At 37.9% G+C, this 57,671-nt stretch carries 56 protein-coding genes and 1 riboswitch (1 of these 57 only partly in view); of the genes, 22 read left to right on the top strand and 34 right to left on the bottom strand.

The window, feature by feature from the left end; all coding sequences use genetic code 11:
• The first annotated feature begins 19 nt into the window (after window positions 1–19).
• Together ASG38_RS14640 and ASG38_RS14645 are read left to right on the top strand one after the other, a co-directional pair.
• Window positions 20–751 (top strand): response regulator transcription factor, encoded by a 732-nt coding sequence (locus ASG38_RS14640; protein ID WP_056072672.1) that lies wholly within the window; start codon window positions 20–22, stop codon window positions 749–751.
• A gap of 228 nt (window positions 752–979) precedes the next feature.
• Window positions 980–1,726: a hypothetical protein gene (locus ASG38_RS14645; protein ID WP_056072675.1), complete on the top strand. Its 747-nt coding sequence runs from the start codon at window positions 980–982 to the stop codon at window positions 1,724–1,726.
• Between the two features lie 17 nt (window positions 1,727–1,743).
• Here ASG38_RS14645 and ASG38_RS14650 read toward each other — a convergent pair whose 3' ends face one another.
• The 7 genes from ASG38_RS14650 to ASG38_RS14680 all read right to left on the bottom strand — a co-directional run bounded on the left by ASG38_RS14650 (window position 1,744) and on the right by ASG38_RS14680 (window position 7,785).
• Window positions 1,744–2,136 carry a VOC family protein gene (locus tag ASG38_RS14650; RefSeq protein ID WP_056072678.1) on the bottom strand — a complete coding sequence of 131 codons (393 nt, stop codon included), beginning with the start codon at window positions 2,134–2,136 and terminating at the stop codon, window positions 1,744–1,746.
• Between the two features lie 178 nt (window positions 2,137–2,314).
• Window positions 2,315–2,827, bottom strand: coding sequence for a hypothetical protein (locus ASG38_RS14655; protein WP_056072682.1), 513 nt, complete (start codon window positions 2,825–2,827; stop codon window positions 2,315–2,317).
• Between the two features lie 4 nt (window positions 2,828–2,831).
• Window positions 2,832–4,241: a S41 family peptidase gene (locus ASG38_RS14660; protein ID WP_056072684.1), complete on the bottom strand. Its 1,410-nt coding sequence runs from the start codon at window positions 4,239–4,241 to the stop codon at window positions 2,832–2,834.
• Window positions 4,242–4,327: 86 nt separating this feature from the next.
• Entirely contained in the window at window positions 4,328–4,522 is a 195-nt protein-coding gene (locus ASG38_RS14665; RefSeq protein WP_056072688.1) for a hypothetical protein, read from the bottom strand.
• A 427-nt stretch (window positions 4,523–4,949) separates the two neighbouring features.
• Window positions 4,950–5,246, bottom strand: coding sequence for a Bor family protein (locus tag ASG38_RS14670; RefSeq protein ID WP_056072690.1), 297 nt, complete (start codon window positions 5,244–5,246; stop codon window positions 4,950–4,952).
• Window positions 5,247–5,444: 198 nt separating this feature from the next.
• Window positions 5,445–6,971: a phosphoethanolamine--lipid A transferase EptA gene (gene eptA, locus ASG38_RS14675; protein ID WP_056072693.1), complete on the bottom strand. Its 1,527-nt coding sequence runs from the start codon at window positions 6,969–6,971 to the stop codon at window positions 5,445–5,447.
• The gene (locus ASG38_RS14680) at window positions 6,952–7,785 is read right to left on the bottom strand and encodes a phosphatase PAP2 family protein (protein ID WP_056072696.1); all 834 of its coding nucleotides are present in this window, start codon (window positions 7,783–7,785) and stop codon (window positions 6,952–6,954) included. The genes eptA and ASG38_RS14680 overlap by 20 nt, the downstream gene beginning before the upstream one ends.
• Before the next feature lie 527 nt (window positions 7,786–8,312).
• Here ASG38_RS14680 and ASG38_RS14685 point away from each other — a divergent pair.
• Window positions 8,313–8,948: a hypothetical protein gene (locus ASG38_RS14685; protein WP_056072698.1), complete on the top strand. Its 636-nt coding sequence runs from the start codon at window positions 8,313–8,315 to the stop codon at window positions 8,946–8,948.
• Window positions 8,949–8,964: 16 nt separating this feature from the next.
• Here ASG38_RS14685 and ASG38_RS14690 read toward each other — a convergent pair whose 3' ends face one another.
• A complete protein-coding gene (locus tag ASG38_RS14690; RefSeq protein WP_056073027.1) occupies window positions 8,965–9,900 on the bottom strand; it encodes a hypothetical protein in 936 nt (311 codons plus the stop codon).
• Between the two features lie 262 nt (window positions 9,901–10,162).
• Between ASG38_RS14690 and ASG38_RS14695 the strand changes: the two genes are divergently transcribed.
• Window positions 10,163–11,113, top strand: a complete 951-nt coding sequence (locus tag ASG38_RS14695; protein WP_082482236.1) for a DUF4421 family protein — start codon at window positions 10,163–10,165, stop codon at window positions 11,111–11,113.
• 119 nt (window positions 11,114–11,232) lie between these two features.
• On the opposite strand, the gene ASG38_RS14700 is transcribed toward ASG38_RS14695, so the two are convergent.
• From ASG38_RS14700 to ASG38_RS14710, 3 genes are all read right to left on the bottom strand, one after another.
• The gene (locus ASG38_RS14700; protein WP_056072702.1) at window positions 11,233–12,426 is read right to left on the bottom strand and encodes an MFS transporter; all 1,194 of its coding nucleotides are present in this window, start codon (window positions 12,424–12,426) and stop codon (window positions 11,233–11,235) included.
• A gap of 64 nt (window positions 12,427–12,490) precedes the next feature.
• Window positions 12,491–12,790, bottom strand: coding sequence for a helix-turn-helix transcriptional regulator (locus ASG38_RS14705; RefSeq protein ID WP_235498602.1), 300 nt, complete (start codon window positions 12,788–12,790; stop codon window positions 12,491–12,493).
• 133 nt (window positions 12,791–12,923) lie between these two features.
• Window positions 12,924–13,388: an Lrp/AsnC family transcriptional regulator gene (locus tag ASG38_RS14710; RefSeq protein ID WP_056072705.1), complete on the bottom strand. Its 465-nt coding sequence runs from the start codon at window positions 13,386–13,388 to the stop codon at window positions 12,924–12,926.
• Window positions 13,389–13,887: 499 nt separating this feature from the next.
• Here ASG38_RS14710 and ASG38_RS14715 point away from each other — a divergent pair, with 499 nt between their 5' ends.
• The 6 genes from ASG38_RS14715 to ASG38_RS14740 all read left to right on the top strand — a co-directional run bounded on the left by ASG38_RS14715 (window position 13,888) and on the right by ASG38_RS14740 (window position 22,286).
• A complete protein-coding gene (locus tag ASG38_RS14715; protein WP_056072709.1) occupies window positions 13,888–16,986 on the top strand; it encodes a TonB-dependent receptor in 3,099 nt (1,032 codons plus the stop codon).
• An 11-nt stretch (window positions 16,987–16,997) separates the two neighbouring features.
• Entirely contained in the window at window positions 16,998–18,416 is a 1,419-nt protein-coding gene (locus ASG38_RS14720) for a RagB/SusD family nutrient uptake outer membrane protein (protein ID WP_056072714.1), read from the top strand.
• A gap of 123 nt (window positions 18,417–18,539) precedes the next feature.
• On the top strand, window positions 18,540–19,439 hold the full coding sequence (locus ASG38_RS14725; RefSeq protein ID WP_056072717.1) for a MerR family transcriptional regulator: 900 nt from the start codon (window positions 18,540–18,542) through the stop codon (window positions 19,437–19,439).
• Between the two features lie 54 nt (window positions 19,440–19,493).
• Window positions 19,494–20,957 carry an NAD(P)/FAD-dependent oxidoreductase gene (locus ASG38_RS14730; protein ID WP_056072720.1) on the top strand — a complete coding sequence of 488 codons (1,464 nt, stop codon included), beginning with the start codon at window positions 19,494–19,496 and terminating at the stop codon, window positions 20,955–20,957.
• A 22-nt stretch (window positions 20,958–20,979) separates the two neighbouring features.
• Window positions 20,980–21,819: a phytoene/squalene synthase family protein gene (locus tag ASG38_RS14735; RefSeq protein WP_056072723.1), complete on the top strand. Its 840-nt coding sequence runs from the start codon at window positions 20,980–20,982 to the stop codon at window positions 21,817–21,819.
• A gap of 8 nt (window positions 21,820–21,827) precedes the next feature.
• On the top strand, window positions 21,828–22,286 hold the full coding sequence (locus ASG38_RS14740; RefSeq protein ID WP_056072726.1) for a sterol desaturase family protein: 459 nt from the start codon (window positions 21,828–21,830) through the stop codon (window positions 22,284–22,286).
• A gap of 47 nt (window positions 22,287–22,333) precedes the next feature.
• Here the strand turns inward: ASG38_RS14740 and ASG38_RS14745 are convergent, their stop codons facing one another.
• Genes ASG38_RS14745 through ASG38_RS14765 form a run of 5 tightly spaced genes read right to left on the bottom strand, consistent with a single transcriptional unit; the run spans window position 22,334 to window position 24,876 of the window.
• Window positions 22,334–22,867 (bottom strand): DUF4252 domain-containing protein, encoded by a 534-nt coding sequence (locus tag ASG38_RS14745; RefSeq protein ID WP_101472983.1) that lies wholly within the window; start codon window positions 22,865–22,867, stop codon window positions 22,334–22,336.
• Between the two features lie 10 nt (window positions 22,868–22,877).
• Window positions 22,878–23,420, bottom strand: coding sequence for a DUF4252 domain-containing protein (locus ASG38_RS14750; protein WP_056072732.1), 543 nt, complete (start codon window positions 23,418–23,420; stop codon window positions 22,878–22,880).
• Window positions 23,421–23,454: 34 nt separating this feature from the next.
• Window positions 23,455–23,934 carry a DUF4252 domain-containing protein gene (locus ASG38_RS14755; RefSeq protein WP_056072735.1) on the bottom strand — a complete coding sequence of 160 codons (480 nt, stop codon included), beginning with the start codon at window positions 23,932–23,934 and terminating at the stop codon, window positions 23,455–23,457.
• 5 nt (window positions 23,935–23,939) lie between these two features.
• Window positions 23,940–24,380, bottom strand: coding sequence for a hypothetical protein (locus ASG38_RS14760; RefSeq protein WP_056072737.1), 441 nt, complete (start codon window positions 24,378–24,380; stop codon window positions 23,940–23,942).
• Window positions 24,367–24,876: an RNA polymerase sigma factor gene (locus tag ASG38_RS14765; protein WP_056072740.1), complete on the bottom strand. Its 510-nt coding sequence runs from the start codon at window positions 24,874–24,876 to the stop codon at window positions 24,367–24,369. The genes ASG38_RS14760 and ASG38_RS14765 overlap by 14 nt, the downstream gene beginning before the upstream one ends.
• A 135-nt stretch (window positions 24,877–25,011) precedes the next feature.
• Here ASG38_RS14765 and ASG38_RS14770 point away from each other — a divergent pair, with 135 nt between their 5' ends.
• Window positions 25,012–26,466: a S41 family peptidase gene (locus tag ASG38_RS14770; protein WP_056072743.1), complete on the top strand. Its 1,455-nt coding sequence runs from the start codon at window positions 25,012–25,014 to the stop codon at window positions 26,464–26,466.
• A gap of 58 nt (window positions 26,467–26,524) precedes the next feature.
• Here the strand turns inward: ASG38_RS14770 and ASG38_RS14775 are convergent, their stop codons facing one another.
• The 4 genes from ASG38_RS14775 to ASG38_RS14790 are packed head-to-tail and all read right to left on the bottom strand — an operon-like array spanning window position 26,525 to window position 31,714.
• A complete protein-coding gene (locus ASG38_RS14775; RefSeq protein WP_056072746.1) occupies window positions 26,525–27,499 on the bottom strand; it encodes a T9SS type A sorting domain-containing protein in 975 nt (324 codons plus the stop codon).
• A gap of 6 nt (window positions 27,500–27,505) precedes the next feature.
• Complete coding sequence (locus ASG38_RS14780; protein ID WP_056072749.1) at window positions 27,506–28,801, bottom strand: DUF5074 domain-containing protein; 1,296 nt, start codon at window positions 28,799–28,801, stop codon at window positions 27,506–27,508.
• Window positions 28,802–28,828: 27 nt separating this feature from the next.
• Window positions 28,829–29,878 carry a YncE family protein gene (locus ASG38_RS14785; protein WP_056072751.1) on the bottom strand — a complete coding sequence of 350 codons (1,050 nt, stop codon included), beginning with the start codon at window positions 29,876–29,878 and terminating at the stop codon, window positions 28,829–28,831.
• Window positions 29,879–29,881: 3 nt separating this feature from the next.
• On the bottom strand, window positions 29,882–31,714 hold the full coding sequence (locus ASG38_RS14790; protein WP_056072754.1) for a TonB-dependent siderophore receptor: 1,833 nt from the start codon (window positions 31,712–31,714) through the stop codon (window positions 29,882–29,884).
• 30 nt (window positions 31,715–31,744) lie between these two features.
• A riboswitch (cobalamin riboswitch) is annotated at window positions 31,745–31,940 on the bottom strand.
• 313 nt (window positions 31,941–32,253) lie between these two features.
• On the opposite strand from ASG38_RS14790, the gene ASG38_RS14800 reads away from it, so the two are divergent.
• From ASG38_RS14800 to ASG38_RS14815, 4 genes are read left to right on the top strand one after another with little or no spacing between them, the layout of a single operon-like run.
• Window positions 32,254–33,399, top strand: coding sequence for an ABC transporter substrate-binding protein (locus ASG38_RS14800; protein WP_056072760.1), 1,146 nt, complete (start codon window positions 32,254–32,256; stop codon window positions 33,397–33,399).
• 11 nt (window positions 33,400–33,410) lie between these two features.
• Complete coding sequence (locus tag ASG38_RS14805; protein ID WP_082482237.1) at window positions 33,411–34,442, top strand: iron ABC transporter permease; 1,032 nt, start codon at window positions 33,411–33,413, stop codon at window positions 34,440–34,442.
• Complete coding sequence (locus ASG38_RS14810) at window positions 34,442–35,233, top strand: ABC transporter ATP-binding protein (protein WP_056072764.1); 792 nt, start codon at window positions 34,442–34,444, stop codon at window positions 35,231–35,233. Before ASG38_RS14805 ends, ASG38_RS14810 begins: the two co-directional genes overlap by 1 nt.
• A 49-nt stretch (window positions 35,234–35,282) precedes the next feature.
• Window positions 35,283–35,795, top strand: coding sequence for a hypothetical protein (locus ASG38_RS14815; RefSeq protein ID WP_056072767.1), 513 nt, complete (start codon window positions 35,283–35,285; stop codon window positions 35,793–35,795).
• Here ASG38_RS14815 and ASG38_RS14820 read toward each other — a convergent pair.
• Genes ASG38_RS14820 through ASG38_RS14830 form a run of 3 tightly spaced genes read right to left on the bottom strand, consistent with a single transcriptional unit; the run spans window position 35,792 to window position 38,470 of the window.
• Window positions 35,792–37,399 carry a class I SAM-dependent methyltransferase gene (locus ASG38_RS14820; RefSeq protein WP_056072770.1) on the bottom strand — a complete coding sequence of 536 codons (1,608 nt, stop codon included), beginning with the start codon at window positions 37,397–37,399 and terminating at the stop codon, window positions 35,792–35,794. The genes ASG38_RS14815 and ASG38_RS14820 overlap by 4 nt on opposite strands.
• A 36-nt stretch (window positions 37,400–37,435) precedes the next feature.
• A complete protein-coding gene (locus tag ASG38_RS14825; RefSeq protein ID WP_056072773.1) occupies window positions 37,436–37,885 on the bottom strand; it encodes a tRNA (cytidine(34)-2'-O)-methyltransferase in 450 nt (149 codons plus the stop codon).
• 15 nt (window positions 37,886–37,900) lie between these two features.
• On the bottom strand, window positions 37,901–38,470 hold the full coding sequence (locus tag ASG38_RS14830; RefSeq protein ID WP_056072776.1) for a pseudouridine synthase: 570 nt from the start codon (window positions 38,468–38,470) through the stop codon (window positions 37,901–37,903).
• A 112-nt stretch (window positions 38,471–38,582) separates the two neighbouring features.
• Here ASG38_RS14830 and ASG38_RS14835 point away from each other — a divergent pair, with 112 nt between their 5' ends.
• Window positions 38,583–38,912, top strand: a complete 330-nt coding sequence (locus tag ASG38_RS14835; RefSeq protein ID WP_056072779.1) for a hypothetical protein — start codon at window positions 38,583–38,585, stop codon at window positions 38,910–38,912.
• Between the two features lie 8 nt (window positions 38,913–38,920).
• Here ASG38_RS14835 and ASG38_RS14840 read toward each other — a convergent pair whose 3' ends face one another.
• The 4 genes from ASG38_RS14840 to ASG38_RS14855 form a co-directional block, all read right to left on the bottom strand.
• The gene (locus ASG38_RS14840; RefSeq protein ID WP_056072783.1) at window positions 38,921–39,460 is read right to left on the bottom strand and encodes a YceI family protein; all 540 of its coding nucleotides are present in this window, start codon (window positions 39,458–39,460) and stop codon (window positions 38,921–38,923) included.
• A gap of 93 nt (window positions 39,461–39,553) precedes the next feature.
• Window positions 39,554–39,991: a DUF6526 family protein gene (locus ASG38_RS14845; RefSeq protein WP_056072785.1), complete on the bottom strand. Its 438-nt coding sequence runs from the start codon at window positions 39,989–39,991 to the stop codon at window positions 39,554–39,556.
• A gap of 63 nt (window positions 39,992–40,054) precedes the next feature.
• A complete protein-coding gene (locus tag ASG38_RS14850; RefSeq protein WP_056072788.1) occupies window positions 40,055–40,471 on the bottom strand; it encodes a hypothetical protein in 417 nt (138 codons plus the stop codon).
• A 202-nt stretch (window positions 40,472–40,673) separates the two neighbouring features.
• Entirely contained in the window at window positions 40,674–42,275 is a 1,602-nt protein-coding gene (locus ASG38_RS14855; RefSeq protein WP_056072792.1) for a GEVED domain-containing protein, read from the bottom strand.
• A 235-nt stretch (window positions 42,276–42,510) separates the two neighbouring features.
• Between ASG38_RS14855 and rmuC the strand changes: the two genes are divergently transcribed.
• From rmuC to ASG38_RS14875, 4 genes are all read left to right on the top strand, one after another.
• Entirely contained in the window at window positions 42,511–43,875 is a 1,365-nt protein-coding gene (gene rmuC, locus ASG38_RS14860) for a DNA recombination protein RmuC (protein WP_056072795.1), read from the top strand.
• 12 nt (window positions 43,876–43,887) lie between these two features.
• Window positions 43,888–44,433 (top strand): acyl-CoA thioesterase, encoded by a 546-nt coding sequence (locus tag ASG38_RS14865; RefSeq protein ID WP_056072798.1) that lies wholly within the window; start codon window positions 43,888–43,890, stop codon window positions 44,431–44,433.
• Window positions 44,434–44,547: 114 nt separating this feature from the next.
• Window positions 44,548–45,645, top strand: coding sequence for a hypothetical protein (locus ASG38_RS14870; RefSeq protein WP_056072802.1), 1,098 nt, complete (start codon window positions 44,548–44,550; stop codon window positions 45,643–45,645).
• A gap of 17 nt (window positions 45,646–45,662) precedes the next feature.
• Window positions 45,663–47,690, top strand: coding sequence for an FG-GAP-like repeat-containing protein (locus ASG38_RS14875; RefSeq protein WP_056072805.1), 2,028 nt, complete (start codon window positions 45,663–45,665; stop codon window positions 47,688–47,690).
• Window positions 47,691–47,792: 102 nt separating this feature from the next.
• Here the strand turns inward: ASG38_RS14875 and ASG38_RS14880 are convergent, their stop codons facing one another.
• The 4 genes from ASG38_RS14880 to ASG38_RS14895 all read right to left on the bottom strand — a co-directional run bounded on the left by ASG38_RS14880 (window position 47,793) and on the right by ASG38_RS14895 (window position 51,077).
• On the bottom strand, window positions 47,793–48,551 hold the full coding sequence (locus ASG38_RS14880) for a T9SS type A sorting domain-containing protein (RefSeq protein ID WP_056072808.1): 759 nt from the start codon (window positions 48,549–48,551) through the stop codon (window positions 47,793–47,795).
• Window position 48,552: 1 nt separating this feature from the next.
• A complete protein-coding gene (locus tag ASG38_RS14885) occupies window positions 48,553–49,074 on the bottom strand; it encodes an ankyrin repeat domain-containing protein (RefSeq protein ID WP_056072811.1) in 522 nt (173 codons plus the stop codon).
• A 207-nt stretch (window positions 49,075–49,281) separates the two neighbouring features.
• On the bottom strand, window positions 49,282–50,001 hold the full coding sequence (locus ASG38_RS14890) for a LytTR family DNA-binding domain-containing protein (RefSeq protein ID WP_056072814.1): 720 nt from the start codon (window positions 49,999–50,001) through the stop codon (window positions 49,282–49,284).
• Window positions 49,998–51,077 carry a sensor histidine kinase gene (locus tag ASG38_RS14895; RefSeq protein WP_235498603.1) on the bottom strand — a complete coding sequence of 360 codons (1,080 nt, stop codon included), beginning with the start codon at window positions 51,075–51,077 and terminating at the stop codon, window positions 49,998–50,000. The genes ASG38_RS14890 and ASG38_RS14895 overlap by 4 nt, the downstream gene beginning before the upstream one ends.
• A 216-nt stretch (window positions 51,078–51,293) precedes the next feature.
• Here ASG38_RS14895 and ASG38_RS14900 point away from each other — a divergent pair, with 216 nt between their 5' ends.
• The gene (locus ASG38_RS14900; RefSeq protein WP_056072817.1) at window positions 51,294–53,636 is read left to right on the top strand and encodes a TonB-dependent receptor domain-containing protein; all 2,343 of its coding nucleotides are present in this window, start codon (window positions 51,294–51,296) and stop codon (window positions 53,634–53,636) included.
• 38 nt (window positions 53,637–53,674) lie between these two features.
• Here ASG38_RS14900 and carB read toward each other — a convergent pair whose 3' ends face one another.
• Together carB and rpmH are read right to left on the bottom strand one after the other, a co-directional pair.
• Window positions 53,675–56,527 (bottom strand): carbamoyl-phosphate synthase large subunit, encoded by a 2,853-nt coding sequence (gene carB, locus ASG38_RS14905; protein ID WP_056073036.1) that lies wholly within the window; start codon window positions 56,525–56,527, stop codon window positions 53,675–53,677.
• A gap of 129 nt (window positions 56,528–56,656) precedes the next feature.
• The gene (rpmH, locus tag ASG38_RS14910) at window positions 56,657–56,818 is read right to left on the bottom strand and encodes a 50S ribosomal protein L34 (protein WP_056072822.1); all 162 of its coding nucleotides are present in this window, start codon (window positions 56,816–56,818) and stop codon (window positions 56,657–56,659) included.
• 168 nt (window positions 56,819–56,986) lie between these two features.
• Here rpmH and ASG38_RS14915 point away from each other — a divergent pair, with 168 nt between their 5' ends.
• A complete protein-coding gene (locus ASG38_RS14915; RefSeq protein ID WP_056072824.1) occupies window positions 56,987–57,502 on the top strand; it encodes a hypothetical protein in 516 nt (171 codons plus the stop codon).
• A 51-nt stretch (window positions 57,503–57,553) separates the two neighbouring features.
• Here ASG38_RS14915 and ASG38_RS14920 read toward each other — a convergent pair whose 3' ends face one another.
• On the bottom strand, window positions 57,554–57,671 hold the end of the coding sequence (locus ASG38_RS14920) for a lytic transglycosylase domain-containing protein (protein WP_056072827.1). 776 nt of this gene lie beyond the right edge of the window; the window shows 118 of its 894 coding nt (coding positions 777–894); the start codon falls outside the window, past its right edge; its stop codon occupies window positions 57,554–57,556.

Here is a 57,671-nt window from a genome sequence, read left to right on the forward strand (position 1 = left end):
TGCACTTAACTTTTGAGCCATGCAAAATACCTATACTAAACATTCAGAACAACCCTATGCGCCACATACGGCTTATCTCGAAATAGCCAAGGCTTTTGACAGACTCACTTATAAAAGCATTTATATTTTTGATTGCATTCAACGAAAAATTGAATATATATCGAATCATCGCTTTTTCTTACACAAACACACCCCGGAAGAAATTATAGAAATGGGCGAAGGTTTTTTCCACACCTTTATCAAAACGGAAGACCAACCCATCGTAAATCAGGCAAATGAAGCGGGTTTTGCTTTTTATGCTGCATTACCCGAATCAGAACGCAAAAGCTATACATTGGCATATAATTTTCATTTGGTTGATGAAAACCAAAACACCTTACTTGTTAACCACAGACTTACCCCATTATTAATAACCAACGAAGGTAAGATATGGAAAACTTTAGGTATGATTTCATTGGCCACAAATAATTCGTCAGGAAACATCACTCTTACCAAAGATGGAGACAATTCCATTCTGAAATATGATATCGAAGCAGACCAATGGATAGGCCATAGCAAAATAGCACTTTCTGAAAGAGAAATCCAGATTCTTCGCTTTTATGCCCAGGGGCTTACAATCAATGGAATTGCTTCCGTCCTAAACCTCTCTACCGATACTATCAAATTTCATCGCAGAAACCTGCTCCAAAAACTGGAAGTAAACAATATTAATAAAGCACTGGCATATGCAACAGCTTGTAAGCTTATATGAAAATTAAAGTAATTAATCCCTAATAGGGTGTCTTAATTTATGTAAAATTAATTGTTACTGTTTGGAGAATGTAGCTTTTGAGTACGTCTAAAAATTCTTTTCTTAATGAGAAGAAATTAGTAAAAAGAATTTTACGTCAATCAGTAAATATTACAAATCTAATTAGCAATAGCGTAAAGGTAAAAATTCATGATTTCGGAAATTTGACTATACAAAAAATATCAAATCATGAATACACATCAGCACGCAGTCAAACCGATAGTAAAAATTACTTCTGAGCCACAGAACGTAGCCGCTGACGAACCGGCATTCTTTGTTATTTCGGTTACCGAAAATTATAAAAATATTCCTTTGGAAGAAGTACACACCATGAAAATGCATCTCTTGCTGGTGAATGACGAATTAACATGGTTTGACCATATTCATCCGGAAGAACAGGCAGACGGTACTTATTATGTTTCTGAAACTTTTCCGTCATCCGGAAAATATCTTTTGTTTATGGATTACAAACCCATAGACCATCCGGCAGCTATTGTAAAACATACTATTGAAGTAGCTGGTAAATATCTTTACAAAAGGTCTGAATCGGATACAAAGTTGGCATCCGTTATTGATGGCTATACGGTAATCTTAGTCAATGGAAAAGACTTAAAAACAAATACCGGACAAAGTCTGCAATTTTCAATTGAAAAAGACAGTATCCTTCTTGAAGAAAAAGATATGCAACCTTATCTTGGAGCCAATGCACATATTGTAATGATAGGCAAAGCGGATAAAGATTTCCTTCACATACATCCCATGTCTGACAATCGCTTTCCAATCTATGCTGAAACCTATATTGAAAAAGCCGGTTTATACAGAATGTGGGTACAGTTTAAAATAGACGGAAAAATCCATACCACAGATTTTACAGTAGAAGTTTCAGAAAATGAGGAAATGGGAGAAAATCATAACGGTCATGGTGCTCATCATTAAGGAAAAGAAAATAAGCATCAACTCATTGGTGTACAAATTTCAATTAAAAAGCCATCAAGGTCTCTTATGTAAGCAACGACTTGTCCCCACGGTTTTGTTTTTGGATTTTCAACAACAGTGGCACCAGCATTTACAGCTTTTAAAATAGTTTCCTCTATATTTTCTGTTGTAAAACCAATTTCAATTCCAAATGGCTTTGTTGCTAAATTGCTTTCTATAAAACCATCTGTCAAATTTGATTTTGCTAATACTGTTGAAGCAAACGAAAGTGTCGTTTCTCCAACTAAAAGTTCACCATAATCGTTTTCAGGTGACACAAATTTTCTTGAAAAGCCTAATGCGTCTTCATAAAACTCAATGGCTTTTGTCACGTCCTGAACGTATAAAATGGTGTAAGCAAATTTTATCATTTGTCGTTTTTATTATTTTTATTCGTTAATGTCAAAGCTCTGTATTGGTAGTTTGGTTGGTTAAAATTGCGACTAATGGTTGTGCCTTTGATGTAATAAATTTAGTATTGATTTTGATGAAATCCTACTTTCAAATTTGTACAGATGTTTTATAGGAGCATTCCCAAAATCGTGTTTATTATTGCTTCAACTGCCCTAATTTCTTTAGTATTTCGGTTAATTCATCGGGTTTATTTGTTCCTATGAGCAATTTCTTATTATCTGTAAATTCAAGTTGCAGGCCTTTGTTACCAGAAACATTAAGTGCCTTTCCTTTTCCCATAAAACCGTAACGCAAACCCCATCCCCCATACTCAGCAATGGGAGCATATTGTCTGACATAAGATTTTGTCAATGTCTCCCAAGCATAATGCCGAAACTTTAAATGAAAAGGAAAAAAACGGACATAAATCCCGTCTTTCCTTATTATGGTCTCAAGCCGGAAGCTAACAAACAGAAAGGTAAGGAATACCGTTAGTGCCGTTGTTAGTATAAGCCCCGTGTTACTCATCGGTTTGTCTCCATAGGGTTCTCCGCCAACAACCTGCTTAATTACACCAAACAAAAAAAGTCCGTTAATGCCTAACAGGATGAACCAAAGCCACCATTGCTTGAACCTTTGTCTTTCTGTAAATAGGATTTCGTTATCCATTTTTTTATTTGCTGTTTAATGTCTCATCCACAAATTTTATCCAATTGTATTCTGATACTGAACCGTCAATAAAATAATCCGGTTGTAAACCGATATCGTCTATGGCAAAATCCGGAATTCTGTAACTTCTTGACAAACCATAGTAAAGTTCAAAATCTTTACAAGGCGATTCAATAATGTTGACATTAGAAATATCCAGCATTCCGCGGGTAGTCTTTCCGTATAGCTTGACCTTCTTGCTTTGTTTTGCGGTCAATAAAAACTGTTCGGTTGTACTTCCGTTTTTTTCATTAATTACAATACCAATGTTTTCCGGGTATCTTGTTATTTCTTTACGGGTCTGTATAAAAACGTCTTTATTAAAAATATCTACAAATTTTCCAAGTGATGCGTTTAAAGTCTCATAATATTTTTTGAAGCCTTCCTGTGATTCTTTGTCAAAGTCAGGATTTTGGGAAAGCTCCAGCATTCTCTGGTTATTAAGAGGCGTAGAATAAAACAGGGTACCCACTGTTCTTATTGGGTTGGTGTATAAAAATGGGATTAATGAACTGTAACTTGCATCGCTACCTCCCGGATTATTACGGACATCAATAATCAGGTTTTTTGTTGCCAAAATTATATCCTTGTTTTTCTCAATAATGCTGTCGATGTGCTTCTTTTCTGAAATTTCAAAATCAGGAATCCTCAAATAAGCAGTATTCTCATTTAATTTTTCAAACAGCGGCTTGGCAGTATCCAACCATTGAATTTCTTTTGAAATAGTAGCATCCTCCTTAATTTCAGGATACTTTTTCTGTAAAATCGTGGTATTAAGTTTTAGATAAGTATTTCCTATGGTTGTAATTTTACTAATCTTTTGGGGAGACTTGTTTCCTAAATAAAGAGTTCCGTCATTTTCAGTAAAAACAGTTTTTACATCACCAACTTTCCAGTTTTTATTGGTGGAATAAAGGATTGTGCCTACATATTCGTTGTTTCTGCGTTTTATTGCGATAACATAACTGCCAAAACTCCAAATCCCTTCATACTTATCCTGTGTCTTCTTTTTACTCAAATATTTTTTAAAATCTTTTTCATTAACCGGAATGTTCTCAACCGTGAAATTGGTTTCCTGAACAGGCTCTTTTAAATATTTAATCCCAATATGTCCGTCACGAAAAAACCGAACCCATTTATCTATTACTATGGCACATTCTTTATCATTAGGAAGCTGTTTTGCTTTTTCCAAATACATTTGGCTATGAAGTTCATAAGCATCTCTTCCTTTTTTGCTGATTATATATTCAAATCCTGCGTCGTTTTCTTCAAATGTTTTTTTTACCCAATTAAAATTGCTTTCACAATCACAGTTTTGGGCATAACTAAAGGTGGAAAAAGTTAATAACAGGAGTGGTAGAATTTTTCTTTTCATTATGATAGTATGTAATTTTATATTTGAACATGAATCTGTCTGACGCAACGGTAGGATTGCATTACAGTGAAATTCATGGGGGTATTTTATTGTCTTTTTTGATTGTTTTTATAGTTTCTCACCAGAACATAGACTGAAAATAGAAAAGTAATGCTATAAATAACAGCTAAGCCTGTATGCTCAAATTTTAGTGTTTTAAAATCGAACTGTTTAAATAAGACACTTCCTAGAATGATTGCTATTATACCAAAAATAAACGATGACGCTTTGTTTTTTTCCATGATTTTCAATGTTTTATCAAATACCAATCAGGTACTCCGATTTTGTGTCTAAAATACTTATTTTTAGCTATATTTTATTTCCGTTCTTATCAAAACTATCGGAACAATAAATGTTGCGACTGCAGTAAACCGGCTCTATTTCTGCACTGTGTTATAGCTAGCTTCTCTTTCTGTATATTTTAACTCCTAACCAAATAGTAATGCTGATGATTAATAGCAGTATAATTACCAAACCTGTCAGGTACCCTAAACCGTAATCGGTTAGGCGATTGTAATCACATATAAATATTCTCCCTATTTTATAAGTCAAGATTAGTCCTATTATCAATAGAAGGAAAAAAAGTATTTTTCTCATTATTTTGGGTTTTATTTTAAAAATCGCAGAGAGGGGAAATATTTCATCCCACTCTCTGCTGGAATTTTCAGCTTACTTTTGAACTGTTGTAGTTGTTGGTGTGTAAATACCAAAAGTCAAACCAGCAATTAAACCGTTAATAAACGAATGTTTTGTAGTAACAGTATAGTCAGTTGCTCCTTCAGCCATTGCTTTAGCATCCGAAACTCCAACCGGAGCCAAACCATAAATTACATAATGATTCCATTTTGAAACTTTTTGCTCTCCTTTAGCTCCTTTTCCTACCACAGTAGTGTAAGTATAGCATGAAGTAAATAGTGTTGAGCATAGCAAAGCTCCAACTGCCAGAGTGAAAACTCTTTTTTTCATAAATTATCTTTTAAGTTAAATTTCCTTACTCATAAGGCTTTTCAGTAACGCCCCGTTTTTTGAGTGGTTTCTGGTCTCCACTATATTTTAATTTATTACACACTTCGTTTTTCACAGATTTTTGATTCCTGCCAATCCAATCTGATAACAAATTCATCCGAAAGAGAATAATTTTTGAACTTTTTTTACCTTGAACCTTTATTGAAATATGTTCATTTCTTCATTATAGACAGGACTCTGTATACCCAGGAAATTCAATACACTGTGAAACACGTGGTGTTGCGTTAGTGACTTGTTGGGCTTGAGTTGTTTTGAGCCGTCAGACACCCAAACCAGAAAAGGAATTTCATACTGTTCCTTTGGAGCAATGCTCATAGGCATTCCGTGCATGTACAGGTTTTTCTCTCCCAAGGATTCACCATGGTCTGAAACAAAAATCATCGAACTTTTATACTCTTTCAACTGTTTCAGGTTTTCTATCACACCGTTCAGAATATAGTCCGTATAGACGATGGTGTTATCGTAGGCATTGATAAGTTCATCCTTTGAACAGTTACCCAATTCGACACTGTTGCATACGGGCTTGAAATTCTCAAACCGGGACGGATACTTTTTACTATAAGTAGGTCCGTGACTTGTACTGGTGTGTAATACCACCAACACCTTATCTTTTTTGCTGGCAAGTATCTGTTCTTTCAACCCTGACAATAAAACTTCGTCATAGCCACATCCTTCACCCTGGCAATCCGGCAGGAGAGCATCACGCTTCTGGTAGTTTTTTATATGAACCGGAGGTTCTCCCCAATTAGTTGTTCTCCAGATGACCTCTGCCTTATTCCTGTAAAGATAGTTTGGCAGTATCTCATACAGCTTTCCCGTATCGGCATGTTCCAGAATACATTTCACTCCCGCGGTAGTATAGGTGGCACAGGAAGTCGCTTCAAAATGGGAGAGGTTTTCCACTTTGGAAAGTAGCGGATTAGTGTTTCTCGCATACCCATAGAGTGAAAAATTCTGCTTCCTTGCTGATTCTCCGATAACCAAAACCACAACCGATTTTTCGGTATCTTTTATAGTAGCATCCGGTAACAGAATTTCTTTCTTGTTCTTCTGGTATTTGTGAATATAAAACAAAGAGGTGTTTACAGTATAAGACCAGGGCATTGCAAGTCCTCCTAATTGTTTTGAGTTTTTATCAATCCACAGCCAGTTACTGGCATTAGCAAATGCCATACTTACTATAAACAACAGTGTAAGCGATGAAGTGATTAAAAATTTCTTCAGCGGCACACTTGTTATTTTTGTTTTGACAATAAAGACAGCGGGAATAATTCCTAGAAAGATGACATATAGCACCAATTTAAGAGAAAAAAAGCTGCTGGATTCTTCATAATTGGTATTGAGGACATTGCCAATCATACTTTCGTCTATAATGACACTGTAGGTATTGACAAAATATACTGCAACTGCGCTAATGATAAAAAATAAGACCAATAAAAATTTCCCGACCGGACGAGAGAGATAAAGTATCAGGTAGAAAGCAAAAGCATTGGCTACCAGCATCAGCACCACGAGACTTACAATCAGAAGAATGCCGTTTCCACTTTTGTAGTCAACATTATTAAAGACATAGCCATAGAATGGAAAATGGAAAAACACAAAGTTCAATAAACTCATCAGTAAGGCAAAATGGGCTAAATTCAGGTTATTTTTTATCTTTAACATAGGCCGTGAAAATTTTATACAATGAGACAACTAAGCTAAGGAATGCGAGGTAAAACACTATCAAATTTTCATTAATTATTTTGGTAATTAATAAAATAGCACTAACCAGAAATAGAAGAAGAATGACGTAATAATATTTTTTATTGCCAATCCAGGACAGAATTTTATATTTCCGACTGATAAAAATGCCTGAAAGTCCGCAAACATATCCTACAATACTACCTACAATGACATCAATCGGGTAATGGGCTCCTACTCCAACTCTTGTAAAAGCAAGCCCAAAGCCTGTAATGATTAAGAAAAAAATCCATCCCATTTTGTACCATAATCTTTTAGGCATAAGGGCAAACATCAGCACGGTTAGAACTGTAAATACTGTAATGGAATGTCCGGAAGGCAGGCTGGTACATCCGGAGAGCCTTCTGCCAATGATAGTAAAACCCTCATTGTCAAATATTGCCGCTGGCCTGGGTACTGCAAATATATTTTTTAGCAAGCTGCAAAATACAAGTGAAACCAACGAACCGGATAGTAAGGCTTCCCACATTTTAGGAGCATATAGAACAAAAAGACCCAGAAGCGATAAAAAGACCAACGCATCCCCAAATTGAGTAAAATTATGCAGCAGGTTTGGGTATGGTGCCAGTTTACGATTAATAAAAAGAAAGCTGTTTTTCTGTATTTCCGCATATTCATTAATACATAAAGCATTCTGTCCATACAGAAACAAAACAATCAAAATCAGTAAGAAGAAAGGTAACAGGAATACAGGTATTTTGAGCCTGGAATAATTATTAATAACTTTTGTGTTCATAAGCCCTATTTATTTACATACGAGCCTCACTAAAATCACTTCAGCAAGGACGGAATTAAAATTTAATTGGGCTTTTGAACGATTTGACTCCTTAAAGTGTCAAATACGCTTTTTGGTAAAACACTCCATAGGAGTATCTTACCGATTTCTTTTATCGTGTTCTTTTATTCTATAAGTTTTTTTATTTGGATTTTTATTTATAAGATAGGTTCTCATTTTTAGGAAAAAGAATCTGCCTAAAAGAGAAACGAAAAAAATAATTGCAGTAAAAAACAATAACAAAAATTGCTTTTCCATAAGTTTTTTAATTGGCGTTTAAATTTGAAATACTACGATTACAAAAATTGTATTCTCGACAAACATAAAAATTATTTAAACATTTACATAATCATAATTTACATTTCACTTAAAATTATTTTTTTTATAACATTTATTTATCATTGAATTATTTGCACTATTTTTATAAAAATTAAATTTGTTTGAATTAGATTTTTTTTAGATATAAGCCACTTAATTCAATTTTACTCATGGACCAGTTAAAAACACGAATCAAGAAATTCAATGAAATAATTGACCGCACATTTGATGACGATGAAGGAGAATCAGAATATCGAATAGAACAGGCAGAAACCTCCAGCAAAGAAGAACTTAAAGAACTATCAGCTTTTTTTGACGCTGAAATACCGCAGGAATTATTGGCATTTTATCTACAGATTGGAGGCATACGAAACCATGCATTTGATGTTTACGGTTTAAATATCCCGCCTGCTTATGGTTTACTTAAACAACTAAAAGCCGAACGGCGTTACGAAAAGCGACAATCTATGGGGCTTATTGATGGTATTAAGCATTCCTGGAGCAATGACCGTCCGGAATTTAGCCATATACCGGAATCTCAAATCAACTACATCAATGCCAATTATAAGTGCATTGGTTTGCATCATTACGATTGGCAATTTGAAGAAGCTTTTTATATTTATTTTGACAAAAAGCACCAGTTTGGACTGTTGCGTTACCATCAGGATAAATTTGACACTTTATGGCAGGAACATCTTACTCCCCTACTCACTGAAAGCCAGGCCAATCAAACTCTGGAACAATTGCTCATACAGGTTTTAGACCGATTGGAAGAAGGCATACTTAATGATTTCAATGAGAATTAGGAGAAACTATTCTGTTTTATTCAATTTTATACATCTGGTTTCTACAATCCAAAATCATTTTTCGGTTTAGAAACAGTTTATTTCCAATCATTCCCTGCATGCCTGAAAACTTCATCAAAAAGTTTTGCGCTTTGGATGTGCCTTCAATATAAGTCACTTCTGAAAGTTGTAACGTTTTGCTTCCAAATCTTATTTTTTGATGGGACGCTGCTGTCATTACCGTTAGTATTTTTCCCCATGAATTTCCTTTATCAATTTTTACTTCACCGCCTTTTCTGTACTTTTCCCATTTATCCTTATTCATAATAAGTTCATAGCCACTTGTTCCGGAATCATACATCAGCTTCAGGTTTTCATTACCAATCACTGCCGGAATGAGAATCCTTCGTTTCTTAAATTCAAATCTTTCAAAACCACTACCTTCTCTTTTCTTAGAAAAGGAGCAGCGGCTATTTTTAAAGTCCAATATGACAATCCTTTTTTCCAACAAATCCGTTCCAAGGGTTCCTATTATATTTTGGGCATCGGGATTTTCAAAATCGGCCTTAGTTCCATAATCTAATACTTCAAAAAACTTTGATGAAACCTTCATATCCCGAAGCGAAAAATCCAGTGCTATTTTTGCTTTTTCTGTCTCTTCCGGAATCCTGTCCGGAAACCTGGCCTTAACAGATTGCAAAGAGTTCTTATAAAATACCGTTACGGGCGAACCCAAATCCAACTGCATATAAAACAACTTATCAATTCCATCAATTCTGACAGGTAAAAGAATGGCCCCATATGGATTTTTATCATTTCCCTGCCACACCATAGGAATACCTTCAGATAGGCCCGAAACGGTAAGATAATTTTGAGGTGGCGAGAATTTCTTTTCAAAATAGAAATAACCTCCAATTAACGATAAGGCAATAAGCGCCAATAGGCCCAACAGGATTTTTTTTAAAGTTTTCATTCCGATTTCTTTTTCATGCAAGATTCGGAATCAAAGTTAAATTTAACCCTAAAATCAATACGCCATTATTGTGACAATTTGACGACACAATCATAACATTCTTTATTTCAAATAAATACAAACCCTTTTCTTTCAAACACATGACTCAAAAATTATCTATTATTTAATGTGACATTCGCGGCTCTTCTTTATTTTAGTACTTTTATAAAGATTTTTTCTTACAATAAATAATCCTGACAGACTATTCGCGTTTTATATCCTGATGAAACCCTATTTCTTCCTTCTCTTCTTTTTTATGACGTCCTTTTCGTGGGCACAACGCGACAGCACCTATATCAGACCTTATGAGCATAATTTCTCGGTAAGGACCTATCTGGCGATTAACTTTCTGTCGATGGAACAACAGACAGGCACTGAGGAATACAAAAAATTTATGCCCAACAATCCACCCAATATTGGTTTGGGATTCTCAATGAACAATACGATTGTAAATGTCAGTTACGGACAGGGATTCAATTTTATGAGAGATAAGGAAAAGGGAAGAACCAAGGCGCTGGACCTGCAAATACACAATTACGGAAAGAAATTTACCTTTGATGTTTTTATACAGCGATACCGCGGATTCTATGCAGAAGACGAATCGGGTAATGTGCTTGCCCTTTATCCTGACCTGAAAATCCGGCAATATGGCGCTTACGGACAATACATCTTCAACAACAAAAAATTTTCATACAGGGCTGCCTTTAACCAAAATGAAAAACAGTTAAAATCGGCAGGAAGCTTTCTGATTGGCGGAGGCGTTTATTTTTCAAAGATTGAATCAGACAGTTCATTTGTACACAAAAAAAGAAATTCGCTGCATAATTTTCAATTTGGCGTAAGTGGTGGTTATGCCTATCTATGGGCAATCAACAAAAGATGGTTTGCGAGTATCTCGACTACTGTTGGTGTCAATATTGGTTCCGAAAAATTCAACACCTTTGGTAAAGAAAAAATCGAGGTCTATCCTACTTTATTTCCGCGCGTAGCTTTAGGTTATGATACTGAAAACTGGTCGGCGGGACTTTCATTTGTCAGCAATACCGTGTTTTCGGCCTTTTCAGATAATGAGCATTCAAATGTCAGCCTGTTTTCCGGAAATTTTAAACTTTCCTATATCCGAAGATTCGATTCTTTCGACTTTCTAAAAAAGAAGAAAAAACAGGTTGATTGATAGTAATGTCCTACTATAATAAGGCCTGGCATCTTTGCAAGGAAATAATTTCCCGCAAAGACGCCAGGCCACAAAGAGAAAGTAATCTGAAAAATCTTAAATCTTAAATCTTAAATTTTTTATTCACACGAAATAACCTTTACAGGCTCTGCTTCTAATTCCTGTTCTGCTTCCTTATGCTTCTTCTCCAGTGTAATAAACGTAAATCCAAAAGCCAACAGCAATAACGGAACACTCAACCAAATAACTTCGTGCACGCCATACTGTGCTATGACAAAACCGCCAAGCAAAGTTCCCAATGTGATACCGGCATTAAAAAAAGAAGGCATCAGACCATTTACACTTTCAAGTGCCTGTTCCGGAACACCATTTATGATGTGGATATTCGCAGCCAGGAAACCTCCCGTGTGAATGAAACCCCATATCGACAGAATAATGACCATCGGAACAAAAGCACCACCAAATTGATACGCCAATAAATGGATTCCTATCAGGGACAGTAAAAACAATCGGTTAGTTAGCATTACATTTTTGCTGAGTGCGATTCCCATAAGCCAGTTTCCAACAATACCGGTCACACCAAAAACAAGCAGCATAATGCTGATTTCCGTGCCATTCATATGCGAAATCTTATCCATATACTCGGCCAGATAACCATAAGTTGCAAACATTCCCGCCACTATAATCAAAGACGTAAAAAGCTTGAACCATACCTGAGGTTTGTCTAATACTTTTACCTGATTTTCTGTAGGCAGTTTTTCTTCCACAGGCATTGAAGGAACAAAAAGAGCCAGAGCTATAAAAGCGATAAGGTTAATGATTCCCGCCAAAGCGAAGGAAGCCCTCCAATCAAACAAATCTGCCATGTAAGTTGTTATTGGAACACCCAATACGGTTGCCACACTAAGACCGGCCATCACAACAGAAATTGCTTTTGGAGCATCTTTAGGTCCGGCCTGTTTTGCTGCTGCCGACATAGATACTGCCCAAAAAACAGGATGCAGGAAAGCCGGAACGATGCGGGCAATCATTAGCATTGTGAAATTAGGAGAAATAACAGAAAGCAGATTCGATATTACAAATACAGCCAAAACGGCACACATTATGGTCTTGCGGTTAATCTTGGCCGTTAGCATTGTAGTAAACGGACCCGCTACAGCAACAGTCAGTGCAAAAGCACTTAACAGCCAGCCTGCCGTATCGATTGAAACCTGAAATTCTTTTGCCAGCGTTGGCAAAATACCTATAACTCCAAATTCTGTGGTAATAATACCGAAGGCTCCCAAAGCCATTATATAGATTGACTTATTCATTAATTCAAATATTTAAATGTTTCTATTAATAATAAAGGTTAAAAAATTCTGTAAGCAGGCAAAGCTAGACTTTCAGGTTGTTGAGGCTGGCGATATACTCGTCAAGTACTTTTTGGTTGAGCGAATATTTTAGGTTTCTTCCTTCTTTTTCAGGAATAAGAAGGTCAGCATCTACCAATTGCTTGAGGTGGTGCGAAACAGAAGGCTGTGTAAGGTCGAGCATATCATTAAACTCGGCACAGTAAACACCATCATGCTTTTTTTTGAATTGCTGCAGAATAGCAATCCTGCTCACATCGCTCAGGGCTTTAGATATTTTCTCTATTTTTTTGTTATCCATCATAGCAATTATGATAACGATCATTTGGTAAATCTGTTACAAAATTACAAAACATATAGAAACATATAAATATATGCATGGATAAATTTGATTTAAATATCAACAATATCTATTCTGTAAAGTCAAGCCCGCGGAAAAATTGACCTTTCCTGCTGACTTACAAACAGTTGATTACAGAACTTTCTTTAATGCTCCTGATAACAAAAGCACTTTTGATATTGGAAATAATTTCAAGTTTTGAGATTTTGTGTACGGCGAAATTCTGATAATCTTCCATATCATCCAGTAAAAGTTTTAGGAGAAAATCATAAGTACCGGCTATATAGGATGCTTCCAAAACCTCATCAAGTCCTAAAACATACGATTCAAATTCTTCAAAAAGCGATTCCTGATGCCTCACAAGCGTTACCTGGCAATACACCAATAATTTTTTTCCCAAACCTTTGGGGTCGATTACGGCAGCATAATTCTGAATGACACCTGCAGATTCCAACTTTTTGATTCGCTCATGAACCGGAGTAATGGACAGGTTTACCTTCTCTGCCAGCTGTTTTATAGATTGTTTTGCATCTTTTTGGAGTTCCAGCAGCAATTTTCTGTCGGTTGCATCTAATGTTATCATAGTATGATTTTCTATTTTGGATAAAAAGCCCAATACAAAACTATATAAAAATACTTTTAAAAATAGATTAAAAAGAAAAATATACTGATTTTAATGTATTTTACAGAATTAAAGTGTTTTATTAAATACATTTGCCACAGAAATACGGACTAAAAAATTTGATACCAATCAAATAATAAAATCTACCCAATGAATCAGTTTACAAACATCAGCAAAAACCCAACTTCAAAATCTAAAAACTTTTTTGTTTTTTTAGACTGCATGATGCTATGTAAAAATTGTTGGCATAAAGCCACAACCTGCTGTACAAACAGTACCTCAATGTATGGCGCATCAATGGATTATTGGTGCATGAATATTTCATAAAATCGTAAGACCTCGACTTTGTATAAAACAAAGGAGGCTTGTGCGAGCCTCCTTTTTTTGTGCCGTTTTTTATAGCAGCTAAAAAACGATACGTATAAGTGTATGCTGCTAAAATTAATCAAATCTTTTAAAAATGAAGAGTAAACTATCAAAAATTCTATTCGGATTTTTGCTTCTCAATGCGCTAATAGCAGCAGCGCAGGAAAAGGAAATTTCCGGATATGTTACTGATGCGAACAGTCTTTCGCTGCCCGGCGTTACCATAGCGGTAAAAAATACGACACTGGGAACCCAAACCGATTTCGATGGAAAATTCACCATCAAAGCGACCCCGGAAGACATTCTTGTTTTCACTTTCCTGGGATATAAAACCCGGGAAATTAAAGTAGGTAGCCAATCCAATCTGACGGTACAGCTTTTGGACGAAAGTGTTGGTTTGGACGAAATTGTAATCGTTGCTTACGGAACCCAAAAACAACGTGCGGTTGTGGGTGCCATTGGAAAAGTGAGCAGTGAGGTTTTAGAAAAGCAGCAGGCCACTTCTGTAATTTCTGCCTTACAAGGTTCTGTTCCGGGTGTCAGCGTTATTAATTCCAGCGGTCAGCCGGGTGAAAGTCCAACAATACGTGTGAGGGGAATCGGCTCAATAAACGCCTCCGCTTCTCCGCTGATTATTGTAGACGGTGTTCCTTTTAACGGAAACATCAATTCCATCAGTTCCGACCAGATTGAATCTATGAACGTCCTGAAAGACGCAGCGTCAACCGCTTTATACGGTTCCCGTGGTGCCAACGGCGTTATTGTCATCAAGACAAAATCAGGCAAGAGAAATTCCCTGCCGCAGGTAAGTTTCAGGGTTTCTTCGGGAATCTCCGGTGATGCGGTAAAAACCCATGAAGTTTTAGGCACTAATGACTATGTAAAATATTTATGGGAAGCCCGAAAAAACACCTATCAGTATATTCAGGGACAAACTCCTGAAAATGCAGCCAGCAATGCGGCTTCAGGATTGGTTAGCGCTTTGGGATACAATCCATACAATGTTTCAAACATTATCGATTCGAACGGACAATTAAATCCGAATGCCCAATTAAACTGGGAAACGAATTGGAAGGACGAACTGTTCCGGAACCAAAGCTTTAGGAATGAGTACAATTTCAATGTGAGCGGCGGTAGTGAAAATACCACCTACTTCTTATCCGGAAATTACCTGAATCAGGATGGATTGGTCAAAACCTCAAAGTTTGAACGTTCCACATTCCGATTAAATGTTGACACTAAAGTAAACGACTGGCTTGAAGTGGGAAGCAACGTTGCCTATTCGGCCTCACGACAAAACTTTCCTGTGCAATCCGGCACTTCCTTTACCAGCGCCATGAGTTGGATTTATGCCATGCCAAGCGTATACCCTGTCTACAGACGAAATCCAGACGGCAGTCTTGTATCAGGAAATATTTTTGACTACGGAAACACAACGCAATTGGTGAACGGGGTACGTCCTTTAATGAGTGGCGACAATGCTGTAGGTTCGCTTTATAACGACCAGAACCGCAACAACAGAAGCAATGTAAATCTTAACGGATATGCCAAGTTTTTACTGACGGATAAGCTTTCCTTCAAAACCAATCTGGCTTATGAAGATTATAATTATGATGCCAAAGAATATATGAACTCTGTTTACGGGCAGGCATCAAGTGTCAATGGAAGAGTAAGCCGTGAAAAGACCAGCACAAAAACCATAAATTTCATCAATGCATTACGCTATGACAATAATTTTGGAGACCATTCTGTTGGTGTTGACGTAATTTACGAAGCCTATCAATCCAAAAATGACCTGTTTGCAGCTTCATCGACCGGATTTTTACCAGGCGTAACGGTGATAGGCGGCGGAACTACTCCAGAGTCTGTAGATGGTTATGTTTTGGAAGACCGTTTAAACAGCTTTTTAGGGAGAGTGAGTTATGATTTTGCAAACAAATACTTTCTGGAAGCTTCCTACAGAAGAGACGGTTCTTCCCGATTTTCACAGGAGGTGCGTTGGGGTAATTTCTATTCAGTTGGAGCTTCCTGGATTATTTCGGATGAGAATTTCTTAAAAGACAGTAACGTGGTCAATCTTCTGAAATTAAGAGGTTCTTATGGTGAATTGGGTAATAACCAGACTTCTTCCTATTTCCCGTATATCCAGAGTTTTGAAACAGGTTTCAGCCAACTGGAAAATCCCGGCGTTTTGCTGGGCGACCGTGTTGATAAAAACCTGACCTGGGAAAAAACGGCATCGTTCAACATTGGACTGGATTTCAGCCTTTTCAACAGCCGACTGGAAGGTTCTGTAGATTATTACAACAAGAGTTCAATCGACCTTTTGTACAATGTTCCGATTCCGTCATCAACCGGAAATACAAGCGTATTGACCAATGCAGGTTCTCTAAGAAATTACGGTCTGGAGGTTAGCCTTACATCACATAACATCAAAACCGATAACTTCTCGTGGGATACGAATCTGAATTTTTCTTTAGACCGAAACAAGATTACGGAACTGACGCAGGATTCTTTTATCACAGGTCTGAATCGTTGGGAAGTAGGACGCTCGCTTTATGATTTTTATCTGAGAGAGTATGCCGGTGTCGACCCGAATGACGGTTATGCTATGTGGTATAAGGATGTGGTTGATGCCAACGGAAATGTTACCGGAAAAGAAACGACTAAAAATTATGACGAAGCAACAAGATATTACAACAAATCGGCCCTTCCTGCAATCATTGGAGGTATTACGAATTCAGTACAGTTCAAAAGATTTGATGTAAGTGCCTTGTTCAATTTTAGTTTGGGCTCCTATGTCTATGATTCTGATTATGCAGCCCTGATGGGCGGTATTTCAAGAGGAAGGCAAAGCTCACCCGATATTGAAAACCGCTGGACAAAACCGGGTGATATTACCAATATTCCTGTATTGCTCAACTCGACCAATAATTTTGCGGCGGCTTCCACCCGATTCCTGTACAAAAATGATTATGTGAGATTGAAAGCGCTGACATTAGGATACAGCCTTCCAATTGAAAGTATTCATAAACTGAAGATTAATCAGGCAAGGATTTATCTTCAGGCAGACAACCTGCTGACATTCCAATCGCATAAAGGAATCGACCCGGAACAAAGCATTAACGGAACAACCAATTTCAGGTCGCCGCTTTCAAGAACTGTGACATTAGGATTCAACCTTAATTTTTAACACCTAAAGACATGAAAAAAACATATATTTTACTCGTCCTTCTATCTGCAAGCCTTTTGCAGACCGGATGTTCTTCCGATTTCTTAGATGAGCCTAAACCTACAAATAATGTCACTCCTGATGTTATTTTCAGCAATCGCGCAGGTGTCGATGCTTTTATTGCAGGAATCCTTCGATTGAACCGCGGCCAGTTTCTAAACAATGAAGCAGCCGGCTTGCAGTCTATTTATTTTGCAAGAAGCGTTAGGGGCGAATCGTTAATCCAGAAACAGATTTGGTTTGGCGACGACTATGATTTCCAAAACCGGGAAGCAACTTACACACGCCCCAATTTCACCTGGAGATTTTCGTATAAGATTATTGACCAATTGAACAATCTGATTAAAGGAATAGAATCAAGCAGCCAGCTTTCGGAACAGGACAAAAGGGAAACCAAATCACAGGCATTGGCATTGAGAGGATTTTATTATTTCCAATTGGCCCTGGAATTTGGCGATGCCTACCAGTCACCTAAAAACCTGCAATTCCCTCCTATTTATACAGAACCTACTTCTGAAGGAAAAGGAATGTCGACAAAAGCTGAATTTTTCGGTCAGATTTTATCCGATTTAGAAACCGCAGTCGCCGGCTTGTCTGAAGAACGAATTGACAAATCGTATATCAACAAACAGGTTGCACAGGCTTTTTTGGCCCAGGTATATCAATATACCGGAGATTGGAATAATGCAAAAACAACTGCCAATGAAGCCTATGGCGGAAACACCAGTGCCGTTTTGGATGCGGCAAGCTATTCCAAAGGTTTTAATGATTTTAATGCCAGAGAATGGTTATGGGCACTGCCACAAACCGCAGACCAGAGCGCTTATTACATGTCTCACCCGCATGCTATGATGGACCATGTTGCCGTAGCCTATCACGGAACATTTATTAATGATGATTTTGTCAACCTGTTTTCCGGAACAGATGTCCGAAATTTGTTTTCAAATCTTTATAACGCACCTGTTGGCGACTGGCAGGAATTTGTAACTTCAAAATTCAAGTTCACGTTTGATGCCGATATCCCTGTCATCCGTTATCCGGAATTAATTTTGATTGAAGCCGAAGCCGAATATCATTTGGGGAACGAAAGCAGGGCACGCGAACTGCTGGATGCCATTCGTTTAAACAGAGATAATCAGGCGCAAGCTTCAACAGCTTCAGGTAATGCTCTTTTTGAACTTATCCTAACGGAACGAAGAAAAGAATTTTACGGTGAGAACGGTATAGAATGGTTTGATGCAAAACGTCTGCTGCGTGGCATTACACGTACCGGAAACCACAGAACACATATCAATCTGACCGCAGATGATAAAAGGTTTGAGCTTAAAATTCCGCAAGAGGAAATTGACGCGAACCCGAACATCACAAATTCCGTAAACAGTAACCGATAAATCATCGCAGCAGAAATCCTAAAAACGCAATCTAAAACATAGGTTGCGTTTTTTTTATATCCTTTATCGTATTTCCAATGCTGATTTATTTCATTATTTTTGTTTAATCAACTCTAAAAAACGATGAACAGCAGTAAAAGTACTTTTAGCATTAAGGACCTGGAAAATTTATCCGGCATAAAAGCCCATACCATACGTATCTGGGAAAAAAGGTATAATATACTGAAACCCATGCGTACCGCATCAAATATCAGGCTATACGATACTGAAAATCTACAGAAACTGCTCAATATTACGCTTCTGCACAGCCACGGCTACAAAATATCCAAAATCTCAAAATTCCCTCCTGAAAAGATTCCGCAGCTTGTAAGTGAAATCATTTCCGACAAAAATATTAACAGTCAGGTTATCAGTTCCTTCAAGATGGCCATGATGGATTTTGACCAAAGACTGTTTAATACCACCTATGAAAACCTTCTTGTAACAAAATCATTCGGAGAAATTTTTAAAGAATTGTTCATTCCGCTGCTAAATGAAATTGGAATGCTTTGGCAAACCGGAACAATTACACCTGCCCACGAACATTTCATCAGTTATCTAATCAGGCAAAAACTATTAAGCAACACCGAACAGTTACAATTGCCGGACCCGTCCAAAAAAGAAAAAATCTTTGTACTGTATCTGCCGCAAAATGAAATCCAGGAACTCGGACTGATGTATCTCAACTATGAAATCCTTTCACGCGGTTATCAGACCGTTTATCTGGGACAATCTATAGCTATTGAAAACTTAAAAGGATTGGCTACCCATTTTGATACTATAGTGTTCCTGTCTTATTGGACTACGTTCCCCGAAGCGGACACCATTCCGGAATATCTTGAGAAGATACAACACGAAATTTTGAGCAGCGGTCATTCAGAATTTTGGGTTTTGGGAAAAATGGCGCACTATATCCCAACGGAAAACCTTAATCAAAAAATTTCCGTATTTACTACTTTACAGCACGCCTTAAACAAACTATAATTATTTCTTAAAAACTCAATTCTGTTTATCATTTTACTATATTTGTTAAACAATATGAACAAAAACATCAAAATCATAGGTTCCGGCTTTTCTGCCCTGGCAGCATCCTGCTATTTGGCAAAACAGGGGCACTCTGTCACCATTTATGAAAAGAATGCGACAACAGGGGGGCGTGCGAGGCAATTAATAAAAGATGGTTTTACATTTGACATGGGACCAACATGGTATTGGATGCCCGATGTTTTTGAGAGGTTCTTTGCAGATTTTGGAAAAAAGCCTTCAGACTATTATGAATTGTCGAAGCTATCGCCAGCCTATAAAGTATATTTTGGAGAGAAAGACAGCATTACCATTGCCGACAATCTCGATGAAATAGCCGCAACGTTTGAAAATACAGAAAAAGGCAGCTCGCAAAAACTAAAGGAATTTATTTCTGAGGCTCAGAGCAATTATGACATAGCCATAAAAAATTTGGTCTACCGTCCCGGAGTTTCACCTTTGGAACTGATAACTCCCGAAACCATGATGAAAGTGGGGCAATTTTTTGGCAATATTTCAAAAGATGTCAGGAAGCGTTTTAAAAACAGAAAACTTGTACAGATACTCGAATTTCCGGTTTTGTTTTTAGGAGCCAAGCCTTCAGACACGCCATCGTTCTATAGTTTTATGAATTTTGCAGATTTCGGGCTTGGAACCTGGCATCCAAAAAATGGAATGTATGCCGTAGTCGAAGCTATGCAAAAACTGGCAGAAGAACTAGGTGTAATAATAAAGACGGACGCTGTTATAGATGAAATTATTGTTAAAGACGGAATAGCAGAAGGGCTTATTGTAAACGGAACTAAAATAGAAGCCGACATCATTGTAAGTGGTGCCGATTACCATCATACAGAAACCCTTTTGCCTCAAAAATACCGGGTTTATACTGAAGAATATTGGAATAAGAAAACGTTTGCTCCATCCAGCCTGCTGTTTTATGTAGGGTTTGACAAAAAAATAGCCAATGTAGAACACCATACGCTGTTTTTTGATGTGGATTTTGAGAAACATGCAGAAGCTATATATGATGACCCGAAATGGCCGGAAGAACCTTTGTTTTATGCCAGCTTCCCATCAAAAACCGACAAGAATGCGGCACCTGACGGAAAAGAAGCCGGAATATTCCTGATTCCTCTGGCCCCCGGAATAACTGATACTGAGGAGTTAAGAAATGTTTATTTTAATAAAATCATGGAACGTTTTGAAAGGATTACCGGACAAAGCATCCAAAATAATGTTATATTTAAGGAATCCTTTTGCATCAATGATTTTGTAAAAGAGTACAATTCCTTTAAAGGAAACGCATATGGACTGGCTAATACGCTTTTACAGACCGCTTTTTTAAGGCCTAAACTTAAAAGCAAAAAAGTCAATAATCTATATTTTACAGGCCAACTGACGGTTCCGGGTCCCGGTGTTCCTCCTGCTTTGATTTCAGGAAAATTGGTTTCGGAACTGATTCAGAAGAACAAATCTTAAAATTGCTAAAAATCTTACCTCTATGAAAGCTATTTTTGACCAAATTTCCTTTGATTCCAGTAAGTGTGTGACCAAAGCTTACAGCACTTCTTTTTCTTCTGCCGTAAAAATGCTTTCGCCAACTATACGACAGGATATCTACAATATTTATGGTTTTGTACGATTTGCAGATGAAATTGTAGACAGCTTTCATGACTATGATAAGGAAAAACTATTTGATTCTTTTGAGCAGGATTTTTACCGTGCGTTGCAAGACGGCATCAGCCTCAACCCGATATTAAACTCATTTCAGCATACGGTCAGAAAATACGATATCCCTGTTGACCTTGTCAAAACTTTTTTGGAAAGCATGCGTTGGGACCTTACCAAAAAAGGATGCGATAACAAGGAAGAATACAACAATTATATTTATGGGTCTGCGGATGTTGTAGGCTTAATGTGTCTAAAAGTATTTGTAAAAGGCGATGCTTCAAAATATGAAGAATTAAAGCAGAGTGCAATGAGATTGGGCTCTGCCTTTCAAAAAGTAAACTTTCTGCGGGACCTGAAAGACGATTTTGAAAACCTGAACCGTACCTACTTCCCGAATGCCAATCTGGAAAAACTGGATGAAGCATCAAAAAAACAAATCATAGAAGAAATTGAAGCCGATTTTAAATACGGTTACGAAGGCATTGTAAAATTGCCTATCGAAGCCAAACTGGGTGTTTATACTGCTTATGTCTATTATAAAAAGTTACTGCACAAGCTAAAGAAAACACCTTCGGCTAAAATCCGAACTACACGCATACGGGTTCCCGATTATGAAAAGCTGAGCCTTTTTGCCAGATGCTATTTCAATTATAAGTTAAACATTTTATAATCTGTAGTATGTGGCTCCACCTGATTGTTTTTGTCCTTACTTTCTGCATCATGGAATTCATGGCCTGGTTTAGCCATAAATATATCATGCACGGTTTTTTATGGAAACTGCATGCAGACCATCATAAAAAAGACCACGATTCGTGGTTTGAGAGGAATGATGCTTTTTTTATCATCTATGCAGTGATCAGCATTATCTTTTTTCTTTTATGGCAAAACGATATTCTTGAAATAGGGCTGGCTATAGGGTTAGGAATTTTTGTTTACGGCTGTGCTTATTTTTTGGTACATGACATTTTTATCCACCAAAGATTTAAGCTTTTTCGAAACACAGATAATCCCTATGCCAGAGCTGTAAGACGGGCACATAAAATGCACCACAAGCACATCGGGAAAGAAGATGGGGAATGTTTCGGAATGCTGTTGGTTCCTTTTAAATATTTCCGACAGGAATTCCGTAAAAAATAAAAGCGCCCAAAACCGGACGCTTTTATAACTAACTGTAACAACCTAATCTAATTCGGAATCATTTTTTGTAACGGCTTTAACTGTTCAATATCCAGATTTGCCTTATTCAATACAGAAAGCATTGTCATTATGGAGTTTGGTGACATGTTTTTGCCCAACACTCTGACTATTGCAAATCCTGCATCGTTTTTATTAGCGAAAAGCACAAACTCATCAATCTTATCTTCTTCACCTACAAAATAGACGGCACCGCCTTCTTTCCCGGAATTGACCTTAATAAGCTCCTGATATTTTTCGTTCTTCAGGATATTTTTGATTTTAGCACGTTCTGCTTCAAACTTCGCCGGATTTTTTGCATCTGCCTGATAGGCCAGAATGTTCATCTTTTTTAAAGTTTCCAGCGCTGCGTTTTCTTCTGCAGAAATCTCTGACTTGTTCAGTCTCAATATATCCGTCGTAAGGTCAAGGGCAATAAAATCTTTCGATTCTGAGTTTTTAACAAAATACTGCTGTAAGGTCGGTTCTGAATTGCAGCTCCATAACATAAGGCACAAGGCCGCTACTATTGCAAGTTTTTTCATGGCTTTCATCTTATTTTGGACCTTTCGGTCCTTTTGGTCCCTTAGGACCTTTTAATCCTTTTTTCAATGCATCTCCACCCGGAAGATTGTCTGTCAATGCTGATACGTCGTTAAGGTCAAAATCCCCTTTTAAAGACATTAGGACTGTTTCTTCTTTGCCGCCGCCTTCAATGAACATCAACAATTCTTTTACTCTGGTGGAAGAACCTCCGGACTTGACATAAATCTTGATATTTTTTCCTCCATCGTTAACTCTCATGAGTTCTTCCAGGGCTGCAGATTTAAGATACTTGTCAGAAGTCAGTTTCATATCAGACGTTACCTTTGGACTCGAGGTAACGAATACCCTCAGGTTATCAAGTTTTTTGACCAGATTCATATATTGCTGAGCCTCTTTATCATTCGACTTGACGTTTCCCATCATCTCAAACATTTTTTTGTTTACGATGACTGCTGTTACTCCTTCAAGGCCGTCATACTTGTCAAAAGCGGACTGCGCAAAAAAGCTAAGCGGCATTATTGCTAGGATTGCTGTTATTAAAAACTTCTTCATTTTAGTTGTATTTATTGATTTTTGTATGCATTTCTTATTTTGACAAACCGTCCAGACTCGCCAGATCAATGTCTCCTATTAGGGAAATCAAGACTGTTTCGTCACCTTTTTTATCTCCTCCGTCGATAAACATAAGCAATTCTTTTACTTTAGAGGAACTTTTCCCTGATTTCATGTAAATCATTACATTCTTTCCTTCATCGTTTACTCTTACCAGTTCTTCCAGACCTTCTTTTTTACGGTATGAATCGAATGCAGATTTCATTTCTGCAGCTTTTTTAATACTTGAAGTAGAAAACAATTTGAAGTTATCAATATTGTTGGCCATCTTCATATATTTTGCTGCATCTTTTTGTTTTACGTCCGGTTTGATTTCTCCCAGCATTTCAAATGCTTTTTTGTTTATCACTACGGAAGTAATGTCATCTTGTCCGTCAAATTTGTCAAAGGCTGATTGTCCAAAAAATAAAGTTGGAACTAAGGCTAAAGCTAGGGTAATTATAAGTCTTGTCATTTTTTCTAATTTTTAAATATTAAGTTTTTTGATTGTTGGTACTCATTAACATATTGCATACTTTCAACGCCTACATTCACATTCTTTGACAACAGGTTCAGGGCTTTTTGCGTTTCTTCAAACGCTTTTTCAGGATCATTATAGGTACCTAAATCCTCGCTCTGACTGATGTTTCGGTTGTAAAATGTAAACATGCCCAACAAAATCACAACTGATGCTGCAACCGACAGCCACGCTACCTGTAGTTTTTTAGATTTTAGCGGTATCTGCTGCTCAAACTTTTGCTCTTTTGCTGAAGAGAAATAACCAAACATTGCCTTGTAATGCTCCAAATGCTGCGCAACATCTGCAGATGAAAAATAAGCTTTTAACTCGTTTTCTTCGGCAATAGAGGTTTCTCCCTCAAAGTATTTTTCTAATAATATTTCTATTCTATCCAATTCCATAATTGTGTGTTTTTGTCATAAATTCTCTAATCGTCTTCCTTGCTCTTGAAAGCGCAACTCGCACTGCGGTTTCATTCATATCCATCATTTTGGCAATTTCTTCAAATTCATATTGTTCGACATCTCTAAACTGAACTATCATTCGTTGTTGTTCCGGAAGTCCGTCGATAATTTTCTCAACCCATCCTAAACTATCCCGGTCTTCAAGCTGTTTTTGCATTCCGGCCTGTCCGTCTGTGTAATTATTATGTACAATCTGCAGATTTCCGGCTCTTTTTGATTTTAGCTGGTCCAGACAATAATTTTTTGTAATTGTCATGGCAAAAGCTTCAACACTGTTATACTTATCCAACCCGTTTTTTTTGTCCCAAAGCTTGACCAAAACTTCCTGAGTTGCATCTTCTGCTTCCTCCGTACTAACAAGCAGACGCTTGGCCAGCCTAAAGACTTTATCCTTAAACGGAGTTATTATTTTTACAAACTCAGATTGGTTCATTTTTGACTTTTAATTGGTCGGTTATATAATCAAGACGAGTCACTTTATTTTTTGTTACAAGAAAAAATTGAAATTAAGACTAAAACCTCTAAATTTACGTTAATTATATTGCTATCCCTATAAGATATTTTGTTTATGAAAAAGACTTTTATTTTCGCAATCCTTTTATTCATCGGAATTTCAAGCTTCTTTGCTTGTCAGGATGACCTTGATGATATTGAAGTTCCAAAAGAATTAAAAATTAACGATTTTATTTGGAAAGGCCTTAATTTATATTATTACTGGCAGGCAGATGTAACGGATTTATCAGATAGCCGATTTGCCAATCAGGGTGAATTAAACGCATATCTTAATGGTTTTAGCTCACCGGAAGATTTATTCTACAGTCTATTAAACAATTATCCGAATACCGACAGGTTTAGCGTAATTTTTAGCGATTATACCGTTTTGGAAGGTGTTCTTAGCGGAAATACGGCAAACAACGGAGTCGATTACCAACTGTTGCGAAAAGCAGAAGGTTCTGATGAAGTTTTTGGCTGGGTACGCTATATCATTCCTAATTCTGATGCTTCTTCTAAAGACATCCGACGCGGGGATATTTTTTATGCCGTAAACGGAACTCCATTAAATGTCAATAACTACAGAGAACTGCTTGCAGGGCAGAATTATACTTTAAATTTAGCCGATTATGACAGCGGAAACATTACTCCAAACTCCCGTTCGGTAGCATTGACCAAAACAGAACTGGCTGAAAACCCAATCCTTATTAATAAGGTTTTGACTTATGATACGCACAAAATAGGCTATTTGATGTACAATGGTTTTTATGGCGAATATGACAATAACCTGAATACTGTTTTCGGACAATTCAGAGCCGAAGGTGTAACTGATTTGGTTTTGGATTTGAGATACAATTCCGGAGGTGCCGTAAAATCTGCAACTTATTTGGCGAGTATGATTACAGGCCAATTTAACGGACAGGTTTTTGCAAAACAGCAATGGAACGCCAAGATTGAAGATTATTTTAATGATAATGACCCGGAACAGCTCATCAACCGATTCTCAAACAGTATTGGAGGTAACGCTATTAACAGCCTGAACCTGTCCAAAGTATATATACTCACCTCAAAAAGCACCGCTTCTTCCAGTGAATTGGTCATCAACGGGCTGAAACCTTACATTGGGGTTGTTCAGATTGGAGACGTTACGGTTGGAAAAAATGTAGGTTCCGTGACCTTATATGATTCGCCTTCGTTCGGAAAGCAGGGACGTTCCAATCGCCATAAATATGCCATGCAGCCTATCTGTTTCAAAATTGTAAACTCGGCAGGATTTGGAGAATATCAAAATGGAATATCTCCTCCTACACCTCAGCCTGAAAACCTGGGTGATCTTGGAGTTTTGGGCGAACCTACAGAACCTCTTTTGAGCATGGCAATCTCACAGATTACAAGCGTAGGACGAAGAAGAATGCAACAGCCGGATAAAACATTCGAACCTTTCAAAGACCGCAAGTCGATGCAGCGATTTGGTACTGAAATGTATATCGACAAAGTTCCGGATGGAATTAAAGATTTTTTCAAATTTTAATCGATACAAAAAAAAGGCTTCCAGATTGGAAGCCTTTTTTATTTGCAAACGATGGTGATTATTTAACAACCAAACGTTCATTAACCTTTTTTGTTCCTGTGGCTATTTCAACAATATAAATGCCCGGATTTAATCCCGAAACAGGAATAGCTTCTGCCTCCTGAATGTTGTTTTCAAAAACAATCCTGCCAGACAGGTCATAGATTGTTATTCTGGCGGTTTCTTCCAAATTTTGGATATAGAATTTTTCTGAAGCCGGATTGGGATAGAGCGCTATTCTCTTTTTGGCACTATCACCAATACCCAATGTTACCTGATGGATTACACCAACAGCATCCAGGTCAAATCCTCCCGAATTAAACGGCGTAGGAAAAGAATCGTTTACCGCATTACCGTAGCTGTCATAAGTAGCATATAGCGGATCTATCGAACCTACTACATCTATTACTTTTATATGCGTGATTTTGTTCTTGTCCAACAGCTCATTATCAGGGATGTCTGTCAAATCAAAAGGCACTCCCTTACTTCCGTATTTCCCTGCAAGGTTATTCAGGTAAGGTGCAGACGGTGTTCCAAATGTTCCTATCTGGGTGGCGGTTTGCGTTTGGCTATGGGCTGGAAATCTAAAAAAATGGATACCGTCAGAACTTACTTCCACAAACCCTAACTCTAAAAAAGAAGGACCACCGTTTTCAAAAACAGCAAAATCAAATCCCGGTCCGTTAATGATGGGCAATTCAAATGTAAGGATTGCACTGCCTTCATCTCCCAGACACACGACGCTTCCGTTGGCAGGCCCTAGCGCGTTTTGAGGAACGCCTGCTGAAGCCCTGTTGCTTCCGGAAACAACAAGGCCCGGATTAGCCTTGTTGACATAGCCTCTTTCAACCGTAACGCCAGTAGCCCAGGCAACAAAAAGCGGGCTGTTTGGCTCCATAGCTGTTGAGCCCGCCACACCTGCTTCCGGAGCATACGACTGTCCCAAAACAGGAGAAAGAACCATGATAGACATCAGGGATAAGATTCTTTTCATCAGGTCTTATCTTTTTATTATTTTCTGAACGCTTGTCGCATTATCAATTGTGATTTCAACAACATACATACCCGGATTTAATTCCGAAATACCAACTCCAGACGTTGTATAAGACTGGTTTTTTATCAACCTTCCTGCCATATCATACATTTTTACCGTAGCCTGCTTGTCTGTATTTACATATAAATAGTCGGTTGCCGGATTAGGATAAAGCACAATATTCTGTTTTGTATGTTCTCCGGTTCCCAAATTACTGTCAACAGCCTTAACAAAACCATTTGGCAACTTTCCTACCGTATAGGTATTCGACAAAGTGCCGTCTGTTGTTGTGTAAACATATACTTTACCATCTGAAACATAATTAACGGCATCGCCAACATATATTTTGTTGTTTATAACTTCCATACCGTAAATTCCGTATTGGTTTTGCGGAGGCAATGTAAAGAAAGGTGTGGCTGGCACTGCTGTATCAGCTATTGATGCTTTGAAAACGTCTGCATTAATACTATAATACACATTGCTGCCATCAATTTTCAAATTCGATGGATGCTTCTGAGGAAAATCAACCTGTCCGATAACCGTTTGGGTTTCGGTATTTATTTTAACTAAAGCACCAAATGTTTCAGTTCCTGCCCAACTTGGTTTTCCTCCGCAAAGCACATATAAAATCCCGTCTTTTTCAACCATCGAATTTGGAACATCACCTACCTGAATGGTGCGTTCCAATGTATTTGATGTTGGGTCAATTACAGAAACTGTATTTCCGTAACCATAACCTCCCTGGTGGGCCACATAAATTTTTCCGTTTATTTCAAGAATTCTTTCAACACCTTCAGCCAAAGCAATATTCGTTTCGATTGTATTGGTAGAAAGATTAATTACTGCCACATAATCATCTGTTGTACTTCCTCCACTTCCCCAGTTGGTTACATAGGCTTTTCCGTTACTAAAAGCCATGTATCTTGGATTATTAAGTCCTGTATTGATGGTGGCTACATGCTGAAATGTCTGGCTGTTGACAATTTTAATCGTGTTCGAAATATTCAGAACAATATAAGCATAGTCGCCATGAATAGCCATATTCTGGGCTGTATCTCCAAGGGCTCCTACTGTAGGATTTACAGTTGCATAAATATTATTTTGCAGGTTTCCCGTATTAGAAAGAAAAGAAACCGAAGCGTTGTTAGAACCGGCGCCACCTTCGTTCAGGATAAAAACACCATCATTAAAAGATTGTCCAAAAACCGGCAATGCGGTAAAAGATAATAAGCTGGCTGCAAAGAAGCCGTAAAGTTGTTTCATGGAATTGAGTTAAAAAAAAATTGATATTTAATTGAAATAAAAGCTGTTTGGTCCTACTCCTACTGTAATTGTGCTTAATAAACTTCCTGTTGTTGAATAAATATAAGCCTTGCTGTCTGAAGAAAAATCTCCTCCATCAGCAATATAAATCTTACCATCGTTTACTGCAAAACCGTACATTCTTCCGTATTCTGACTGAGATTCATACGTTAGCAATGGAGCAGACGGAGCTACAGTCGCATTAAGCGCCATGGCGTAAACAGCTGTATCGACGGTATAATAAATTTTATTGTCTTCAACATTCAGGTTTTTGGCTCCTGCTGAAGTTGATGCTGCCACAGTAATTGGGGTTCCAACAACCATATTGGTAGCCAGATTGATTTTGGCAAGTTTTTCAGAACCCAAAACATATAAGATACCATCTTCTTCTTCAAAAGAATTAGGATTGAATCCTAACTGAATAGTAGCTTCTACATTATTGGTTGCCGGATTGAAAACAGTAACAGAAGTAGCATTACCATAAGCATAGCCGTTAGTGATATACAGCTTATTATTTTCTTCAATAATACGTTCAGACCACACCCCAAGGGTTTTAGTACTCGTAGAATAATCCGAAAGATTAATTACCGTTAAATAATCGTCTGTTCCTGTCATCCAGTCTGCAGCATTGGTTACATAGGCTTTGCCATTGGCTACAGCTCCAAATCGAGGATTTTGCAGGTTGGTACTGATAGTTGCAATATATTCAAAAGTATAACGGTTAACGACCGTAATTTTATTGGCCGAACCTGAAATGATAAAAGCTCTGGTATTATCAAAGAACATTGGCTGAAGGTAGGTTCCTAACTCCGCTGCTCCCGGATTGACATTTCTGAATACATCCTGTTCAACAGCACCTGAATTGCTGATAAAAGTGATAGAACTGGTGGTAATGGTTGAATTTCCTTCATTTACTACAAATACTCCATTGTCATACTGCCCTAATGACACATTTGGTGAATTGTCATCGCTGCTACAGGAAGCCAAAAAAAGTGAACTTGCAAACAGCATTAAAAAAAACTTATTTAGCTTTTTCATATTTTAAAAATTTAAAGTTAGATACATATTAAAATTTCTTCCGGGTAGAAACCTGCTTTCCACACTGGCATAGTTTTCATTCAAAAGATTCAGCACCTGAAAACCTACAATCCGGGAATTCTTATTTCCAAAATCGTAACTGACAGAAGCATTGCTTACAAAATAAGCATCGATATTATATCTTGAATTATTGTCAGACCTTGTAAAGACTTCACCGTTATATAAGCATTGGTAATCCACAGCCAGTTTCTTCCATGAATAACTCAATGATGATGTAGCCTTATGGTAAGGAACATAAATCAATTGCTTCTTTTTTTCCATGTCTTCCGAAACGGTATAGGCATATGTCCCATTGAACAGCAAATGATGATTTCCAAATTTTTTAGACCAGGTAAGCAGTGCTTCACCTCCATAGGTACGTACTTTGTCGGTGTTTTGAGGCGACCAGACAGAACCGTTTGGAATCCAGCGCAGCATGTCTTTAATATCGATATAATAACCGGTTAATGTAAGTTGGAAACCTGCAAAACGGAACTCATTCCCTATTTCTGCCTGATAGGAAGATTCTGGTTTTAGGTTTTCATTTCCGCCCGGTTGCCAATACAAGTCATTAAAAGTGGGCACCCTGAAGTTTTTGGAACCATTTAATTTTAAGGTATAAAAATCAGAAGCAGCCCATTTCGTCCCTAAAGAAAATAAGAACGGACTTTTATAATTATTGGTTAACTCTTTTCTGACACTGAGTTCATAAAGTATTTTTTGTGTCAGCTTGTGCTTAAACAGCAGGCTGGCTGAACCAATGTTTCTCTGTTCATTTTTAATATCGGAACCTTCTCCCTTGTTCTGTGTAAAATCGACAACCGCATTCAACTTAATGGCATTACCGGCATCAAAAGCAAGGTCATATTTCCCGATATAGGTTCTTACCTGCCCAAAGGTGTAAGCATTGGAACTGATATTGCCAAAATATTTATATTTTTCACTTAAGGCTGCAAATTTTACTTTGGAAACAAATTTGCCAAAGAAACTATTCCATTCCAGTAAATTTCGGGTATTCAGGTCTTGGTATTTAGTCCTGATTTCAGAAGGAAAAATCAGCGAAAAATGCCTCTCGCCTTCAAACACCTGACTATATAGTTTTAAAAAATTGGCATCATTAATCTTGTAGCCAATCGCCGCATTCAGGCTGGTATTATAATATTGGCCGTTCAGGTTTTTGCCATCAGCATCTACATAATCATAATCGTTATCCGAACTATTTCTGGACAGACTTACCTGAACGCTGAATTTCCCATCAGAAGCATCAATCTTGTAGTTTCCGCCATAGGTGTTGAAACTCCCGTAATTCAACCGAAGTGTATTGGAAAAATGCTCTTCAAAACTAATAGTGTTATTGAGATGGATACTCCCGCCAATAGCGCTGCTTCCATAAATCGAACTTCCTCCTCCCGCACGAACAGCAATTGAATTAAAATCTCTTGTGGTAATAGTATTGAAATCAGTCTGCCCGTTCAATTGCGAATTGATATTGATTCCGTTCCAGACAACGGCAGTTTGTTGCGCAGTTGTTCCCCTGAAAGAAGGAGAAGAAACCATACCAAGACCGTTTTCTTTAAAATAGATTACGGAATTGTAATTCAGTAATGAAGTAAGCGAAGATTGGTTTTTGTTGATAATCGAATCCGTTAATTTCAATACAGACTGCGAATCCGAATAATCCTTAAGCTGTAAATCTGAAATCTCTACAACTTTTAAATTATGGATGCTGTCATATTGTGCCAATGCAGATTGGCAGATACAGAAAAACAAAAACAGGTATAGCTTTCTAAAAATCATAATTTTCGAAACCTTTTTCCCGAAGGTTTGATAATTGTTAAGAAGAAAGGCAGGTCTCCTGGCTTGCGTCTTGCTGTTTACCTTCCCATCCCATGCAGGACAGTGGTTTGTAGATAACAGCGAGCTAAATAGCTTACAGTTGCGGGAACAGCTTTGGTTTTACACCAAATTCCCTTTTAATGTGATTTGTAACATTTCAATCACAACCTTAATTCGAATGCAAATATAAAGCATTTGATTTTATTTTTTCAAAAAACCGTAACGGAATGCGTTTTTGAGTGGTATTTTTTGTTTTATTTTTATTTTTTCATTCGATTACAAAGCATTTTTACAATGCAGAAATTTTTTATTAATCAATTATCTTATCCCAGGTACAAACACCCATAAGTTTATATTTTTCTTGCTTTGCGGCTCTGCGCCTTTGCGTGAAATAGATGCCGTCAGAGCCGTAAAGTTCCTCCCAGGATTGAAAAATCAAAAAACTGCTGTCGGTTCAATACAATAACTTTTATCTTTGCGGTCTTCACAAAAACTTTTTTATGAAATTATTTCTTTCAAAATATTCTTTGTTCCTGTTATTGCTTTTTGCCGTAGCATGTAAAAAAAATGAACCTGTCAGTTCCGGCATTTCTGAAGCAAAAACCCAAAATAGCATACGTTACGCTAAAGGATTTGAAATTTACAAATATGAAAATTTTTCTATCGTAAAAGTTTCAAATCCCTGGCCGGAGGCGAATAAAACCTTTACCTATGTACTTCATAAAAAAGGAGTTTCATTGCCGGATAGTTTAAAAAATTATACTTCACTTCAAGTCCCTGTCAAGAGCATTGTGGTGACTTCAACAACGCACATCCCCTCTTTAGAGATGTTGGGAGTTGAAAATACTTTGCTTGGTTTTCCTGACACCAACCTCATTTCGTCAGAAAAGACCAGAAAACTTATTGATTCCGGTAAGGTTACCGAAATTGGAGCCAACCAGAGCCTCAATACGGAAAGGCTGATTGACCTTAACCCGGATGTCCTTGTAGGTTACAGTAGTGGCAGTGATACCAAAACATATGACAATTTGCAAAAAAGCGGACTGAAAGTTTTTTTTAATGGAGACTGGATGGAAGAATCACCTTTGGGCAAAGCCGAATGGATTAAGTTTTTTGGTGCCCTATATGGAATGGACGAAAAAGCGGACCTTTTGTTTACAGAAGTAGAAACAGCCTACAAAGAAGCGACAGAATTGGCCAAAAAGGCAAAAACCAAACCTACAGTTCTGAGCGGTGCCATTTATAAAGAGCAATGGTATATGCCACGAGGCAACAGTTGGGCAGCATCATTCCTTAAAGATGCTAATGCGGCTTATCTTTGGGCTGATAGCAAAGGAACAGGAAGTCTTGCACTTTCTTTTGAAACCGTTATGGAAAAAGCCGAAAATGTTGATTTCTGGATTGGTCCGGCCCAATTTACCACGTTTAAGGAAATGGTAGAAAGCAATCCTAATTATGCGCATTTCAAAGCTTTTAAAGATAAAAACATCTATTCTTTTAGCAGTAAAAAAGGTAAAACAGGAGGCATATTGTATTATGAACTGGCGTCCAATCGTCCTGACCTCATCCTGAAAGACCTCATCAGGATTTTACATCCTGAACTCCTTCCCGACTACGAACTGTATATTTTTGAAAAATTAAAATAAAATCAACGATTTTGCAGCAAGATAACCGAAATAGGATTCTTTTCACAGCTTTGCTTGTCTGCCTGGCTGTTTGTTTTTTGCTGAACATCAGTTTGGGTTCCGTCCATATTCCTATTGAAGATATCGCCAGTTCACTTTCCGGCGGGCAAGCCGGTAAAAATTCATGGGAAATCATTATCTGGAACTACAGATTGCCTAAGGCCATAACAGCTATATTAGTGGGTATGGGCTTATCAATAAGTGGCTTACTGATGCAGACATTATTCCGGAATCCGCTGGCTGGCCCTTATGTTTTAGGATTGAGTTCCGGAGCCAGTCTTGGAGTTGCCTTTATAATATTAGGCTCAGGGCTGCTTCCCTCTTTTTTAAGCGTGTTTTTTCTTTCTTCCTACGGAATTGTTTTGGCCTCCTGCTTAGGCAGCCTTATGGTATTGTTAGCGGTATTGGTTGTTTCGCAAAGGCTTCGCGACACGATGGCTATTCTTATCGTAGGCTTAATGTTTGGAAGTTTTACCAGTGCAATTATTGGCGTACTCTCTTATTTCAGCACAGCAGAAGAACTGCAAAAATTTACTTTCTGGTCATTGGGCAGCCTTGGTAATCTGTCATGGACTAACATTCTGATTTTATCCGTATGCTGCTTAATCGGACTCCTATTGAGCGCCTTGTGCATCAAACCTTTAAATGCCCTGCTTTTGGGTGAGCGTTATGCCAAAAGCCTCGGTATTAATTTCAAAAAAACACGACTGATTATTATTATAGCTACAAGCCTGCTGGCAGGTAGCATTACTGCCTTTGCAGGTCCAATTGCTTTTATTGGGCTTGCGGTTCCGCATATCTCAAAAATGGTTTTTCAAACCAGCAGCCATTATATACTATTTTGGGGCACGCTCCTTTTTGGCGCTATTATCCTGTTAGTCTGCGACACGGTTTCACAAATGCCGGGAAACGACTTTACTCTACCCATCAATGCGATAACGTCTATTGTAGGCGCACCAATCGTAGTGTGGCTTTTAGTTCGTAAACGAAAATTTATGATTTGATGGATAAAGGAAAGACTATACTAAAAGCGGAAGAATTGAGCATTGGATATATCTCAAAAAAGGAGAAAAAAACCATTGCTTCTCATATCGATTTGGATTTAAAAGCAGGAAAACTGATTTCTTTAATTGGAGCTAACGGCATAGGAAAATCAACTTTACTCCGTACAATAACCGGAATCCAGAAGGCGCTTTCAGGCCATGTGATACTGAACAAAAAAGATATCAGGAACTACAGTCCGTCAGCTTTAGCGCAACAGCTTAGTATTGTATTGACTGAGAGCCTGCCCCCTAGCAATCTTACCGTTTTTGAGCTGGTCGCTTTGGGCAGACAGCCCTACACTAACTGGATTGGAAAACTAACAGCAGGCGACAGGGAAAAAATCAGGGAAGCCATGGAACTGACACAGGTTAGCCATCTGGCTCATAAAAAACATTATGAAATCAGTGACGGACAATTACAAAAAGTTCTGGTAGCTAGAGCACTGGCTCAAGGCACTCCCCTGATTATTCTGGATGAGCCAACAACACATTTAGACCTTCTTCACAAAGTTTCTTTATTAAAACTGCTCAAAAAACTGGCTGTAGAAACGCAAAAATGCATCTTATTTTCAACCCACGATTTAGACCTTGCCCTACAACTGAGTGATGAAATGATTGTAATGATTCCTGAAAAGACGTTGCAGGGAACACCTGAATTCTTAATCCGGACAGGAATACTGAATTCTCTATTTAAAGACGAAAACATCATTTTTGATACAGAAAAGGCAAAATTTATTCTTAAAAATCTATAAAATCATTGCTGTATGAACTATCTTTGATAGGACACTAAAAGCAGATTCTATGAAATTTTGTCTTTCTATCTTATTGCTATTCACCTCAATTATAACCAATTCCCAGGTTCGGCTGGAATTGACTCCAAAAGGATTTGAACCTAATCCGCTACGGGGAAAACTTCCTGCTATGACTAATGAGAAATTTATTGAAGGTACACAGCTTTGGATACAGGAGTTCAGCCGTGGTGAGGCAGATATTTCAGAAGTAACTGAAAATTCACTGACAATTGATGCTTTCAGAGACAATGCCTTTTTTTACAGAAGCCTTGGAGACACCTTTTTTCAAAAAGTAAAATACCGCATCAAAGTTGCCAAAGAAGGAAATGAGTATGTACTCTCTTTTCAGATTACTGAAATTTATTCCAAAAAAACATTATTGAAATCAGGCATTACTGATTATCTCACCTCCGATGGAAAAACAAAAGATGGCTTTCAGGATGTAAAACCATCCATTGAGAAAACCGTAGGCATCATATTGGATTCTTACTTCAGGTATATGAATTATTTTGCCAGGACTTAATTTCCTTTCAGGAGGTTAATGCTAACCGTAGCTATATCCGAATCAGGAAATTTTCTAAAAACAGCCTTGTCCGGAAACAAGCCTGCTTCTGCCGCTATTTTATTAAACACGTCTATTTCTACAATATATTGGTCTGAAAATCCATGTGTGGCATCATAAGCAGTTGCTGCTGTTTTTCCAATGTTTTTAGCCGCAAGTGCCGGATTGATGGTATGCAGTTCTATTAGCAAAAGCCCAAATTTCTTAACGTAAGGTGACCATTTTTGCAGATGTTCCAAAAGATTATCTTCCACTTTGTTGTTCGGGATTCTGGTTCCCCTGAAAGCAAAAGCCCCGGTAGAGCTACTTACTCTGTCTTTTGAAATATGCTTGGGTTCTTCCCAAATACGGTTATGGTCAAGAAAGGTCCTGACATTGAGCAAATCTTTCAGGTCGATGGCATAATTTTCCATCAAATCCTGCGACAACAGGTCGGGTCTTCCAATATCGCCCCAAATTACCTTAGCCCAGATATCAGCCTTAATCAGGTTGGCCCGGGTTACTTTCAAGGCCGCTTGATTATAGTCGGCTCCCACAAGAAACAACGGATATTCATCAAGCATTTTTCCTCGTAATGTTTGCCTGTCAATGACTTCAAAAATATGCTGTAAAAAAGCACCGTTTCCGCAGCCCATATCTAAAATTCCCTTAGGCTGTTCTTCAATCGGGCGATTGAAAAGCTGTATGATGATTTCATCTACAATTTTAAAATAAGTATCATGTGCTCCACCGCTTCCCCAAACATTCATTTCGCGGTCAACATGAATTTCATTTTCACCATCACCTATCATTCGCAATATGTTCGGGTCACCAAAAATCAGCTCTTCAATTTTGGCAAATGTAGGCAGGTATGAAACCGTAACGCCATAAGCACTCGCTCTTTTGGCAAAAAACAGTCCGGTTTCCGTAAATTGATAGTTTCCGTTCTTTTCCTGAAACCAATCCAAATAGGTAAAAAAGTTTAATATTTTTTTGAAGCTTTCGGGGTTCTTATGAAATTCTTCCGGCCTGAAAGAAGTTTCCATGAAATATTTGTGAAACATGCCGTTCATGGCCAACCGCACAATTGTTGGTCCTATGAGGTAGCCTTCAATATGTTTGAGGATTTGTTTCTGTACCTCATTTTCCAGAACATCATCAGAAAAATCAATTCCATAATTAAGCTTAAATTTTTCAAAAATCTGATCCAATCTCTCAAATGGGGCATCTTCAAAAATTCTCGGATGGAATTGTGTTGAAAATTGCAAAAGGTCAACCGCATCCTGATAAAGAGGTACCATTGAAAATGCTGTTGGTGTTTTATCATTTATAGTAAAATGAATGCCGTCCGTAGCATTGTCAATATGATAATCCAGAAAACCTTGCGAGCACAATACACGCAAACCAACATTCAGGTAACCTTCATTGGCTTTGAATCTGGTTTTTAATTCGGTCAGGTTGGCCTGCCTGTTCTCCAATATATATTCGAGAACTCCCTTATTTTTTAAAGCAATAGCAACAGGAGCGACAGCCAGGCCGTCGAGATGTCTGAAAATAGAACTGCGAAGGTAGGATTTGTCAATCATAGATATTTGAAAAAGCTTCCTTCAAATATACTGTTTTTAGATGGAAATCTGTCTTTTGGCTTCACCTATTGCAAAGGCTACTGAGTTTGCAAGGTTATAGCTCCTTACCAAAGGCGATATAGGAATAGTCAGATGGTTTTCGAATTTATCCAGAACTTCTTTACTTAACCCCACTGATTCTTTTCCAAAAACCAGCCAATCGTCATCCTGAAAAGATTCCTTCAGATATGATTTTTCACTATGGGAACTAAACAGAAAAACCCTGGACATGTCTGGTATTTGCTGCATCCATTCTTCAACAGACTGGTATTCTTTCCAATCCAGGTGTACCCAATAATCAAGACCGGAGCGTTTCAGATTTTTATCCGTAATCTGAAAGCCAAAAGGATGGATAAGGTGGAGGCGACTGCCTGTGCCAACGCACAAACGACCTATGTTGCCCGTGTTGTTGGGTATTTCTGGTTCTACAAGAACAATATTCAGCATATTTTCAATTTTTAATTATAGTGAGAATTGGTTGACTTCTTTGACTTCTCCCGACTTTAGATTGTCGAGATACACATTGCCTACCCTAATCCTTACCAATCTGAGTGTTGGAAATCCTACGGCTGATGTCATTTTTCTGACCTGGCGAAACTTTCCTTCATTTAACGTAACGGATATCCAACTGGTAGGGCCGTGTCGTTCGTCTCTTATTTTTTTAGAGCGGGGTTCAAAGCCGGGATCCTCTATTTTAAAAGCATCACAGGGATTGGTGACATATCGTATTCCATCAAAACCTATCTCAACTCCTTTTTTTAGCTTTTCGATGGCTTCTTCTGTTATTAACCCGTCAACCTGTGCATAATATTCTTTGGTTACTTTTTTGCTTCTCACCAATTCACTCATCAATCCGTCTGTTGTCAAGAGCAGTAATCCTTCGGAATCTTCGTCCAGCCTGCCAATTGCCATTGTGCCTTCCGGAAAATCATACAGTTCTCCCAACAGTTTTTTCTTTCGTTTTAACTCATAGATGAACTGGCTGAGATAGCCATAAGGCTTATGCAATAAAAAATGCTTGTGGGCGGACATAAAATATTTTTGCTGCAAATTTACTATTAACTGCAAATTAAAGCAATGTTAAAGCTGTGGCTTTTGTTTTTATATCGTCGTAAATTAACAAGTAGAACCAAAAAATCAAGTTATGGCAACATCAGGCAAAGACATCGGAAATAAAAAATGGAACGGTGAACAGGAAAAACAAAAAGGAGAAATCAACGAAGGTTTTAGCGGAGAAAATCTTCCGGAAAATTACAACCCCTCCAAAGGGAAATTAAAAACAGAAATAGAAAAAGATGCGGATGGCAATACTGATATTGTACAAAGAGCACGTCCTGGAAAAGACCTCAAAACAGATAAAGACCTGAAAAACAAAAAAAATCCGGAGAACCGGGATAAAAACTCGGATATTGATCCTAACCGTTATCCTTCGTCACATCCGGAAAACAGGAGAAATCGGGGCAATATGAAATAAAGCCCTGATTAATCTTCTTCTTTGTCAAATTCAATATTGGCATGGATTTTTAATTCCTCGCCTATTATCAGGTGTCCGCTTTCAGTCACATCATCGGCCAAAATCCCGAAATCTTTTCTGTCAAGCTTTCCACTGATTTCAAATCCGGCTTTCATTTTACCAAAACCATCTTTTGCCTGTCCGCCAAAAACAGCATCCAGTACAATTTCTCTGGTTACAGATTTAATGGTTATGTTTCCTGTTAGCTTATAATGGTCACCTTCTATTTTTTTGAGGCTTGTTGAGCTAAAATTAATTTCAGGAAACTGGTCGGCGTCTAAAAAATCTTTTGACTTGATATGTTCATCTCTTTCGATGTTGTTCGTATCAAAACTATAAACATCAATAGACAGTGCTATTTCAGCCGTTTCGAAATCATCATTTTTCGTAGTCATCTTTCCATTAAAAATCTTGAAAGCTCCTGAAATATGCGAAATCAGCAAATGTCTGATTCGAAATTCTATGTTGGAATGATCGGGATCAATAAACCAGTGTGTAGTAAAATTCATAATTATATTCTTTAGTGTGAAAATGGCTAAGTATAAATTTACGCATAGGCATTTTCATTTTATAAAAATAAATCGTGAATTGTTTGTTAAAGTTTATACCCGGTGATAGTCAGGCTTCCAGTTGATTATGCTTTTTTTGATGGCATCACCTGAAAGATTTTCCTGTAACGCCCTTTTTAAAAGACCCGGCAATTCATCATCTGGTGCAAACCTGAGCGCAAACAGCTGACTTTGGGATAATTGATTTTCGAACAATTCAAGTCTTTCACCCGTCAATGCAAAATACCGATAGCGCAATTCCAGCCTGACAATCCTGTCTTGTAATGTAAGGGCATAATGCTGCCGCAGCATAAAAGCCAGCCAGAAAATCAGGAACAATCCAATACTGATAAAAATCCAGATTGCCCTTTCTGCTTCTCTGCTAAAAATAAAATAAATCGCTATTCCCAACAAAATCAGAAGCAGGGGATACAAAACGAAATGGTGCGGGGCATAGTAACGGATATGATTGGAATAGCTTTGCGTTTTCATAGGATAGTGAATTGGTTACATCCTATAAAAATAATTAATTCCGGGAATAATTCCGAGATACTTTTAGCCTAAAACCGGATTCTCAAAATCCTGACGGGATGACTTTTTCAATTCAACACAGAAAGTACTGCTATCAATATATTCTGCAGCCGAAAAATCCAGCAGGTACATTTTTTTCCTAAAAAAACCGTAAACAGTAAGTACAATTTTTTGCGGCATCTCCGGCTTTTCAAGCAGGAAGTGTCTTTTTTCAGTAATCTTGTCTCCTACTTTATACCATAAGGCATTTCGGAAACGGTAGTCTAATATGATAAATTTATCTCCAAAGAAGTGTTTGTTGGAATAATTGGAGTAAATCAGCCTGATGGTTTTATCAGTTCTAAAAAAGATTTTGATAATACGCGTGGCAACGTTAGCTACAAATTCATAATTAATAGGGGAATCTGTAACTTTTTCTAAAGTCAAATTTTGTGGTTTCATTGATAAGAACTTAGGGGGTAGACCACAATAATAAGAACTATTTCTTAAAAATTAATTAAAAAATCGACAAAATACCAAAATAAACCCCCAAATAACACAATTGTTCTAAAAGACACAGTTCGTCTTTAAATTATCCTAAGATTTATATTACAAAAAAAACCGCCTACAAGAGGCGGTTTAGTATTTTAGAATTCCGGAAAAATTAATTTTTAACCAAACGCTTAACTATTGTTCCATTTTCACCTTCCAGTTTCATAATATAAACACCGGTAGCCGCTTTTTGTAAATCAACAGTATAGCTGTCTGATGCCGTATTAAATTGCTTAGAATAAACCAACTGGCCAGAAACAGAATATACATTAATTGCATCAACTGCCGTTTGGGTAGCAAATTGAACATTCACCAATCCGTTTGTTGGGTTTGGATATACAGAAACCGAAGCATTTTCAAATGCAGGAGTTGAAAGGGACGGAGCTATAGTTACCGTATAATCTTCCATTTCACCATAATTATTGTTAGCCGCTACAGGCCCACAAGCAAATTGATGTCCGAAAGAGTCTGCAGCAGATGCCGCAACAACAACTCTCATTCTGGTATTACCCACTACCGCTGTCGCAGGAATTGTTATGCTACCGGTAACAGCCTGATTCAAACCAGTACCAATATAGTTATATTCTGCTTGATCAAAAACTCCGTTTTTGTTATAATCAATCCAAACACCAACTGACTCATATAACCAGCCATCGCCTGATGGTCCTACAGAAACAGAAACCGGGATAGTTGCCCCAATGTTAAATACCGGAGGTGTAACCGAACCGCTATAATTGGTATATCCTGTTGTTGCATTGCCACAAGTTGTACTATTATTTATGGTTCCAACAGTAACGTTAGTAATTACGTCCCCATCTGTACAATTAAAGTTGATCGTATTTATGCAATAGCAGGTATCAACCGCATTTTGTCCTACAGAAACTGCTGTTGAAGTTCCACTCAAACCGCTTCCTGTACAAGTTATGACAACTCTATAAAAAGTAGCCTGCGTTTGACCTGTTCTGGTGTAACTTAGAGAATTTTGTGCAGCACCCAAATTAGTCCATTGGTCTGTTCCTGTTGGAGACGATTGCCACTGGTAAGAATATCCCGCTGCCGGAGTGACACCAGATGCACTCAAAACAAAAGAAGTCTGACCGCATACAGAAGTTTGTGTAGAAGTTGCCGCACCTACTGCCGGAGTACCCGTACATGCTGTTCCAGCAGTGACATTTACAGCATAATCCTCATATTCTCCATATCCCAGATAAGGTTCAGCACAGGAACTTGTTGCTGTGATTGCTTGTGCATACTGTGCCTTAACTCTCATTCTGATATTTCCTGCCGGAGCCGAAACCGGAATTGCGATAGAAGCTGTCACCACAGAGCCTGCAGCCGGTGAAGTTCCTATTGCAAAAAATTCTGACGCATCAAAAACACCATCATCATTAAAATCGAGCCATGCAGCCACATATTGGGTTCCAAGGTGTGGAGGAATTGTTACCGAAATATTATACGATTGTCCGGCAACAACGCTAGCTGCTGTTCCGGCCGTATAATCTCCATATCCAAATTCTGAGCAGGCAGAAGAGTTGTTAATCCCGGCAAAAGTAACATTTACAATTTCATCGCCATCGGTGCAGTCTCCTTCCTCCGGCGTACAATAAGATTGTGATTGAGCTGTAATTGACGCCAATAAAAATGCGCCAAAAAATAAACCTTTGATTTGTGTAAAGTCTTGTCTTACACCTGACAGTAATGTAGTTTTTTTCATGAAAAATTATTTTCATGCAAATAACCTTAATACATGGACTAAGATTTGTATTAAATATTATTTACATCGTTATACTTCACTAAGATATGAATTTTATTATTAAAACAAAATCCTAAAAGCCAAAACAGGGAACAAATCCTTAAATTTTAACAATTATCAGGAATTATAAGCCCGCAGAAAAGGGCAATGAAAGCTGATAATTTATTCTTACTTTTATCGCTACAAAAAATTTAAAATGAACGACACAATCATCACTATCATTGCTTTCATAATTGCCTTAGCCATAGGTCTTTTTATTGGAAAAGCATTGTTTTCAGCCAACGCAAAATCAGAAAAAGCAAGCCTTGAAGAAAGGGTAAACGGACTGATGTCACAGATGGAACAATTAAGACAACAGCATCAGCACGAAATCAGAAATACAGAAAATCAATTGCAGCAAACTGCAATGGAAAGAGAAAACCTCCGGGCTGAAAAAGAAGCTCTTGCTATTCAGCTTTCTAAAAAAGAAGTTGATTTCGAAAACTTATGGGAGCGAAACAAGGAACAAAAACAGGAGGTAGAGCAATTACAGGAAAAATTCACAAAGGAGTTTGAAAACCTTGCCAACAAAATACTGGAAGAGAAATCTTCAAAATTCACAGAACAAAATAAGGAGAACTTAAAAAACATACTCTCCCCTCTTCAGGACAAAATCCAGCTTTTTGAGAAAAAAGTAGAAGATACACATAAAGAAAGCATTGACTATCATGCCGCACTTCGTCAGCAAATATTGGGTCTTCGTGAAATGAACGAACAGATGAGCAAGGAAACGCTTAATCTTACAAAAGCCCTAAAAGGAGACAGCAAAATGCAAGGAAACTGGGGCGAACTGATTCTGGAAAGAGTACTTGAAAAATCTGGTCTTGAAAAAGGGAGAGAATATGAAGTGCAGCAAAGTTTTATAACCGAAGACGGAACACGTGTTTTTCCTGACGTTGTAATCAATCTTCCTGACGGAAAGAAAATGGTTGTGGATTCAAAAGTATCACTGATTTCCTATGAAAAATACATCAATGAGGAAGATGATATCCTGAAAGCTTCTTTTTTAAAAGAGCATCTAAATTCCATAAGGAGACACGTAGAGCAACTGGGGGCTAAAAACTATCACGACCTTTACCAAATAGAAAGCCCGGATTTTGTCCTGCTCTTTATCCCTATGGAACCCGCATTTGCCATAGCTTTAAATGAGGATGCTACCTTATACAATAAAGCTTTCGAGAAAAACATCGTGATTGTGACGCCTTCTACCCTTTTGGCAACCTTACGCACTATTGATAGCATGTGGACCAATCAAAAGCAACAGGAAAACGCTTTCGAAATAGCCCGACAAGCCGGAGCTCTCTATGACAAATTTGAAGGATTTGTGAGCGATCTGGTAAAGATTGGCAAAAAAATGGACGAAGCAAAAACAGAATATCAGGGTGCAATGAACAAACTTTTTGACGGAAAAGGCAACCTTATCAACAGCGTAGAACGATTGAAAAAAATGGGAGCCAAAGCCAAAAAATCACTTCCTGAAAATATATTGAGAAGAGCAGAAACTGACGAAACTGAAAATTAATTCCTTTTTATCATGGACAAGATTTACAAAACTCCAAAATCTTCGCGAATCACGATTTCCGAATTGATGTTGCCTTCGCATTCCAACTTTAGCGGCAAAATTCACGGCGGCTATATCTTGTCTCTGATGGACCAGATTGCGTTTGCCTGTGCTTCAAAATTTTCCGGAACCTATTGCGTTACCGCTTCCGTAGATACTGTAGATTTCCTTAATCCAATTGAAATTGGCGAACTGGTCACATTAAAAGCTTCCGTAAATTATGTTGGCAACAGTTCGATGGTAATTGGCATTCGTGTTACTGCAGAAAACATACAGACCCGAAAAGTTAAACATTGCAATTCGTCCTACTTCACTATGGTCGCAAAAGATGATTCGGGCAAAAATGTATCCGTACCAAGATTAACACTTACAACAGCAGAAGAAGTGCGTCGTTTTTGCGATTCCCTCAGAAGAATCCGATCCAAAAAAGAGCACAGGGAACAGGAGATTTTATTTGACCATACTTCACTGGATATGCTGCAGGAGATTCAAAACATGGACATCAAAATCCATTTATAAAAGGTTTCAAATATTTTAGTATCAAGGCCATAACTTTTTTATTATAAAATTATTTTCTTTATAGTTTTATTATATATTTGCTATATTATTTCCTAATTTTTTGACAGCAAATCTATGAAACAAAACTATTTTTTAAAGAAATCACTATTATTACTACTTTTCTTTGCCTTTCTTTCATGCGGTTCCGATAACGATTATGTGCCTATACCAGAACCCACCTCACCGGTTGTAGTTGATCTTGCTGCCGTTCCTTATTCAAAATTATCAGACTACAAATTCTTTGAAGGAACGATGAAAAATCAGGTTCCGTCACTTGACGTATTACCTTATGAGCCAGCCAGCCAACTTTTCACAGATTATGCTCACAAAAAGAGATTTGTATGGATGCCAAAAAACAAAAAAGCTGTTTATGACGGCGACGGAAAAACATTGGTTTTCCCTGTTGGTACGGCATTAATAAAAACCTTTTATTATGATAATGTACAGCCTAACAACACCACCCGTATTATTGAAACCCGGGTAATGATCCGAAAAGAAGAAGGCTGGATTTTTGCCAATTATGTATGGAATTCGGAACAAACCGAAGCAACACTTGATCCAAACGGCAGTTTCACAGAAATTACCTGGAGAGAGGGAGCAACTATAAAAACTGCGAATTATCGCATTCCGTCCTCTGCTGGAGGTGAATGCCTGACCTGTCATAAATCAGTAGACAAAGCTCTTCCAATTGGACCAAAACCTCAAAACCTGAACTTCGCAATAAATTATGGTTCAGGCAGTAAAAATCAATTGGAAAAATGGGCCGAAGTAGGCTATCTGGATAATAATTATCCTAGAAATATTGTATCGACTGTAAGATGGAACGATACATCGCAACCATTAGAAAAAAGAGTACGATCCTATATTGACATTAATTGCGCCCACTGTCATCAAGAGGGCAGCCATTGCTCCTATCGTGATATGCGTTTTGCCTTCAGTGAAACTTCTGACATATCTAATATGGGGGTTTGTATGGTTCCCGTTGACAATGTCGGCAGTGGATTATCACACATTGTGGCACCGGGAAGCCCTGGAAGATCTGTAATGTCTTTCCGACTGGAATCTGTAAACGAGTCAACACGAATGCCTTTACTCGGAAGAACGATTGTACATGAAGAAGCTGTCGAAATGATTAACCAATGGATTAGCTCTTTAGACACAAGATGTAACTAATAAACAAACAACAAATTATGAAAAAAAAATTACCCCTAATTATCCTTGCCTTTTCCGCATTTTTTGCTCAGGCACAAGATAATTGTCAATCTGCCCTGACTATTACAGCGGGAAGATACACAGTTGATCAGATCAACGGAAGCGCCAACACCTATGGTATATGTGCGGGAACCGGAACCGCACCAAATTCTGAATGGTACAAATACACACCAACTACCAGTACTTCTGTGACCATAACAACAGACCTGTTGGTCAATATTGGTGGCGACACCCGATTTCACATTTACAGAGGCACATGCGGAGCCTTGACTTGCGCCGGTGGAGATGACGATAGTGGAAATTTAGGAAACGGATATTTATCTGCTCACACTTTTAACGTTACGGCCGGAATCACCTATTATATCGTTTTTGATAACAAATGGCGAAGCACCGGTTTTGATTTTGTTCTTGCAGAAGGCCCTTATACCCCTGAACAGCCGCAAGTTCCCGGGCAGATTGTTAGATTTAATGCTCAATCTATTACCCTTATTGGAAGTTATAAAAATTGTGTGGTAGACATGAATGGTGATTATCTGGATGACATTGTTGGTATCAGCAGTACCAATCTCAATATCCTTTACCAAAACGCTGCCGGCGGATTTACTTCTGCAACCGTACCTACTACAAATGCCACTTTTATGCCTTCATGGAGCGTAACAGCTGGTGATTTTGACAAAAATGGTTATAATGACTTATTATTTGGTGCCGGTAATGGTGTGACTTTCCTTAAAGCGAACAGCACAGGAACAGCCTACACTGCAATATCAGGTCCTCAATCTATTTTCAGTCAGCGTTCCAATTTTGTAGACATTAATAATGACGGCCATCTTGATGCTTTTGTCTGCCATGATGTTAACCCTAACGTTTATTACCTCAACGACGGAAACGGAAACCTTATCTTCCACCAGGGAGGTATGGGCGATTATCCAAACGGAGGAAATTACGGTTCAATATTCGTAGATTATGACAACGATGGTGATCAGGACCTTTTCATTGCAAAATGTAGAGGCGGTAACCCGGCAGCCAGTACTGATGAACTTCACAGAAACAACGGAAACGGAACTTTTACCAATGTAGCCGCTGAAGCCGGATTAGCGGATCCTGATCAATCATGGTCAAGTGCTTTCGGAGATTTTGACAATGATGGCTATATGGATGTTTTAATTGGTTCAAATGCCGGAGGAACAGCACAAAAACTGATGCGTAATAATAAAAACGGAACGTTTACAAATGTAACTGCGGGTTCAGGTTTTGACACATACAACAATATGGGGAGAGAATATATTGCCCGTGATTTTAACAACGACGGATTTATTGATGTATATGGTCCGGGCGGTATTATTATGATTAACAATGGTGACTGGACCTTTACAAAATCTGGTGGTGCGCCACCTAATGGTTCCATTGGAGACTTAAATAACGACGGTTTCCTTGACGTACAATCAGAAAATACCATTTACCTCAACCAGGGAAATGACAATAACTGGATTACAATAAACCTTAAAGGTGTTCAAAGCAACGGAAACGGTATTGGAGCCAGGGTAGAACTTTATGGAGCATGGGGCAAACAAATCCGTGATGTTAGAAGTGGCGAAGGTTTTGAATTTGCCAATACGCTAAATACTCATTTTGGAATAGGAACAGCTACAGCTATTGAAAAAGTAATTATCAAATGGCCTTCAGGATTGGTAGATCAGATTATGAACCCAACTAAAAACACCAGACTTCTGGTAACCGAGGGTTCTACTTTAGGCGTATCTGAAGCAAACAGCGCTATGTTTGTAATTTACCCTAATCCGGCATCCAATCAAATCCGAATCCAACTGAATGAAATGAAATATGACATTACTGATGCAAAAATTTATGACTATAACGGAAGAATGGTTTCTGATGTAAAAATCAAAGACAATACTATCGATATCCAGTCATTATCTGTAGGAAACTATATGATGGTTCTACAGAACAGCAACGGTGAAAAATTCTCCCAAAAATTCATTAAAAAATAAAATACACATTAATCAATAAAAAAAATCCCGAACGATGTTCGGGATTTTTTTATTCCTTATAATCAGTCTATCCTGTTTAAACTTACGAATTGGACTTCTAAATTATTCCACTATTAAGGTTTTAGTTGCGTTTCCATAATCTGTCCTCACAACCACCATATACGATCCTGTAGTCAAATCTGAGGTATTTATTGTAACTTGAGATTCCGAAATTGCCTGTACTCTTACTACTCTTCCTAAATTGTCATAGACTTTAATTTCACCGCCTGACACAAAATCAGGAAGCTCCAATGTTGTAAAACCTTTGGCAGGATTGGGATACATCTTAAACGATTCAGCAGTAAAATTTTCTGTACCCAGTGTAAAATTAGCTACAGTGGCACCACTATTTCCAGGACCATGATAGCCCATTGCCAAACTTCCCGGTCTGTGTGCCCAAGCCAGATTGAGTGGCTGTGCCGAAGTGCTAAAAGTATAATCGTTAGAATCGCCGGTATCACGGGCACGTGTAGCTGTTACGGTCCTTACACCGGTATTAATCACATTTGAAGTTACCGTCCAGTTTTGACTGGCATCCAATGGCGGCGTAGCTCCTATTCCGGCAAATGTTCTGTCTGTCATAGCGGTTCCGTCAAAAATCACTACATCACTTCCGTTGTCATTCATAGACGTAGCATTAAAAGACAAGCCGAGCCAATCAGTAGACGGCCCTACAAGAGTAAGTGTAACTAAACTGCTGTTTACTTCTATAGCAGCAGTAAATCCGGAGGTCAAAGTGACGGTTCCGGTGCTGTAAGTCTGGGCACTCAAACCGAAACCCGAAAGTAGTGTTGTAAAAAAGGCCAAAGTAGTTTTTCTCATATTATTTTGTTTTTAGGATTTGTATCAGCTTGTCATCATTAGACAGTATAGCATAATCAAGTGCGGAGTTTCCCCTGTTGTCCTTAGCATACGGGTCTGCTTCCGCTTTTATCAGGAAAGCGGCAATTTCATAGTTCTTAAAAATCGAAGCGTATATCAAAGCTGTAGTTCCGTTAGAATCCGGGATATTCGGATTAGCTTTTTTTTCAAGCAGCTTTTTTACTATTGCTACATTTCCTTTTACGGAAGCCGCCATCAGGGCTGTACCCATACCGCTAACAGCATTAATATCTTTGACGTGGTGTATCAAAAAATCTGCAACCGACGTATTGCCTCTGTAACAGGCCAAAATTAACGGGGAATAGCCTTCGGGCGATAAATCATTTATACAATCAGGACTATGTTTCATCAATGTCTTTACCTCATCAACTGTTCCGGTTCGGGCCACATTGAAAATATCTTTCTGGGAAAAGACAGTTGTGGATAAAAAGAAAAGAAAAAGAAGAAAAGTAGTTTTTTTCATAAGCGGCTTATTTAAATCCGAAACAGATATTCTTAAAAATTTATCCTTTGAATTTAATATTGTTTTACAAATCAGTTAAATACAAAAGAAAGATAAGTATTTTTAATAAAAATATATTCGGTTTTAGAATAATTTTAAAACAATAAAAATATTTAAAAATTAAAAAGCCCCCAATCCGGGGGCTTACTCATTACGATTCAGCGACTATTATTTTGAATTCTTTAGTGTTTCCAAATATAATAAAACATCTTCTCTGTAACTGGCTCCAATAGGAATTTCAATACCGTCAACTTCAATTTCATTTAATGTAAAGGCAGTAATTTTTGACGTATTTATAATAAAGGAGCGATGAATTCGCAAAAAATTATCCTGATTTAATTCCTGCTGAATGTCTCCTATTTTATATTTTGAGGTAATATTCTTATCGCCCGTCGTATTGATTTTTATATAATCCTTCAGGCTTTCAATATAGATAATATCGTTGGTATTAATTTTATAGTTTTTAATTCCCGATTTCACCAAAATAAATTCATCCGGAACAGATTCTTTCGATTTTACTTCAATACTGGTACTATTTGCGCTTAAAAATTTGTCAACTGCTTTGAAAAAACGCTCAAAAGTAATTGGCTTTAGCAGATAGTCCACAACTCCCAAATCATAGCCTTCCAGGGCATAATCCCGGTAGGCAGTAGTTAGTATGGTTTTAGGTGGATTTTTTAGATTTTTTAAAAATTCTATTCCCGTAATGTTAGGCATTTTTATATCCAGAAACATCAAATCAATCTTTTGCAAATTTAATATCTCAAAGGCTTTCAATGCCGTATTACAGGTGGCAACAACTTCTAAATTGTCTATTTTTGCGATATGCTTTTCGATTAACCGAATTGCCAGCGGTTCGTCATCAACTACCAGACATTTAATCTTCATATGCTATTATTTTGATTGATTTTTAAAACTACTGAAAACAAATTTGAAGCCTGTTTTATATCCAATGAATAATTACCGGAATAGATCAGGTCAAGTTGTTTCTTTATGTTGTTTAACCCTATTTTTTCTCTGTCCTTGCTTACATAATCGCTTGAAACCGTGTTTGAAATTTCAAATGAAAAATGATTCCCTTTTTGAGTAATAGAAATCGCTATTTTTGGAGAACCGCTATCTTCTCCCGCACCATGTTTAAAGGCATTTTCTACCAATGACAAAAGCAACAATGGCGGTATTTCAATATTATTTTCAATAGCAGTATCAAAAGTAATTTCTAACCTATCGTCATATCTCAATTTCTCCAGTTCGATATAGTTTTTTATCAGTTCTATTTCGTTTGACAAGGAAACAAATTGACCATTGCATTTATATAAAACATGATCCAGAATATCAGAGAGCTTTCCAATAGCACTGGCTGTCTTGGGGGAATTATCTAAAGAAAGCGAATAAATATTGTTCAGCGTATTAAACAGAAAGTGCGGGTTCAATTGTGCCTTCAGCATTTTTAGTTCCGATTCTGTTTTTTTTTGCTCTAACTGCCTTGCCTCGTTTTTTTTCTGCTCGTTATTGACAAAATATTTCACAAATAAAAACTGAAAGGATATTGAAAAAACGGCAGGAAAATATTTAGCCACTAACGAATGGATGTCAGTAAGAATTTCATAAACTGATTCCTGTTCAAAAGGTCGTGTTCTGACCAGTTCCTCTCCTACATGAACTGTCAAAATTCTGGCAAGGGCAGAAAATAAATAAAACGAAAGCAGAAATAAAATTACGGACAGGAAATATTTCTTTTTCAATATAAATTTTGGAAGCAAATAATACGCAAGAAAATAAGCTGCCAGCATTTGCGGAATATGAATGCAAAAATTGAATAACAAAATTACTCCCAGCGGATCATGACTCTCATCTAACAAACCCACCGGAATGTAGGTTATTACTATAATAAACCAGAATAGGAGATGCTGTGCTAATCTGTGAGTCCGGACATATTCCGATATTTTTTTAAAATTATCCATCGCTAAAAAGAAATAAAGATAATCAAGAACCTTTTAATTTCAACCGCTGTCGACAAAAACGCCATTTTCACTCCTGAATACTGTTTTTTCGCCCTAAAGACCATTTTAGCACTATAAATCGGGTATTTACCTGCAAAAAAGCTGTTTCTGTCTTATGTTACTTTCACGCTTCATAAAACATCCAATCTTTGCCCTGTAATTGTAAACAAAATCATCATGAAAAAAATAGTATTCATAGCAATCCTGCTTTCTTTTACGGCAATCTATTCCCAGGAAGCCCAAAAGACCATCACTGTAAGCGGAAAAGTAATTGAAAAAAAGACCGCTGCTGTACTGGAATTTGCAACGGTTACTTTTACAAATAGTCCGGGCGGCGAATCGGTTGCAGGGTCAATAACAGATGGCAAGGGAAATTTCAGTCTTAAAATAGTACCCGGAAAATACCATATTAAAGCGGAGTTTATTGGTTTGGAAAGCAGCATCATAGAAAACATTGACCTGCAAGCCGATCAGGTATTGCCAACATTTTTGCTGGACGAGATTCCAACACAATTGGAGACCGTAGAAATCCAGACTGAAAAAACAACCATAGAACATAAACTGGACAAAAAGGTGTTTAATGTGGGCAGTGATTTGGTTTCAAAAGGAGGCAATGCAACCGACATTTTAAACAATGTACCCTCAGTAAGTGTTAACTATAATGGTACTGTTAGTTTACGGGGCAATACCGGTGTCCGAATCCTTATTAATGGGAAACCTTCCGTTTTGACTGCCAATAACGGGTTGGAACAAATTCCGGCAGAGAATATCGAAAAAATAGAAGTCATCACCAATCCATCCTCCAAATATGACTCTGAAGGAACAGCCGGAATTATCAATATCGTATTAAAGAAAAACAAAAGCAAAGGATTTGGAAGTTCCGTTCAGGTTACGACAGGAATTCCCGACAATCATGCCTTAGGTTACAACGTAAATTATAAAAACAAAAAAATCAATATTTTTTCAGATTTGAGATACCGATACATCTACTTTCCGGGCAACGAATCTACCTCAAGAACCATTTATGACGGTAATGTTATCGATTCGTATTTGGACGGAACTGTGGACAGGGAAAGAACAAACAGAACATTTACGGCTTACATGGGTGGTGATTATTATTTCAACGACAAAAACATGATTACACTGAGCTATTTTTACAGAAACAATACCAGCAGAAGAACCGTTGACTATGCTTTTAATTATTTGGACGAAAACCGCAATCCCGAACGGAATGTCAATGCTAAAGAAGCTTACAGAGAACCGCAAACTGCCAATCAGATTGAATTGAACTACATCAAAACATTTGCTAAAGAAGGTCAAAAGTTCACAATCAACCTGCAATATGATTTTTGGAATGATGACGAAAACGAATCGATTGCCGAGCAGGAATTTTTTCCGGTTGCCTTGCCGGTGAGGGCGTTAAAAAGCAGAAACATTGAAAGCAGCAAAGACTTCCTGTTTCAATCGGATTACAGCTTACCGATTAACGAAAAATCTAAAATCGAATTTGGATTAAAAGGTGAAATCAGACGAATCAACAGCGATTATCAGGCCTACGACAATAATGTTGCTATTGACAGCCTAAACAACTTATTGCATTATGATGAAAGAATCATCGGGGCCTATGTACAATACGGAAGCAGCATCAAAAAGTTCAGCTATTTATTAGGACTTAGAATCGAAGATTCAAAGACGGGAAGCAACGACAGAATCAATTTGTTCAATATTGATAAAAAATATACCGATTTCTTTCCAACCGCCCATTTTACCTATGAAATCAATGATGTTTTCAATGTCCAGTTAAGTTATAGCCGCCGTATCAGCCGTCCCGGTTTTTGGCAACTCAATCCGTTTGGCGGAATTGCAGACCGAAGAAACATCCGAATCGGAAATCCTGATTTGGATCCGGTATATACCAATTCGTATGAACTCGGAACTTTAATCAAATGGGGAAAAGTAACCATCAATCCTAGTATATACCATCAATATTCAAAGAACATTTTTGAAGATATCCGCTTTACAAATTCTGATGGCTTTTTAGTAGAACAGGCTATAAATTCCGGAACAGAAAGCAGAATTGGAGCCGAAATCAGTTTTACTTATTCTCCTTTAAAATGGCTGACACTTACCGGAGAGGCAAACTATTATACTTTTGAGCAAAAAGGGATGTTTCATGTTTCGGATAAAAATTTTCTATCCAAACAAAGCACGCGCATCAAATTTTCTACCTGGAATTTCCAGACCAACCTGAATTATCTTGGAGCTACAAGCAGCGGCCAATACAGTTCGAAATCGCAATATTGGTTTGATTTGGGCATGGGGAAAGATATCTGGAACGAAAGAGCTACCATAACCTTAAAAGCAGATAATATTTTCGACTCCCGGATTTCAAAAGGTTCTGCCAGAGGAGATGATTATGCCCTTAATTATAGTTACAGAAGTCCCGGCCCAAGAGTATATGCCACATTTACGTATCGATTGAACAGAAAAAAGAGCGATAGAGAACGTTTGCCTGACTAATGAAAACAAAAATCCCAACTCATGGTCGGGATTTTTTATTATTTACTCAAGTACATTTTGCGTCGGCTGTACAGCTCATAGAACTGATCGTCTTTCAGGTCATCGATAAACAAAATGCTTTCTCCTGTAGATTTCATTTCCGGACCAAGCGCCTTGTTAACTCCTGAAAATTTGCTAAAAGAGAAAACCGGCTGTTTTATGGCAAATCCTTTTAAGTGAGGATTAAAGTCGAAGTCCGTCACTTTATTATGCCCTAACATTACTTTAGTCGCATAATTTACATAAGGCTCGCCATATGCTTTTGCAATAAACGGAACCGTTCTGGATGCTCTTGGGTTAGCCTCGATGATATAAACCATATCATCTTTAATAGCAAACTGGATATTAATCAGACCTACCGTTTTCAAAGCCAATGCAATTTTCTTCGTATGGTCTTTAATCTGCTGCATCACGAACTCACCCAAATTGAATGGTGGCAACGTTGCATTTGAATCTCCCGAATGCACTCCGCAAGGTTCAATATGCTCCATGATTCCGATGATGTAAACATTTTCACCGTCACAGATGGCATCTGCTTCTGCCTCAATTGCTCCATCCAGATAATGGTCTAACAACAGCTTATTTCCAGGAATACTACGCAACAAATCGATTACGTGCTCTTCCAATTCTTTTTTATTGATAACGATTTTCATTCCTTGTCCACCAAGCACATAAGATGGTCTGACCAGCAAAGGAAAATCTAATTTATCTGCCAAAGCCGATGCTTCATCAGCAGTTTCGGCAATCCCGAATTTAGGGAACGGAATATTCAATTCTGTCAGGAGTTCTGAAAAACGTCCTCTGTCTTCTGCCAAATCCAGGGCATCAAAGCTGGTTCCTATAATCTTGATTCCGTATTTGGAAAGCTTTTCTGCCAGTTTTAATGCCGTCTGTCCTCCTAACTGTACGATTACACCTTCCGGTTTTTCATGCTGGATAATGTCATAGATATGCTCCCAGAAAACCGGCTCGAAGTATAATTTGTCTGCCGTATCAAAATCGGTTGAAACGGTTTCAGGATTACAGTTAATCATTATCGTTTCATAACCGCATTCTTTAGCCGCCAAAACACCATGTACACAGGAATAGTCAAACTCAATTCCCTGACCGATTCGGTTTGGACCTGAACCAAGCACAACCACTTTCTTTCTATCGGTTACGGAGCTTTCGTTATGGACATATCGTTTACCGTCTGCCGTTTCAATTTCGGCTTCAAAAGTTGAATAGTAATAAGGTGTTTTTGCCTTAAACTCTGCAGCACAGGTATCAACCAGTTTGTAAACGCGGTTGATGTTCATTTCTTCACGCAACTTGTGCACCTGACTTTCAAGACAGCCCATCATGTGAGCAATCTGCCTGTCGGCAAAACCTTTCTGTTTGGCTTCCAACAATAATTCTTTTGGAAGCGTATCTATTTTAAAGTTGGAAATTTCTTTTTCCAACGTATATAATTCTTCGTATTGTTTCAGAAACCACATGTCAATTTTAGTGATTTCATGAATCCTGCTCAACGGAATACCCATTTGGATGGCATCATAAATCACAAAAACACGATCCCAGCTTGCAAAAGTCAGCTTTTCAATAATCTGCTCGTAGTTTGTATAGCCTTTGCCGTCAGCACCCAGACCATTTCTTTTGATTTCCAAAGATTGTGTAGCTTTATGCAAAGCCTCCTGGAAGGAACGGCCAATACCCATCACCTCTCCTACTGATTTCATCTGAAGCCCTAACGTTCTGTCTGCACCTTCAAACTTGTCAAAGTTCCAACGTGGTATTTTTACGATTACATAATCCAAAGTAGGCTCAAATAAGGCCGAAGTCGACTTGGTAATCTGGTTTTGCAATTCGTCCAGGTGATATCCCAAAGCCAGTTTTGAAGCAATCTTGGCAATAGGATAACCTGTTGCTTTTGATGCCAGGGCCGAAGAACGGGAAACACGCGGATTGATTTCGATGGCTACAATATCTTCTCTTTCATCCGGAGATACTGCAAACTGCACGTTACATCCACCTGCAAAATTTCCAATGCTTCGCATCATCTTGATGGCCATGTCACGCATTTTTTGGAAAGTAGCATCAGATAATGTCATTGCCGGGGCTACCGTAATAGAATCACCTGTATGGATACCCATCGGATCCATATTTTCAATAGAACAGATGATTACGACATTATCATTTTTATCTCTTAAAAGCTCTAGTTCATATTCTTTCCAACCAAACAATGCCTTATCGATAAGTACTTCGTGTATTGGAGAAGCTTCCAATCCTTTGGTAAGCAAATCATCAAAATCTTCTTTTTTATGTACGAAAGCAGCTCCGGTTCCTCCTAAGGTAAACGAAGGGCGTATTACCAACGGAAAACCAAATTCCTGTGCGATTTCTTTTCCCTGAAGGAAAGAAGTAGCTGTTTTTGCAGGTGCTGCCGGAATATCAATTTTCTGAAGCAATTGCTTGAACTGTTCACGGTCTTCGGTAATATTAATGGCATTGATATCCACACCAATTAATTTCACGCCAAAATCTGCCCAGATTCCTTTTTCATCGGCTTCCAGACATAAATTCAAGGCAGTCTGTCCTCCCATTGTTGGCAAAACGGCATCAATCTGCGGATGTTCTTTAAGGATTTCAATGATAGACTTGGTTGTCAGTGGCTTCAAATAAACATGGTCGGCCATTGACGGGTCTGTCATAATTGTAGCGGGATTGGAATTGATTAAGATAACTTCAATTCCTTCTTCTCTGATAGATCGTGCGGATTGCGAACCAGCATAATCAAACTCGCAGGCCTGTCCGATAACGATTGGACCTGAACCGATGATTAAAACTGATTTAATTGAATTGTCTTTCGGCATGTTGTTGTGTGTTGTTGTAGTTAATCCTGGCAGGGCTGACACCCTGAACCTATTTAAAATTTAGCGACAAGGTATAAAAAAAGGCGGTACTGAAATTAAGTAACGCCTTTATCGATGTTTATCTAAACATTATTTTTTGTGTCTTGGTTCAGAAGAAACAGTAAGTTTATGTCTTCCTTTAGCTCTTCTACGAGCAAGCACTTTTCTTCCATTGGCTGTAGCCATTCTTTCCATAAAACCGTGCTTATTTCTTCTTTTTCTTTTCGATGGTTGAAACGTTCTTTTGCTCATTGCTTTATATCTTTAAAAATCTTAATTAAATATCTTTTTATAGGTTCGAAATCAATAGCTGTTCCAAAACCGAGTGCAAATATACGAAGTCTTTTTTTTCTGGCAAGTAGTTTTATAAAAATATTTTTAATTGATTTTATTACCTTTGCGACTCAAATATACAAAATTATGTTCCATAGAAATATTAAACTCATCTTAGCCGGACTAATTATCGCTACCGGAATTTGGCAATTTACAGAAAACAACATCGGAAACGGGATTTTCCTTATCCTGTTATCACTGGTCTTTATATTACTTTATTTTAAAAATGAATTTATACTTCTGGCTTTCCTTAAATTGAGAAAACAGGATTTTGCCGGAGCTCAAAAATGGCTGGCCTACATCAAAAATCCTGAAACGGCTTTGGTCAGAAAACAGCAAGGATATTACAACTACCTTCACGGACTGATGCTTTCGCAAACCAACCTGATGCAGGCTGAAAAGCATTTCAAAAAAGCGGTGGAGTTAGGGTTGTCAATGGATATGGACCTTGCCGTTGCCAAATTAAACCTTGCCGGTGTTGCTATGTCAAGACGAAGAAAAATCGAGGCCACGAACCTGTTGAACGAGGTTAAAAGATTAGACAAGCAGAACATGCTTAAAGACCAGGTGAAGATGATGAAGGAACAATTGAAGAAAATCTAAAAAGAAATACCTACCATAAAAAAGCCATACTTTTCAGTATGGCTTTTTTATTTAGTATCCCTCTGTCGGAATTTCTATTACATATTTCTTTTTCGCCGGGTTCGTCAACTTCCTGTCGCGAAGCCATGGATTATGGATTTTCAAAATCTTATAATTGATTCCCTGTGAT

This window comes from Flavobacterium sp. Leaf359, assembly GCF_001423985.1.
In the GTDB taxonomy this organism is placed as follows: domain Bacteria; phylum Bacteroidota; class Bacteroidia; order Flavobacteriales; family Flavobacteriaceae; genus Flavobacterium; species Flavobacterium lindanitolerans.

Bases quoted from the DNA above. Each gene is read 5' to 3' on its own strand.
- ASG38_RS14880 (WP_056072808.1), bottom strand. From the start codon at position 48,551: ATGAGAAAAACTACTTTGGCCTTTTTTACAACACTACTTTCGGGTTTC.
- ASG38_RS14720 (WP_056072714.1), top strand. From the start codon at position 16,998: ATGAAAAAAACATATATTTTACTCGTCCTTCTATCTGCAAGCCTTTTG.
- ASG38_RS14710 (WP_056072705.1), bottom strand. From the start codon at position 13,388: ATGATAACATTAGATGCAACCGACAGAAAATTGCTGCTGGAACTCCAA.
- ASG38_RS14715 (WP_056072709.1), top strand. From the start codon at position 13,888: ATGAAGAGTAAACTATCAAAAATTCTATTCGGATTTTTGCTTCTCAAT.
- ASG38_RS14800 (WP_056072760.1), top strand. From the start codon at position 32,254: ATGAAATTATTTCTTTCAAAATATTCTTTGTTCCTGTTATTGCTTTTT.
- ASG38_RS14730 (WP_056072720.1), top strand. From the start codon at position 19,494: ATGAACAAAAACATCAAAATCATAGGTTCCGGCTTTTCTGCCCTGGCA.
- ASG38_RS14825 (WP_056072773.1), bottom strand. From the start codon at position 37,885: ATGCTGAATATTGTTCTTGTAGAACCAGAAATACCCAACAACACGGGC.
- ASG38_RS14685 (WP_056072698.1), top strand. From the start codon at position 8,313: ATGGACCAGTTAAAAACACGAATCAAGAAATTCAATGAAATAATTGAC.
- ASG38_RS14725 (WP_056072717.1), top strand. From the start codon at position 18,540: ATGAACAGCAGTAAAAGTACTTTTAGCATTAAGGACCTGGAAAATTTA.
- ASG38_RS14900 (WP_056072817.1), top strand. From the start codon at position 51,294: ATGAAAAAAATAGTATTCATAGCAATCCTGCTTTCTTTTACGGCAATC.
- ASG38_RS14830 (WP_056072776.1), bottom strand. From the start codon at position 38,470: ATGTCCGCCCACAAGCATTTTTTATTGCATAAGCCTTATGGCTATCTC.
- ASG38_RS14640 (WP_056072672.1), top strand. From the start codon at position 20: ATGCAAAATACCTATACTAAACATTCAGAACAACCCTATGCGCCACAT.
- ASG38_RS14755 (WP_056072735.1), bottom strand. From the start codon at position 23,934: ATGACAAGACTTATAATTACCCTAGCTTTAGCCTTAGTTCCAACTTTA.
- ASG38_RS14690 (WP_056073027.1), bottom strand. From the start codon at position 9,900: ATGAAAACTTTAAAAAAAATCCTGTTGGGCCTATTGGCGCTTATTGCC.
- ASG38_RS14850 (WP_056072788.1), bottom strand. From the start codon at position 40,471: ATGAAACCACAAAATTTGACTTTAGAAAAAGTTACAGATTCCCCTATT.
- ASG38_RS14790 (WP_056072754.1), bottom strand. From the start codon at position 31,714: ATGATTTTTAGAAAGCTATACCTGTTTTTGTTTTTCTGTATCTGCCAA.
- carB (WP_056073036.1), bottom strand. From the start codon at position 56,527: ATGCCGAAAGACAATTCAATTAAATCAGTTTTAATCATCGGTTCAGGT.
- ASG38_RS14835 (WP_056072779.1), top strand. From the start codon at position 38,583: ATGGCAACATCAGGCAAAGACATCGGAAATAAAAAATGGAACGGTGAA.
- ASG38_RS14680 (WP_056072696.1), bottom strand. From the start codon at position 7,785: ATGAACACAAAAGTTATTAATAATTATTCCAGGCTCAAAATACCTGTA.
- ASG38_RS14780 (WP_056072749.1), bottom strand. From the start codon at position 28,801: ATGAAACAACTTTACGGCTTCTTTGCAGCCAGCTTATTATCTTTTACC.
- ASG38_RS14865 (WP_056072798.1), top strand. From the start codon at position 43,888: ATGGACAAGATTTACAAAACTCCAAAATCTTCGCGAATCACGATTTCC.
- ASG38_RS14810 (WP_056072764.1), top strand. From the start codon at position 34,442: ATGGATAAAGGAAAGACTATACTAAAAGCGGAAGAATTGAGCATTGGA.
- rpmH (WP_056072822.1), bottom strand. From the start codon at position 56,818: ATGAGCAAAAGAACGTTTCAACCATCGAAAAGAAAAAGAAGAAATAAG.
- ASG38_RS14775 (WP_056072746.1), bottom strand. From the start codon at position 27,499: ATGAAAAGAATCTTATCCCTGATGTCTATCATGGTTCTTTCTCCTGTT.
- ASG38_RS14695 (WP_082482236.1), top strand. From the start codon at position 10,163: ATGAAACCCTATTTCTTCCTTCTCTTCTTTTTTATGACGTCCTTTTCG.
- ASG38_RS14890 (WP_056072814.1), bottom strand. From the start codon at position 50,001: ATGAAGATTAAATGTCTGGTAGTTGATGACGAACCGCTGGCAATTCGG.
- ASG38_RS14845 (WP_056072785.1), bottom strand. From the start codon at position 39,991: ATGAAAACGCAAAGCTATTCCAATCATATCCGTTACTATGCCCCGCAC.
- ASG38_RS14660 (WP_056072684.1), bottom strand. From the start codon at position 4,241: ATGAAAAGAAAAATTCTACCACTCCTGTTATTAACTTTTTCCACCTTT.
- ASG38_RS14645 (WP_056072675.1), top strand. From the start codon at position 980: ATGAATACACATCAGCACGCAGTCAAACCGATAGTAAAAATTACTTCT.
- ASG38_RS14875 (WP_056072805.1), top strand. From the start codon at position 45,663: ATGAAAAAAAAATTACCCCTAATTATCCTTGCCTTTTCCGCATTTTTT.
- ASG38_RS14855 (WP_056072792.1), bottom strand. From the start codon at position 42,275: ATGAAAAAAACTACATTACTGTCAGGTGTAAGACAAGACTTTACACAA.
- ASG38_RS14745 (WP_101472983.1), bottom strand. From the start codon at position 22,867: ATGAAAAAACTTGCAATAGTAGCGGCCTTGTGCCTTATGTTATGGAGC.
- ASG38_RS14735 (WP_056072723.1), top strand. From the start codon at position 20,980: ATGAAAGCTATTTTTGACCAAATTTCCTTTGATTCCAGTAAGTGTGTG.
- ASG38_RS14665 (WP_056072688.1), bottom strand. From the start codon at position 4,522: ATGGAAAAAAACAAAGCGTCATCGTTTATTTTTGGTATAATAGCAATC.
- ASG38_RS14655 (WP_056072682.1), bottom strand. From the start codon at position 2,827: ATGGATAACGAAATCCTATTTACAGAAAGACAAAGGTTCAAGCAATGG.
- rmuC (WP_056072795.1), top strand. From the start codon at position 42,511: ATGAACGACACAATCATCACTATCATTGCTTTCATAATTGCCTTAGCC.
- ASG38_RS14895 (WP_235498603.1), bottom strand. From the start codon at position 51,077: ATGGATAATTTTAAAAAAATATCGGAATATGTCCGGACTCACAGATTA.
- ASG38_RS14650 (WP_056072678.1), bottom strand. From the start codon at position 2,136: ATGATAAAATTTGCTTACACCATTTTATACGTTCAGGACGTGACAAAA.
- ASG38_RS14760 (WP_056072737.1), bottom strand. From the start codon at position 24,380: ATGGAATTGGATAGAATAGAAATATTATTAGAAAAATACTTTGAGGGA.
- ASG38_RS14840 (WP_056072783.1), bottom strand. From the start codon at position 39,460: ATGAATTTTACTACACACTGGTTTATTGATCCCGATCATTCCAACATA.
- ASG38_RS14770 (WP_056072743.1), top strand. From the start codon at position 25,012: ATGAAAAAGACTTTTATTTTCGCAATCCTTTTATTCATCGGAATTTCA.
- ASG38_RS14885 (WP_056072811.1), bottom strand. From the start codon at position 49,074: ATGAAAAAAACTACTTTTCTTCTTTTTCTTTTCTTTTTATCCACAACT.
- ASG38_RS14700 (WP_056072702.1), bottom strand. From the start codon at position 12,426: ATGAATAAGTCAATCTATATAATGGCTTTGGGAGCCTTCGGTATTATT.
- ASG38_RS14670 (WP_056072690.1), bottom strand. From the start codon at position 5,246: ATGAAAAAAAGAGTTTTCACTCTGGCAGTTGGAGCTTTGCTATGCTCA.
- ASG38_RS14750 (WP_056072732.1), bottom strand. From the start codon at position 23,420: ATGAAGAAGTTTTTAATAACAGCAATCCTAGCAATAATGCCGCTTAGC.
- ASG38_RS14820 (WP_056072770.1), bottom strand. From the start codon at position 37,399: ATGATTGACAAATCCTACCTTCGCAGTTCTATTTTCAGACATCTCGAC.
- ASG38_RS14740 (WP_056072726.1), top strand. From the start codon at position 21,828: ATGTGGCTCCACCTGATTGTTTTTGTCCTTACTTTCTGCATCATGGAA.
- ASG38_RS14765 (WP_056072740.1), bottom strand. From the start codon at position 24,876: ATGAACCAATCTGAGTTTGTAAAAATAATAACTCCGTTTAAGGATAAA.
- ASG38_RS14870 (WP_056072802.1), top strand. From the start codon at position 44,548: ATGAAACAAAACTATTTTTTAAAGAAATCACTATTATTACTACTTTTC.
- ASG38_RS14705 (WP_235498602.1), bottom strand. From the start codon at position 12,790: ATGATCGTTATCATAATTGCTATGATGGATAACAAAAAAATAGAGAAA.
- eptA (WP_056072693.1), bottom strand. From the start codon at position 6,971: ATGTTAAAGATAAAAAATAACCTGAATTTAGCCCATTTTGCCTTACTG.
- ASG38_RS14815 (WP_056072767.1), top strand. From the start codon at position 35,283: ATGAAATTTTGTCTTTCTATCTTATTGCTATTCACCTCAATTATAACC.
- ASG38_RS14785 (WP_056072751.1), bottom strand. From the start codon at position 29,878: ATGAAAAAGCTAAATAAGTTTTTTTTAATGCTGTTTGCAAGTTCACTT.
- ASG38_RS14915 (WP_056072824.1), top strand. From the start codon at position 56,987: ATGTTCCATAGAAATATTAAACTCATCTTAGCCGGACTAATTATCGCT.